Below are 41,955 nucleotides of genomic sequence, written 5' to 3' on the forward strand. Positions count from 1 at the left end.
TCGGTCGAGGACTTATCCACACACTTAGCAATCATGCGTATTCAGTTTTGAAGGAATAAGACGAAAAGCTGTATTCCCGATTACTTGTAAAAAGTAATGGAGAATGCAGCTTTTTTTGTGTAATAGGTGTAACCGTGCATTTGTTCTGCACGGTTTTTTTGTTTTCTTTTTTTGTCCCGCTATTCTCCCCTACGCTAGAAATAATGGAGAGGAGGGAAAAAATGTCTATACATCCGCTACGATTATTGGCTATATTGCTTTTCGCTACATGTATAGGTGTAGCGACCTACATCATTTTGAAGCCGCATCAAGTGACCTATATACAATTGCGATCAACAGTGGAAAAAGAAAGTGGCCAATTACTTGAAGCGAGGGATATGGAGCCATTGACACTGAGACTGGGAGGGATCTTTCAACAACCCATTGCCCCAATTCCAGGCTTGATTCCATGGGAAGAAGGACAGAGCCTTGTCGGTTTAGCATTCACCCGTCAAGTGAAGGGAGGCCGACCATTATTGCAAAGTGATTTGGAACAAAAAAGCAAGGCGCAAGGCAGCGGAGGGATATCAGAAAAAATGACAGGTATGAGCATTCCCGTAGACAATGTAGCAGGAGTTTCACCACATGTATCAAGTGGAGAAAGTGTACACGTCTATGCTTCCTTTGAAGATGAGACAGGAGCACATTCTGGACTCCTATTGCAAAACATGCCGATCATTGGCGTTCAACGCGAAATGGAAGGTGATCATCCCAATTTGGTAGCTGTTACTCTCTCCCTGACACGTGATGAGGCTGTCTTGCTAACACACGCACTTCATTATGGAAAAATCAGATTGGGCTTGGCGGCAGTGAAGGATGGGGGAAATCCGGGAGTAGGAGACGCAAAATTCGCTGCAGAGTTAATGAAGACGAAAACACGCTGGGGTATTCAAAAGGAGGAGCATGAATGAAGAGGCGTTTGCTCATAGTAGATGATGATCGAGATTCAGTTCGCTTGTTAACGGCTCAACTTATAAACAGTAGATGGATAGAAGTGTGCGGGGAAGCAATCGGGGTGGAAGAGGCGTGGGCAAAATTACAGGCAAACCAACCCCATTTGGTGTTGCTAGGTGGTATTAAGGGAACGGAAAGAGGGGTGTTGTGTCAGCAGTTTCGGCTAGCCTTTCCTCATCTTTCATTTATTGCTGCTTGCTCAAGCAATGAACTGGTGTGGGAACCGTTTTTCCGGAACTTAGGCTTATGGGTTATTGCCAAGCCCATTGAATCAGGGCAAATCGAAGCGTTGGCCATGATGATACAGCCTCCAGGCATGGTAGCAGAAGCTGCGCCACAACAACACCAGTATGTAATCCAGGAACAATCCAAGGGTTATCCGAGCCAACCGCCTTCATTCTCCGAGCCGATCACAGATAGACTAGTTCCTGAAATGACGCGTCCCAAACAGCTTATTACTGTTTACGGCCCAAAGGGTGGCGTAGGAAAAACATTTATTTCTCGTGAGCTAGCGATTTTCTTTTCCATGCAAAAAAACGAAGGTCTCCCATTGCGGGTAATCGCTGTAGACTTCAATCTTGATCTCGGTACATTTGCGACTACTTTGAATCTCCCTCGTACCCCTAATCTTTTTACGTGGGTAAAGGATCTTGATGCTCAGTTGCATTCGTTTATTCAGAGTCAAGGAAAAGACCCGTATTCCATTAGCAGTGAGGAATGGCAGGAATACGCACAAGCCTTGCCTTTATCTCCACAACAAATCGAGAAATATGTGGTTGCTCATCTTGATACGGGATTGCATGTACTTACCTCTCCCCGTGATATTCGGCAAAGCTTTGAAATTCGTGACTATCATTTATATCTGATTCTCGAAACTTTAAAACAAAGCAACTACGACGTCATTCTTATCGATACGGCTCCTGATACAACAGATGCAACGATTCAAGCTCTGTTTTTTGCAGAACATGTCGTGATGGTGGGAAATCCAGTGGTAGACTCTATTGAAAATATTCAACGATTGCTGAAACTGTTGCGAGAAGCAGAGTACCCTGAAGAACGCATTCAAATTTGCATGAATCGTTTGCAGCGGAAAGAAATGTTTACCTTAGATGAAATTCGTGCTTACTTCCAACTTCACCCTAGCAAAAAAATCTTCTCAATACCTGACGATGTGGAAGTAAAAAAATCGATTAACACCGGAACGCCAGTCATGCTCCAGACAGGGAGAATTCCGGCCAAGGAAGCCATTGAGACATTAGGAAAAGCACTGTTCCCCGTAGATGGGGAGCAAATGAAGGCTGCTGGAAAAGAGAAACAAAAAGAGAAAACATCTCTCTTTAAGTGGTTATGGGGATAAGGGAGGGTGTCATGTTCGATAAAAAACAGTTACTAGGCATTTCTAATCAGGTCCGCACAGCACAAGAATTACGATCTGCGGGGAGGGGAATGACAGGAGTTCCTTCGACGCTTCACGAAAAAATGCAAGCCCCTGATCACGAGCGGCCGAATGAAAAATGGGTCGGGACAGATAGAGAAACATCGATACGTACCCAGATTGTCGAGAAATACGGAAAACGATTATGGGAGGAAAAGCAGTCCCCACTCTTTTTAGATGAACTGACGACAGATATTCGAATGCTGCTGGAGTCGCAAACCACACTGACATCCATACAAATGGAAGCAGAAGTAAAGCGATTGCTGCATTCTTTGACCGGTTGGGGGCCATTAGATGCTTTATTAGAGGATAACGACATCACAGAGATTCTTTTTCACTGCTATAACTATCTCGTTATTGAAAGAAAAAGTACTGGTCGTCTTGAATCGCCGGACATTGCTGTTTTTCGCGATGAGGAGGAGCTGCTGCGCTTATTGGAACAAATTGCAGCGACAATGGGGCGTGAGTTTAATGAAACAAAAGCAGAGTTACATACACAGCTTCCAGACGGTTCCCGGGTTGCTGCTACGCATCGCTCTATTTCTCCCGATGGTCATATGCTCACGATCAGAAAACACCGTGAGCTATTCAGCGAGTTCGACTACTTGCGTTATGGTTCCATTTGCGAGCCGATGCTTCTCTTTTTAAACAGAGCCGTCCGTTTATCTCGTGCATCTGGCATTGTCAGTGGAGGAACAGGCTCAGGCAAGACACACATGCTCAATCTCATCTCTCAGTATGTTCCTGATCATTTAAGTATTATTACGATCGAGGACGTTTTGGAGATGAAGCTTCAGCATCCTTTTGTGCGCAGATTTTTAGCGAAACCTGCGAATTATGAGGGCAAGGGTGGGTTTTCGATCAAGGATTGTGTTCGTTTGTCCTTGAGAAAAAGGCCGGATGTCATTATGGTCGGTGAGACACGAGGTGGTGAAATCGTAGATATGCTTTGGGCGATGAATACGGATCACCCTGGTAGCTGGAGCACAGCGCATGCAAACTCACCGCGAGCTTTGGTCGATTCAACATTGCCCATTTTATTTGGAAAAGCAGATGAAGGGTATAGTGCTGAGGAGCGCAATTTAATGATCGGTTCAGCACTGGATCTGATTGTTCAAGTAAAACGTTTTGAAGAAGATGGCAGTCGCAAGGTGGTTGCGATAACGGAGGTAGTGGGGACGGGTCAATCGCATGAAGAATGGATAAAACGAGCTTGCAACATTAAACAGGTTCTCCCTGATCGGGTGTATTTGCAGGATATTTACGTGTACGAAGCAACTGGGGTGGAGAATGGGAGAGTAAAGGGTCACTTCAAATGGACAGGCTATCGCCCAGAGCGACTTATTAAACGATGGCTAGAGAAAGGGCTGTCACGAGAGGAGATTGAGCAAGTCTTTTTCACCACTCCAATACCTCTATAGGAGGAGAAGGTATGGATATTAGCTTACCTGTTGCGGTAGGGATGGGGATGGCCATCCTGTTATTGATCATGCCCAACAAATTTTATATGCGAGAACCGAAAGGGAAGCACGAAATCGTAGAAGTGCTCCAACAGGAAAGAAAACCGATTTGGAAGCAGTTTGAGGAGAGGTTGGCGAAATCGCGCTCAGGGTGGGGGGTAAACCAGTATGTGACCCTCTCTTTTTTATTGGGGATCGCGTCCTTTGGTGTGAGTAGTCAGATCTTGCAGTCTTGGTGGATGGCATTGCCTGCTTTACTGGCAGGGATTATGTTTACCGAACGGTTGGTGAGTGTATGGGGAGCTCGTCGAAAGGACGATTTCGAAGCAGGCAATGTAAAAGCGATTCGTCTCATGGCCAGTTCTTTACGCACTTCTCCATCGTATTTACATGCGTTTGAACAGGTAGCGGCAAGTCCATTTTTATCAGAAATCGTATTAGAGGAATACAGACGTATTGTAGAGCTATTGCGGGCACAAATCCCGTTAGAGCACGTAATGAATCGATTCTTTGAACGTACAGGATCAGCAGATGTCAAATATTTAGCGACCATTGTCCACATTCAACGTGAGATGGGCGGAGATATGGCCAAAACGCTCGATTTGGCTGCCTCTTCGATATTGCGGCGCCGACAGTCGCTCCGTAGACAAAAAGCAGCTATGGCTCAGATCGTTGCACAAGTGAATTTACTAAGTGTCATGCCGTTTGTTTTTGTCATTGCTTTGTATGTGAACAATCCCAATCATTTCGATCCACTAACGGCCACAATGGGGGGACGGTTTCTGATTTTAGGAAGCTTGGCTTCTATTTTGGTTGGGGGAGAAGCAATTCGTTATGTTGCGCATAAAAGCATAAGCAGGGGAGCATAGGAGAGGGTGCAATGTTCGTTCTCGTTATAAGTATAGTGATGAGTTTTGCTATATTTCTGTACGGTTTGCCGTCTTGTGTGAGTAAGGGAGAACCATTCTCCTCCACACTTTTGGGCAGGATTGATTCTGAGAAACAGGCAAAGCTTGAGCAATCGTTTCAGCAAGGACGAAAAAGGTGGACACTGATTCGAGGCTTGGAGAAAAACCAGGTACTGCTACAGCATTTCTACAAATGGACGGGTGTCGATAAGAAAAAAATAGAGGAAACATTGGCGCGTCTAGGGATCGATATAAGTCTGACAGAGATTGTCTTGTTCCGGCTCATCAGTATGTGTTTCATTGCTTCATCTCTAGCTTCATTGGCAATGAGCATGGTTAACGGTGAAAAAATCGGTACGTTGAATGGGCTTCCCTTAACGTTTAGCTTATTTTTGTACTTGTTGCCAAACATGCTGCTAGATTGGGCGGACAAGCGGGCAAAAGCTGAAATTCGTGAGCAGGTTCCTACTTTTTTCAGCATTGTGCAATCACTGGTGGAAGCAGGGATGCCATTGCAGCAGGCTGTTAAGCAGACAGCGAGACGATTTGATGCAAGACTTGGCAGAGAGCTTGCGAGCCTAGAAATGGGAGAAAAAAGGCATGGAAACTGGAGAAAGGCGCTTGAAGAGCTGGCTTTTCGGTGGGAGGTAGATTCGTTGACTACCATCGCGTTGGAGATGAACGAGGCGATGAAAAAAGGGGTTAGCATATCACAAATGTTGTCTGTCCAAGTAGAGGAGCAAGTGAGACAACAAGAAGACGAGGCTGCTACCCATATGAATCGGTTAAATATCAGGTTATTGCCTTTTGTCATTTTGTTAATGGGCCTACCGTTGTTGTTCTTGGTGATGGGTCCTGCATTCATCGGCATCGGAGAAAGCTTGTAGAAAAATAAGCGCGTGTAAATATTTTTGCGAGAGGCACTGTCTTTTGGCAGAGTGAAAATAGAACCAAAATCTCAATGAGGAGTGAATGGAATGGGAGCCATCGCAGATTACGTCAAGCGTTTTTGGTATGAGGAGGACGGTGTTACGATCGTGGAAATGGTCATTATCATTGCCGTCATCTTGATTGTGCTTATTCCGACACTGACACAGCTAGGCACTGCCGAAGACGAGAAGCTGAAGGAACTGCAAGAAAAAATAAGCAAATGACAAACGTAGTCTTGCTAGGCGTGTTAGGAATGGCAGCATGGATGGATTGGAGACAAAGAAAAATACCGAATACTCTTGTTTTTCCATCGATTGCTGTCGGCTTATGGTATCAGTGGGAAGGTGAATTATTAGCTGGAGCATTGTTAGGTGTGACAGGAGCCTTTTTGTTGACAGTTGGTCCCGTATTCTTAAAAGGGATGGGGATGGGGGATCAAAAGTTGCTAATGGCTGTTGGTGCTTGGACGAGCTGGAGTGTGGTGTATTCTTTGTTTTTGCATTCCATCATTTTGTGCCTGATTGTTATGGTGTTCTATCCGCAAAATTGGGCTCGTTTACGCAACAATCTTCAAATCATGGCAGCCGGATGGTCGGCTCATCGACAAGTATGGTTTCCAGGCAGGGAAAGAACAGCCTGTTCATTCCCCTACGCGGTATATTTGCTGGGTGCTTTTGTGTTCCAATCCGTACAAGATGTCATCGGAGCAAGCGGATGATCACACGCATGGGACGAGTGATACGTACGAGGGTGAAAGATGAGCGAGGCAGCCAAATGATTGAGTTTATTTTGGTGTTTCCTTTAGTTTGGATCTTGATCGTATTCTCCTTTGACCAATTCAGCATGATGTACAACAAGCAAAAGGCATTGGCGGCTGCGTATGAGGCAGGAAGAATTGCTGCAGTGCAGCCCAATTTCGGTTTGGCCAAATTCCATGCGAAACAGCGAGGCACATCGGAATTAGCACAAGGTATCGGAGTCCTTCACAAAGATGTGCAGTTGGAGCTTGATGGTAACGGCTGGAGAAAAGGCAGTCATGTAAAAGCTGAAGCAACAGTATCATTTAGGCTTCTCGCTACGGGGGAATTATACGAGATAACCGAAAGCTATCACATGATGGTTGAAAATGCGGAGGAGAAGCAATGAATGATCTGTTGCACCATTTTTTGTTTCGAGTGAAGGAAGAGCGTGGGGCAACAATGATTACTGTGCTCTTCTTTCTCTTCTGCTTGGGCAGCCTGCTCTCTATCCTGTTATTTTTGGAGCAGACAGATTATCTAAAAATGAGGATGCAACATACAGCCGATCTGATTACCAAGGGAGCGCGTGCGGCTGGAAAATGGGAGTACGTGGATTCAAACGGTGATAAGCAAATCAGATTGTTTGCGACAACAGAAGAAGCTGAACGGCGTGATGCGGATATCATTCGCGGGGCACGAGAAGAAGCGGGGATTCTTTGGAGATTAAACAGGTCGAATCTGGAGGGGACAAGTGAAGAGGTCTCTATCATTCACCAAAAAGGTGAACGGCCTTATTTGTACTTGCAAGGAATCTATCATTTAGAAGTAAAGGTTGAAAAGAATATACCTGTATTTTGGGATGAGCTTTTTGTAAAAATGAACAGAGTCTCCCAGTCTGGAGTCTATGAATAAAGTCACAATTTTGAACAAAGGTACTGTTATTTTTGTCCTAATCCCGCATGGTAATTTAGTAGTATATTCCAGAAATGGGGATAGGAGTGAGATGACAGTGCCCTCAAAAATAGTCGATCGGTACAAACGAATTCTTAACGGAGAGCAAAAGCGTTTTTCCCCGTATGAGTTCGAAGAGGTGCAGTACCGTAAGCAAAAAGTCCAATTGGTTGTCAGATATGCGATTGAAAATGTAAAAAGATGGACGCCAGAGCAAGCGCGACGTGAATTGAGCTTGCAAGATGTAAAAGAATTGAAGCTGCATTTAGTAAGAGAATTTATTGAGCCGCCTATCGAGGCAAAGGCTGAGGATGTGTATTATTTCGTAGAATTTGCTTATCCGTATTTACCTCGGCTTTCAGAAGAGCAACGAGTGCTATGGGTTTACCAAGAAGTGCTTTCAGGCATAAGACGTCATTTTCCCCCGGCTTATTTTCAGAGCATAAAGGGTGAGGAACGGGCAAAAATATGCGTCGACTATATGTGTAAGCATCTACTAAAGCTGGCAGATTTGCGTCAACTGCCAAGTATCTTCAGCAAAACAGAGAGAGCGTATACTCTCCTGAAAACATATAAACTAAAAATTCTCGTCGATACACTCTACTTTTCACCATTTGATATGGTCACTGAAATGTATCCCGAACTTAGTGATCCCTCTTATTGGGAAGAGTTATAAAAATATTTGCACAACCCTGCTGTCTTTTTTTACGGTAGAGATAGTTTCATAGGCTTATAAGCAGATGAAACGGCCGTACTCTACAGGTGAGAGAAGGAGGCGTTGCGTATGGCAACAGTAGAGGCTCACCAGAAATGCTCTGCATCCGTGGAGCAGCTTCTAGGGCGACAAGTACGCTACCAGAAGCACAAACCCGGCAGATATCTTTCAGTGGAAAGAGTTCCGCAGGGAGCTTTCCAGATCGAATCCGTACATCGATTTGGAGACAGAGTAGTACTCAATGACGGACTGATTGTAATGGAGAATGCTCCAACCGTCATGGAGCGCGGGGGAAGGATCGCTCTTCTTTTCGCGACCGGAGAAGAACTTTACTTTGTAACGGAGTAGGTTCTCTTAATCGCCTTGCACGGGTGCGTGTGAGGCGACCCATAAAGCGAAATGCCTGGTTTATCAGGCTAAATAAGATTCAACGAGTCGAGAATGCTGTTGGAGAATATCTATCGCTCTATTAAAAGGAAAATGGGGGTATTTTGACGTGTTGGCAAAGAGTGCAATCGAATTAGTCAACCGCTGCTATGAGGAGACAAACAAGCTGACATTGTTGTCATTGGAAGAGTTTAAGGAATCCTTTATTGCTTTTGTTTTTGGAGATTACCAGGAAGAGTTTATGGTTCAGTATGATCTGGAAGAGTTTTATGAGCATCTGAATCAGCTTCAATTATCGAATTGCCGGAGAGATTTTGATCGAGCAGTTGAGGAATGGTACATCACAGAGTATGGAAGCGGGTATAAAGGCGTCAATTATCATGACATTTTGTTTACGCTAGTAAAGGAAGCAGTCGTTCAATACCAATCGCCAAATCGGATAGCACTCATCCGAGACGTAACCAAGCACCTAACTATGCCAAATGGATTCCTTGCCCGTTGGCAAAATGGGCAGATACGTGAGCGTCCCATCCCCACATATTTTAAATACTTGATGAAGCTCGGTGTACGTACACATGAAGATATTGAAACGTTGGTGGACATGTGGCTGGTAGAGTACCCAAACGCATTTAATAAAAAGCAGCAGGAGCTATTTGCTAATCCACCGAGAAGAGGAAGACCTAACAACGTCGAACTCGCTCTGTTAATCGAGCTAGCTATGAAAGTGAGACCAGAAATGACAGCTCAGGAACGAGAGCGACTGCGCAAAATATACTATTATCATCGCAAGTCCCTCACTGTTCGAGAGATGGTTGAGAAATTTGAGAAATACATTGCCAGTAAAAATAAATCAAATGATTCCCAGGTGGGATAATCATGTTTCACCAAATGAGCCGCTTTGTCTCCAGGTTCCGTGATTTGGAGCAGCAGGAGTTTTCACAGTCTATTGAGGAAGAGCGGCAATGGAGAGTGCTTAAAGAAAAGCTTGCTTCCCCACCAATAGTTGAGCAACAGGAGTCGTATCAGCGTAAATGTATTGCTGTTATGAGTTTGTACGCACAGGCTGGAGCTAGTTTTCTTGCAAGTAACCTAGCGTATGCATGGTCAGGTAAAGGCATTCCTGTCACCCTTTGCGAGTTACCAAAAGTGACTTCCTATTATTATTTTGCACTTGATTTTGAACGTAGAGTTCGACAACAAGTAAGAGATTCTCCTACACCATCGCTCCTCATGCAGAATAACCATCTTCGCATCCAGATAGAATCCCCAGCACAACTTCAGCACGAATCTTCTCAAACAGATACAGCCAATTGGTTACTACGGATTTGTAAGGATAGTCCCATTGTTGTCATTGATGTTTCTTCCTACTGGAATGATATCCACTCCAAACAAATTTTTGAGCATGCCGACGAAATATGGGTAGTATTTGATGCAGATTTGGCTAGACTTACCCGTTTGTTCCTGGTAGATCCAGCCCCTGCTTGGTGGAAGACAGAAAGAAGAAAAATAAAAATGATAGCAAACAAGTGGAATAGCCAATTGTCTCGAACAAGCATCATGAAAAAAGTAGAAGGAACGCTCTCCCTATGGGATCAGCAGCCTGGAGCTACACAGGTAACTGACATGATTCCGTTGATGGATGGAGAGAAAACAGCAATGGCCAGCGCCAAAGCCAATCTACTATTGGAGATTTTCCCGGAGGAAGAGATTGAGTTTCAGTCATTGATCTATGCTTATAAAGGAAGGATGTTATGAAGAAGCAAACATTGCTTGTCATTTGCTTAATTTCGTTTCTGCTAGCAGGGTCGTCCTTTTATGCGGCGACTCAATATATTGATGCGATGGCTGCAGAAAAGCTTTTTGCCCCAGTTGTAAAGGTAGCTGCAGGGAAAGAAATATCAGCCTTCGAGCCGATTACACAAGATGATGTGATACTTGTACAGGAAGAAGTGGATGAAATTCTTCCAGGTTCAGCGCGTGATTTGGATACCGTTTTGGGGAAAAGGAGCACGCAGACTATATACGAAGGCGAGCAATTATTAGTGGAAAAGCTGACAGATTCGCAGCTTTTACCGGAAAAAGGGGAGGCGCGCTACGAGTTCCCCCTACTATCCATTCATCCTTTAACGGAATTACGCAAAGGTGATCATGTGAAAATTTGGGTCAAATACAAGAATCTCTCGGAGCTGCAAGACTATCCTGCACCACTGCATTTTCGAAAAACCAATGATACGGCAGATTTGTTATTTGAAAGTCAGCTTGCAAGCGTGAGGGACAGTAATGGTATTGAGATCTATACATTAAAGCCGAGCTTGTTGCCATCTCCTGATCAGATGGATTCCATCTTTCATGGATCACGAGAAAAGCCGTTGCAGAATGGCGAAAAACGATATCGTGACTACCGGGTCCAGCCAACAGCACTACCTGCTTTTATCGGCTTTAATTTGACAGACGAGGAGTATGTGATAGTAAGCGAGGCAATGTCATATGGGATGCTTCAGGTAGGTCATATCATGGGTTCAAAGGAGCAAGCGTCATGAAAATTTTGGTTTGTTATCCGATGAAGTCACTCGCCAAGACGTATATGCCTGTTTACAGTGATGTGCTGCTAGCTGAGTCGGCGGAGGAGTTTTCACGGCTTGTGCAGCTTTATATGCCAGAAGCTACCGTGATCTTTTCCGAAATGTTCAACTCTCCCGTTTGGGAATGGCTTCCGGCCCTGAAAGCACAACTCCCACCAAACTCACCGTTAATTATTGTTCCTCTCTATCGGGATGAGAAGATGATTGAGAAGGTAGCGGAGGAGTCCGGGCTAGAGCACGTATACCTGTTATCGGCCCATTTATCACAAGAAGAAATACGCCATCAAATCAGTCTGATTCTAGGCTTTGTGCAAGAGTGTGCAGATATCGGATCGTCAAAAGAAAAAGGGCTCGTTTACGCTTTATTGAGCTACGGAGCTTCTGGAATTACTACCTTTTGTATTAATTATCCCGTCATCCTAGCGAGACAGCATCCTGAAAAGCGCATTGTCGTACTTGATATGAATGACGCCAAGCCGGATCTAACACGTTTCTTCAAGCTCCAACAACATCAATTATCTTTATTTCGTCCTGACTTTATCGATATACAAACAACTGCCAAGCGTAACTGGAGCAATGTCTGCAAACAGAGCGAGCACTTGCCAAATTTGTATTACGCACATGCTGCTAGCAAATGGAAAAGCTCAGAATTAAGCAATCTAATTCGTGTGTTTCGCATGCAATTTGACTATGTATACGTCGATTGGGGTTACTGCTTTCCTGAGTCTGAGACTCTACAGCGGTTGCTTCATACCGTTGACCGCAATCTTTTATTCGTGAGAGCTGATCCCTTTAGTATCGATAGTGCCAGAGAGTGGTTGCACAACTGGAGAGAAAGAGGAGTGAAATGCGAGGTTCTGCTCAGTCATTTAGATCCTGGGCAACCCTTTCGAATCGGGGAGGATGTTTCGGTCTACGGTGTAGTACCACGCATTTCGGAGAGCAGGCTCAATCAATCTCATCAGAGCTGCAGTGTATTAATAGAAGAGTTTTTCGCTCCCAAATCGTACATCAGCAGTTTGAAGGAAATTGCTAAGGCACAATATATGGATAAAAGTGCGGTGATTTGCTGATGAGAGGGATAGAACGAGAACAACCAGTTGGATCCGACATCCAAACAATCGAGGACATTAAACAAGCAGCAAGAGATTATTTAAATCATTTTGGCAAAACTCGAGAAGAGAAGCTAGAGATGCAACGAATTCTCGCTTTGGCAGAACAGGGAAATCGTGATAGTCACAACCATATTATTCTTCGCTTGCAGCATTATTTTGAGGAAGTCCTCCAACGACCAGTAACCGAACAAATTTTGCCGCATGTCAATGGTTACGAAGGTCTCACCTTTTCTACATACGGGTGGGGCATACTCGATGCCGTCCTCCATTTGTCTCCGTGGGTAGAGGAAGTGCGAATTTCTGCAAACCGCAACATTGCCTACTTGGAGCAAGGGGTCAAAAAATTTCTCTCTTACACACCAAGCTGGAAAGAGGTTGAAACTCTTCAACAAAAGTTGACCAATACAGCGGGTCTATCTTTTAACGAGAAAAAACCTAGATTGAGCGGATACTTACATTCACTAAAAGCGAGACTGACTATGTTCACTTTCCCTTATTCCAGAGTACCGACCATTCTGGTTAGACGATTTACAACGCCTACTTTTTCACTCGACCAACTTCGTACACAGCAACAGCCAGCTTTCGACGAAAGAATTCAATGGCTAATGGAACAGCAAGTGTACGGACGCAGCAATGTACTGGTTATTGGACCGATGGCTGCAGGGAAAACAACGCTGATGATGTGTATGATGAAGCTGAAGGACCCTCGGACAGAATATATCACAATCTTTGAAAGTGAACACGAAATGCGATTCGGTGATATTTGGCCAGGTGAAGTGATTGAACTCCAAAACGTGGAGGAAATCGGCATTGAATTAGGGCATTGCTTCAAAGACATGTACAGGTCAACCGCAAATACAATTTTGATTGGAGAAATTCGCGAGCCGATAGAAGCGTACCATTTTATAAATGCCGGAATCAGAGGGACGGACGCAACAATCGGAGCGATGCACGAACGATTTGCTCATAGAGCGCTACATGATTTGACCGATCTTGTGTATCAATACGGAGGGCGGAGTGTCGAGCTGACCCAGGAGCGGATTAGCAGGGCAGTCAATTTTGTCAATTCGCTTACATACCGCAACAGTGGTCACCGTTTTATTGATGCCATTCATACAACGGAGTGGAATTCATCTTTTAACCGAGTCGAATCTATTCCCCTCGTAGGTCGCAACATGCAGACGGGAGCTTATGAATGGACGGGAAATCAACTGAGCCCATATTTAGTTGAATACATGTGTTACGTCGGCAAAGCAGACATTGAAGTGTTGAAAGAGCTACGTCTTACCGATGTAGGCAGACAGCTATGATTTACACATTTCTTTTCCCGGTGTTTCTATGTCTCTTCTCTGGCTTTCTGTTTCTCGGCTTACACCTGTATAAGGGATGGAGAAGTCCACGCGTGTTCTTCCCGCGCACAGTTGAGGTATGGAGAGAGAAATTTTTAAGGCATTCTACCCGGCGCATGATGTATGAACGCTTTGAGCGTTGGTGTCAAATCGTGGGAGGTACACCAGAAGGGTACTTAATACTATCCATGATTGGCGGGATAGCGGGATTCATCTCAGGTATTTTGCTAGGAAATATGATTGTATCCTTGTCGCTTTTTCTCTTATTCCTCTTGCTGCCAACACTGATTCTATACGCACGCTATACCGTCCAAATGAATAAAAAAATCAGCTCATTCTGTCGTTTCGTAGAATTGTTTGCCCGTTACTATAACAGTCGCAAAAACATCGTCCTTACCTTTCGCGAAATGATAGAGGAATGCCCCAAAGAGTTATTGCCTGACCTCCTTCTGCTGAACAATAACCTTTCGGGTGGGGGAAACTCGGTTGCGGCAGTAGAACAATTTGCGCAGAGACTGGACCATCCGTGGGCTTTTGATTTTGCAACGTATATTTCCAGCGGTTTGGAAGGAGAAACAGAAGATATTCAATCACCTCTAAATCGGTTAACGAATGAGATGTTTGTACAACAAGATGAAAAGCATGAGCGTGATAGTGAAATATACTCCATTTGGATCAGTTTGCTTATCGTTATTGCCATTTGTATTTGTTTGATCCCCTACAATCAAGGATTGCTTCAAGATTCCTATCGTCTCTATTTCTACACGCCAGATGGACAAGCCATATTAGCGATTGCGACGACTGTGTGGACCTTTTCGATCCTGTTGGCGTTTATTTGGGGAAGGAGATATCGCTAATGCCAATGCTAATCATGTATACCTACCTTGGATTAGGCGCTCTATTTGTTTTTAGTGCAACGTTTATGATCGGGAAGTATTTGTTTCACAAGCAAAAGCCGAAGCTGTTTGTTTCCGGGGTGTGGTGGGGAAAGTGGGAGCAGGCACTCAAGCCTGACGAAGACGACAAATGGGAACAGTTACTATCACGAGCAGGAAGGCCTTTTGGATGGGGAAAACCAGAGTGGGTGTTTCTGCAATTGTTGACTGGAAGTGCCGTTTGCATCCTGATTCTTATGTGGGTCGTCTTAAGCCGAATGGAATCATTTCCACTTCTGTCGATGTGCCTGGCATCTGCCGGGAGTTACATGCTTCCGTACATGGGCTTGAAGATGTGGGCAAATCACAGGGAAGATATGCTGAGCACAGATATCGCCAGATTTATCAATCGCTATGTGACCCTTCTAGAAAATCAGGTGCCCATTTACAATGCCATGGTCAAGGCAGCAAGACCTACTAGAAAGCTAAAAGAGTATATCCCTACTTTATCTGATTGGAACAGAGACCCTAATGAGGCACTTGAGAGCTTTAAACGAAAAATTGGCGTCGACGACGGAATTATCCTCGTATCGAGCATGCGTACAATTGAGACGCTGAGCGAAGGACAAGTAAGTGCAACTATGCAACGAATGGAGTGGGCTGTCGACCACCGAAGAATGTTCCGTCATCGAAAAAAGATAAAATCTTTGGGGATTGGCTACACGGTCATTGTCTACCCGGCATTTTACATGGGGTTATTGGTAGCTATGTTTCCTTGGTATAAGCTGCTTACAGAAATTCTGGATAAATATTTGACCTGAGGAGGAGCAACTCATGACCAAGCTATTATCTATCATCATGTGCATCGTTTTCTCTTTAGGAATAATCGTTTCTAGTTTGTCCGAAATAAACACATCGGTAGTAAGAGAGGACGGGCTGAGAGATCGAGCAGTTGGATGGATCGACAAAGCCATACCTTAAATCATGTATGAGAAAAGGAGAAATTCGAGATGTCGAAAATGTTTTTTATATTTTTAGCATGCGTCATGGTGTTAGGGATTGGTGTCAGCAGCTATGGCAATGAGTTAAGCCCTGCGGCAAACGATTCGGCCGAGAGCATTAACCAATCCATCACATCGCTGAACTACGATACCCGAAATGAAAACATCAACTTCAGGATGCAAAACGGCACATCCTATACGTCGTCAAACTGATGCTGCACATCCACGTTCTTCTCATCATTTCGATTATGGTAGGGAGCTTGTGCGCGGTGCTTTGGAATCTCCAGCCAGAGGAGCAGCTTAAACAGACACAACAGGAAAGGGTGTATCGGGCAGCGACGGTCATCTTCCATTAAAGAGGAGCTGGCGTTTCTAAAACGATGGTAAAAGCAAAAGTCTTTCTTATTTGTTTACTGGTCCTTCTATTGATTACTTCTGCATTGGGAGCTTACCACTTGTACGCAATGGAAAGGGCGATTGCCCGTGGAATCTATGCTGACTTATTGGATGATATGCAGGACATCGGGTATTTGGAGCCTACGTTAGCAGATTACTATCTCCTTAAAATGAAAGAACTAGGTTGGGAAGTGACAGGGGATGTGTTTGCTGGGAGCTGGCCTCGAACCGAGAGCGAGCGAGCTCGCAAAGAGCGGCAGGAGGCGATTACCTTGTCGGTTACCATCCAACCTTCAAAAGTGACCCAATGGCTGCACAAATTTGTGGAGGGGGATACATCCTTTTCCTTTACGGGAAGCCGGCCGTCCGAATACTTTGATCCAGGGTGGTAGTGCATGAATAAAATGATTAGCATTTTGGCTGTAATGGCTATTGTTTTGCCTTTGACGGTAGGTTTGCTTCTCACCGGTCCGCAAAATCTCCTTTCGGCATGTACGCAGTTTTTCGGTGATTTGCTCGCTGAAGTAACGCGTTTTGGTACAGGATAATGGGTCAATTAATCGCTGTGATTCTGAACATTATGGTTATGCTACTCGTTCCATTAGGACTTTTACAGGTACATACGGTCGTTCAGGCCAGAAACGAATTATTGGAAGTGAGCGCGGCCGCTACGAAATACGTCAGCAACCACGGGGGAACGAGTGAAGCCAACTTACAAAAAGAGGTTCGGGCATTGATTGCTCGGGAGCTGAGAGAGAAAAAGTTCTCCATTCCAGATAAGGAGCTGTCTGTCAGTGTCACTCGCACTCGTTCACTTGATCCCGTCCTATGGAGCCACGAAGATGAGTTTGTTGTGGAGCTGGCAATTCCATACCCCCGCTTTACCTCATGGATTCCAATGCCAGCTGATTCCTTGCAAGTCCAAAGAATAGGCACAGTTAACATCATGGACTACGATCTGTAAAAGCTCCCGTTAGGAGGCTATCGTTACGGGTATAAACATCTTATCCATTTCTACGATGCTGTTCTTTTTGCTGGTAGGTATGTTTATTGTAGATGCAGACATCGCCATGCAGAAAAAAACAGAAGTGAAGATACTCTTGGAGTTGTCTAATCATCACGCCACCTTTGCTGTTGATCCTGTATTGAAAACAGAGGGTGTGATTGATCTGCTTGAAGACGAGGCTCTTGAACGTTTTGATGACAGAATGTACGAGAATGGTGGCTACCGTCGTGAGCTAGCCATGTTCGTCCCTCAAGCAGACAGTGTGACCACTGATCCCATTCCTTTCTCGCGCTATTATGTGGATTTCCGCTCGTGGCGTAATGACCTCCAATTACGCTTACAGTACAATGGGACAACTCTCGTGACAGAGCGAGCAACGAAAGGGCCGGCTCGTCCGGGAGGCGGAATGCTGAAGATTACCGTCGTAACCGAGCGTGGCGAGGAACTACAGCTCGCACCGAAAACAATGGTCGGTCCATCCCATGTCGTAGTTGCCTACATCGATGAGCGACCGTTTCTGCCGATGCTGCCGTCGCATTCGTTTCCAGTCGTATCTGTTGAAGAACTGAAAGATTAGTCAGACTTATTTACAAATTGCAAATTCTTCTGGTACTATGTAGGAAAGTGCTTACCCAGCTAGCGATTGTGAGGAAGTCGCTCTCCGAACATCCCGTTTGCCGGTCCGTTAAGCATAGTAAAAGTGGGGTTATTGATTTGTTTGATAAAGATACCATTTATATCGTAGGCGATGCACAGTCCTCTTCGAACAATCCGATTACACAGCAGTTCAGCGCTTTTTTTATCGGATTGGTTGTCGATACTTCCAACGACAAGATCGTAGATGCGGCCTGTTCCTCCACGGTCCAACTGACGTCTGACTTTGCTCGGTCGATCTTTATCGGTCATTCAATTATGGCGTCGGAGGAAATTGGCGAAGAGATTCGCTTTCGGTATTTTGGATCTTCCCAAAAAACATTGATCGCAGCGTTCAAGGACGCGCAAAAGAAGTACAAACAAGCAGTTTCCACGAGAAATAAAGCCATAGTCACCAAATGAATACACCCGCTGCTTTATTTATTCGTATGCACGGCATACACGTAAGTAAAACCCAGCAAATGCCATGATCGCGTGCATTTGCTGGGTTTTTTGCTTATTACGAGAGTTCCGTCCCTGCCACCAACATGGTTCTACGGATTTTTGATGAAAAGGAGGAGAGTCCTTGCTATCTTTTGTCTTCCGCAGATTTATCTCCATGATCGTGACTTTATGGCTCATCATTACCCTCACCTTTTTCCTAATGCATGCCGTTCCAGGATCTCCTTTTGAAAAAGAAGGAAAGGCATTAAACGAAGCGGTTGCTGCGAACCTCAATGCCTACTACAACCTGGATAAGCCACTACTCGTCCAATACGGGCTGTACTTGCAAAAGCTGGTGCAGTTTGACCTTGGGCCATCGATTGCCAACAGCTCGGATACGGTCAACAAAATGATCGCCCGTGGATTCCCCGTTTCTTTTCAACTCGGTCTGATTTCTGTCGTCTTTGCGATTATCACTGGTATCGCGCTTGGTGTGATCGCCGCGCTACGACATAACCGTCTCATTGATTACCTTGCCATGATTATTGCTGTTATCGGGATATCTGTTCCCAGCTTTGTGGTCGCTTCCTTATTAATCAAATATTTGGCGGTCGAGTGGAAGCTGTTGCCGACTGCAACGTGGGGGTCTTGGCAGCATGTGATTATGCCAGCGCTTGCATTGGCATTTGGTCCGATTGCGATTATCGCTCGTTTGACGCGTACAAACATGCTGGAAGTGTTGACCCAGGAATATATTGAAACCGCTCGCGCAAAAGGGCTGTCTCCGGCGACGATCGTGTTGAAGCACGCACTGCGTAATGCGATTTTGCCAGTCGTCACGCTTTTAGGCGCACTGATTGCCAACGTATTAACGGGAAGCTTTGTGATTGAAAAAATATTTGCGATTCCTGGGATGGGGAAATACTTCGTCGCTGGCATTAATAACCGTGACTATTCCGTCATTATGGGAACGACAGTCTTCTATAGCGCACTTTTGATTTTCCTGATGTTTGTCGTCGATGTACTGTACGGCATCATTGATCCACGAATTAAGCTGCATCGAAAGGAGAGCGAAGGATGATCGTTTCTGATGATTTATTTATCCCCATGCGAAAAGACAACCTCAATGCGGAAGCGATTGTGCGACCTCAACTAACGTTTTGGCAAGAAGCTTGGCTTCGCCTCCGAGGAAACAAGCTGGCCCTGATGGGGTTGGTGGTTATTATCTTGCTTGGGGTTATGGCTACGATTGGACCGATGATCTCTGGTCATGAATACGCCAAACAGTCGATTATTATGAAAAACAAACCGCCATCGGAAGCGAACTGGTTTGGTACCGATGATTTTGGCCGCGATGTGTTCACGCGTGTTTGGTATGGTGCACGTATCTCCCTGTTTGTCGGTTTGACGGCAGCCCTTATCGATTTTTTCATTGGTGTCTTGTATGGAGGAATTGCCGGATATTTGGGCGGGCGAATCGACAATATCATGATGCGCTTCGTGGACATTTTGTACGGACTTCCTTATTTGTTGGTTGTGATTTTGCTGATGGTCGTCATGGGGCCCGGACTTTTAACCATTATTATCGCGTTAAGTGCGACCGGTTGGATCGGGATGGCCCGGACTGTGCGCGGTCAGGTCCTGCAAATGAAAAACTCGGAGTACGTTCTGGCAGCAAAAACAATGGGGGCAAAGCCTTTCTATATCATTCGCAAGCACCTGCTGCCCAACACAATTGGTATCATCATTGTCTATGTCACGTTATCTGTTCCATCTGCGATTTTTGCAGAGGCATTTCTGAGCTTCCTCGGTCTCGGTATTCAGGCGCCAATGGCTAGCTGGGGAGTGATGGCTAACGATGGACTCCCCACCATTTTGTCCGGTCATTGGTGGCGGCTCTTTTTCCCTGCTTTCCTCATCTCGCTGACGATGCTCGCGTTCAACGTGCTCGGTGATGGCTTGCGCGATGCGTTCGATCCGAAGTCAAGGAGGTAGGCAACATGGATAAAACGGAAAAGCTGCTGGAAGTCAGTGGGCTTCGGGTCACATTCAAGACGCATGGCGGTGAAGTGAACGCTGTTCGGGACGTGAACTTTACCTTGAACAAAGGGGAGACACTGGCGATTGTTGGTGAATCCGGATGCGGGAAGAGCGTGACTGCAAGGAGCATCATGCGTCTGATCCCGGAGCATATCGGAAAAATCGCGGGTGGAAGCATTCATTTTAAAGGGCAGGACCTGGCAAAGCTGCCAGAAAAGAAAATGCGCGAGCTGCGTGGGAAAGAAATCTCCATGATCTTTCAAGATGCGATGACGTCGCTCAACCCGACAATTACGATTGGTGAGCAGATTATGGAAGGAATCGTTCGCCATCAAAAGGTCACCAGAAGCGAAGCCAAGCGGCAAGCGATTGAAATTCTCACTTTGGTCGGGATCGCCAATCCAGAAAGTCGTCTCAAGCAGTACCTCCATCAGTTCAGTGGCGGGATGCGCCAACGGATCATGATTGCGATTGCGCTTGTCTGTAAGCCATCCATTTTGATTGCGGATGAGCCAACGACAGCATTGGATGTGACGATTCAGGCGCAAATCATCGAGCTGTTCAAAAGCATTCAACAAAAGACGGGAGTCTCGATCATTATTATCACACATGATTTGGGAGTCGTTGCCAAGATTGCGGATCGGGTCAATGTCATGTATGCCGGAAAGGTGGTAGAGTCCGGACCTGTTCGCGACATTTTTTACAATCCGCAGCATCCCTACACCAAAGGCTTGCTGGCATCGATGCCACGTTTGGATGCGGATCGCTCTATTCCGCTCAGCCCCATACCTGGAACACCCCCGGATTTGTTCAGCCCGCCAATTGGCTGTGCATTCGCTGCGCGCTGTGACTACGCGTTGGAAGTATGTCGGAATTACCAGCCTACGGAGACCCATGTCCATAGCAAACACGCAGTTTCCTGTTGGTTGCAGGACCCGCGGGCGAAGAAGTTGCTGGCGTCGATGCAGCCGCCAACAGGGACCTGATTCATAGCTGTCGAGGGCAGTGGTCAAGCCCGGCTTTCATTTGTGTAAAAGAGGGTGTCGTCTGACGGCGCTATCCTTTTACGTCATACAAAAACAAAAAAATAAGGGGGAAGAAACAGTGAAAAAACTATCAACATTGTTGCTGACGGCTACGCTGGGTGTGTCCATGCTCATGGCTGGATGTACATCGGGTCAACCAGCTGCACCGAGTGAGCCTGCACCAGGCAACACGGCTCAGCCAAACGCTCCGACGCCGGGCGATCAAGCGGCAAAACTCCTGTTGCTGAATAATATCAAGGAACCGACGTCATTGGACCCGCCGATTGGCTTCGATGAGCCGTCTTATAACATTTTGAACAACTTGATGGAAGGCTTGACTCGCCTGGACGAAAATCAAAAGCCTCAACCAGCGGCCGCCTCCGAATGGAAAGTCTCCGTGGATGGAAAAACCTACACCTTTACTCTGCGTGACAATAAATGGTCCAATGGTGAACCGGTAAAGGCTCAGGACTTCGAATTCGCGTGGAAACGCATGCTTGATCCTGCACTGGCATCTCCGGCGGCATCCCTCGCGTATATTATTGAGGGAGCGGAGGCCTATAACAGTGGTAAAGGACCGGCGGATGGCGTAAAAGTAAAAGCGTTGGACGACAAAACACTAGAGGTCGTGCTCGCTCAGCCAGCTTCCTGGACGCTCCTGTTGGCATCCAACCCAGCTTTCTTCCCTGTACACAAAGCAACTGTAGAAAAAGATCCGAAATGGGCGGCAGAAGCAGCAAGCTTTGTTGGAAACGGACCATTCAAGCTGACAGAGTGGGCACATGACAGTGAACTGAAAATAATGAAGAGCGATACGTACTGGGATGCAGCAAACGTAACTTTGCCTGGTGCCGTTTGGAAAATGATTGATGACGAGAATACCGAGTATCAAATGTTTACGAACGAAGAGCTGCACAGAACGACAACCGTTCCTGCAGACATGGCAGACCAATTGTTCAAAGAAGGCAAAGTATTCGTGCGTGATGGAGCAGGTACAGAGTTCTATCGTTTCAACGTAACGAAGGAGCCATTTGATAACGCCAATATTCGTAAAGCCTTTAGCTTGGCGATTGATCGTCAAACGCTGGTGGATCTGGTGCTGATGCGTCAACAAAAACCGGGAACAGGCTTCGTATCTTTTGGTTTGCCTGATGCCAACGGTGAAGGACAATTCCGTGAGGTAGGCGGAGAATTGGTGAACTTCAACCCAGATGAAGCGAAGAAGCTCCTGGAACAAGGAATGAAAGAAAAAGGCTACACAAAGCTGCCAGAGGTTACACTCACGTACCGCAGCGGAACGGCTAACGAAAAAACGGCACAAGCCGCGCAAGAAATGTGGAAGCAGACGCTGGGCGTAGATGTGAAGCTGCAAAAAGTAGAAGGAAAAGTTTTGACGGATATGCAAAAGCAATTGCAGTATCAAATTGCTCGTTCTTCCTGGTTGCCTGACTTCGGTGATGCGATCAACTTCCTCGACATTTTCCAATCGAAGGCAGCAAGCAATCGTACGGGCTGGAGCAATGCGCAATTCGACAAGCTGATCCAAGACTCATACAAGGAGCCAGACGATGCAAAACGTCTGAAGCTGCTCCATGACGCAGAAAAACTTTTGTTGGATGAAGCGCCAATCGCACCACTTTATTTCTACAACACTTCCTTGCTCTCAAGCGACAAGGTGAGTGGTATTCAAAGCTCTTCACTGAGCTATACAGACCTGAGAAAAGCTGTCGTGAAGTAAGAAAGAGTGAGTTGGGAGAAGTCATTTTAGGCGGATGGAATGACTCTCCCCCCTTTTTTGCCAGAATTTTTAATAGTGCTATAATTTAGTATGTCTATTAGAAAAAACACAGCTAAAGAAAGCACGAGTACTGGAGAAGATGGAGGAAAACATGATTATTCAAGCCATCGAAGTAAAACGAATATTTGTTCCATTGAAAAAGCCTTTTAAAACCGCTTTGCGTACGGTGCACAGTCTGGAGTCCATTTTAGTGAAAATCACCTGCGACAACGGTATGGTCGGGTGGGGCGAAGCTTCGGCTACTGTCGTCATTACTGGAGACAGCATCGAGAGCATCGAGTCGGCAATTATGAATACGATGAGACCTCAGCTCATCGGCTTGAATTTGCTTGCCTATGAACGAGTTTTCCAAACCTTGCATCAATCCATGGTAGGAAATACGAGTGCGAAGGCAGCGGTTGACATTGCGTTGTACGACCTCATTTCTCAGCGCGCAGGAATGCCGTTGTATCAATTCCTGGGTGGGTACCGTGACCAATTGGAAACTGACTATACCGTCAGCGTGAACTCCCCGAAAGAAATGGGTGAGGATGCGGCTGCCTATCTCAAGCAAGGCTTTAACGTACTGAAAATCAAGGTCGGCAAGGACAATATCGAGGATGATATTTTGCGCATCCAGGAAATTCGCAAATCCGTGGGAAATCAGGTGAAGATTCGTCTTGATGCCAACCAGGGATGGAATGTAAAAGAAGCGGTGCAATCCATTCGCAAAATGGAGGACATGGGTCTTGGCATCGAACTCATTGAGCAGCCTGTAAAAGCGCATGATCTGGAAGGTTTGAAGCGGGTAACAGATTCGGTCGATACGCCAATCATGGCTGACGAGAGTGTGTTTTCACCAGCACAGGCCCTGCAGGTTTTGCAAAACCGTGCGGCTGACATGATTAATATCAAGCTGATGAAGGCTGGCGGCATTTACAAAGCACAATTGATCAACCAATTGGCTGAAGAGTACGGTATTCCATGCATGGTTGGCAGCATGATCGAATCGCGTCTGGCTGTATCAGCAGCAGCTCATTTTGCAGCTAGTAAGAAGAACATCACCCGCTTTGATTTCGATGCTCCGTTGATGCTTTTGCACGATGGCATAGAAGGTGGCGTAACGTACGAGGGACGCTTGATGCGCATGCCAGAAGAGTCTGGGCTCGGTATTCGTTCCGTCAGCCTGTGGGAGGGGGAGAACTAAGATGAAAACTGCCATTGTTTCTGTTTCTGTCGCCACTGTGTGGACCAAGCCGGAGTCGCCGCGTGATATTGACCAAGTGGCACTCCAATCGCCGGTAGATGCACGAAGCTGGCTCGCTTCCCTTACTGTTGAGGAGAAGCTTGGTTTTTACGACAATAACGCGATTCAAACACAAGCGTTGTACGGTACGCGCGTAGAGGTAGTCGAGGAGCAAGGGGAATGGTCACAAATTCTGATTCCTGATCAGACTACGAACAAGAACGCAACAGGCTATCCGGGCTGGATTCCGTCTCGTCAGCTAGCACCGTGGTCAGATGCCTTTGAGGTACAGCAAGGCCAAAAGCTGGCGATGGTCACGGCGGCGTTTACCCGTCTACATACACCTGACCAAAAACCAGACATGGAGCTTGCGTTTTTGACCAAACTGCCGCTGATCGAGGAAACCGCGGACTGGGTAACGGTAGCGACACCGAACGGCACAGGACTTTTGCTAAAAGCAGATGTCCAAATCGTGAAAGCAAACGAGCCCATCGAGCTTTCCGGTAATCGCGGAGAGGCAATCGTAGAAGCAGGTAAGCGATTCCTCAACCTGCATTATTTATGGGGCGGCATGTCCTCTTACGGGTATGACTGCTCGGGATTTGCGTACAACATGCACCGATCTGTCGGTCTCCAGATTCCGCGTGATGCATCTGATCAGGCAAAAGCCGGACAACTCGTGGAAAAAGAAGCTTTGCTTCCGGGCGATCTGCTGTTTTTTGCCCATGAAGAGGGGAAAGGCAGAGTCCATCACGTGGGCATTTACATGGGGAATGGCGAAATGATTCATTCTCCGGATTCACGAAGCGTCATCGAGATCGTCAAGCTGGATGGCTACAAGCTCGAAAAGGAACATTGCGTCTCCAGACGATACTGGTAAACGGATAACGGGGAGGAGTGGCCAGATGCAACGAAAGAAGCTGGTCCAGGTAAAGAACCTGACAAAAACCTTTACGTTGGGTAAAGGGCTCTCACTTACGGCAGCGGACAATGTTTCCTTTGATATATACGAGGGGGAAACGTTTGGACTGGTAGGGGAATCTGGCTGCGGCAAATCGACCACAGGCCGTACAATCATCGGATTGTATCAACCGACGACAGGTGAGGTTATTTTTGATGGGCAAAACGTCCATCAGGCATCATCTGCTGAGCGGAGTAAGCTGACACGCCATATGCAAATGATTTTTCAGGACCCATATGCTTCTCTGAATCCCCGAATGAACATTGCGGAAATCATTTCGGAGGGCCTGCATCTTAATGGGCTATATAAAGGGAAGGAACGAATGAAGCGTGTGATTGAGCTGTTAGAGATGGTTGGTTTGCAAAAAGAGCATGCCAACCGTTTCCCGCACGAGTTCAGCGGTGGTCAGCGACAACGGATAGGGATTGCTCGGGCGCTTGCCGTCAATCCTAGCTTCATCATTGCCGATGAGCCGATTTCCGCACTCGATGTTTCGGTTCAGGCACAGGTCGTTAATTTAATGAAGAAATTGCAGCAGGAACAAAAGCTGACGTATTTGTTTATCGCGCATGATTTGGCGATGGTCAAGCACATCAGTGACCGTATTGGCGTCATGTATTTGGGCAATATGGTCGAGATGACTGCCAGTGAAATTCTTTACGAATCACCGAAGCATCCTTACACGCAAGCGTTGTTGTCGGCTATTCCTGTCCCCGATCCCGACTTGGAGAAAAGCCGTGAGCGCACCATTATCGAAGGTGACGTTCCCAGCCCGATCAATCCACCTAGCGGCTGTGTATTCCGTACACGCTGTCCGGTAGCCAAAGCCGTATGCACCGAAAAGAAGCCTATTTGGCAGGAAGTAGACACCAACCACTTCGTCGCCTGTCACTTGTATCAGTAGCCTTCAATTTTATCAGAAGATTCGACATTGTCTTTTTGCCATCCTTCGTTAATGGGATGGCTTTTTCTTCATAAACTTTTAACCCTAACCTATGAAAGGGCTTACATCAACTATTCAGAGAGGAGAACTGTTAATATTCTGTTAACTGGCAGGAATCAAACAGGTTTTGTCGAAATACGGATACAGTAAAACATTCCGTGACTCACCTACTTCATCGTGAACTTCCATTCCAGAGAAGTGAGGGTTGCATATGACTCTGAGTACCTCCTCGTTCCATTCAACTCCCCGTCGCTGGCGGGAAGTGGAGACACAGTTGGGAATTGTTGTCCCTAGATCACTTCGATCGGACACTTCTGCTCTACTGTTTTTGGAAAGCGTCGCTGCAACACCCATGTTGGACAAAGAAGAAGAGCTTGCTTGCCTGATTCGCTATCAAAGGGATGACGATCTTGAAGCACGTGAAACGATTGTGCGCGCCTATTTACGATACGTAGTTAGTACCGCTTTGCGCCATTTGAAAAGAGGGATGCCGTTCCTGGATTTGATTCAGGAGGGCACGATAGGTTTGTTTACCGCGATTGACAAGTTTGATGTGGGACGTGGCGTGCGTCTCTATCATTACTCACACTGGTGGATCTCTCAAGCGATCACCCGTGCCATCAACGACAAAGCAACTTTGATTCGCATTCCTGTCCACATGCATGAGCAGATTCGCCAGTATCAGAAGCAAGTACTACATCTCGTCCACGCTTTGAACCGTACGCCTGATCGGCAGGAGATTGCCGTACTCTTGGATATTCCACTAGAAAAGGTGGAAGCCATCGAACTGGCTTTAATGATGAAGATGGAGTCCATCGACGCTGAGCTGGATAGTGAGAAATGGCAGGCTTGGCATGAAGACGAGAGCTTGAGCTACGCAGAAATCATGGATGATGGGTTGTCCTCTCTGGATGACTGGATTGAAAAGGTAGATCTTCGCTCGCAAATGCGCGCAGCGTTGGAGCGACTTAGTCCCCGCGCCCAAGAAATTATCTCCATGCGTTATGGTCTCTATGATGATCAAGTGTATACGCTGGAGGAAGTGGGGAAAATGTTCGGTCTTACCCGCGAGCGTATTCGCCAAATTGAAGCGACGACGATTGACCGATTGCGTACGCAAAAAGCTTCACACGTATTAAAAGATTATTTAACCTAACATAGGATTTAGTTAATTCGGCCCCTCTTCTTAGAGGGGTCTTTTCTGTCAGAAATGGTCGAATTCACAAAGTGTCAGACTCACAGTGGGAGAAGCGTAGTCTTTTTCTCCTTGTGGTAAACTGGTAAGATAGCTTCATGATTTTTTCGCTATGTAAAGAGGTAGTTTGAAAAGGAGGATCGCTACATGGGCGATTATATGATAAGAGCAACTGGTTTTAATGGGCATGTTCGTGCTTTTGCCGCACGCACGACAGAATCTGTCGAAGATATGCGTCGTCGTCACGACATGTGGAATACAGCGACAGCAGCAGCGGGACGTACGCTGACTATTACCTTGATGATGGGGGCTATGTTAAAAGGAAACGAGAGCCTCCATGTCAAAGTAAAAGGAGGCGGACCAATCGGGCAGATCATGGCGGAAGCAAACGCACATGGAGAAGGAATCGCGTATGTATCCAACCCGCACGTCCACTTTGAGCTAAACGATAAAGGCAAGCTCGATGTAGCGCGTGCAGTGGGAACAGACGGGTTTGTGTACGTAACGAAAGATCTCGGTCTCAAGGAGCCGTATCAAGGCAGTTCGCCGATCGTCTCTGGTGAGATTGGGGAAGACTTCACTTATTATTTTGTGATGTCCGAGCAAACGCCTTCAGCAGTAGGTGTGGGTGTACTGGTTAACCCTGAGGACCGTTCTGTTTTGGCCGCGGGTGGATTTATTCTTCAGCTGTTACCGAATACGCCAGAAGAGGTTGTAGCAGCAATTGAAGAACGCCTAGGACAGCTTCCACAGGTTTCTCGCATGATTGGCGAGGGCTTGACTCCTGAAGAGATTTTGGCCCGCGTATTGGATGAGCCAAAAATCCTGAGCCGCACGGAGATTCAATTTAGCTGCAAATGTACAGCGGATAAGGTTGTTCAGGCACTGATCAGCATGGGACGCGAAGAAATGGAAGGTATGATTGAGGAACAGGGCGAAGCTGAAGTACACTGTCATTTCTGTAATGAACGTTACCATTATGACAGATCCGCGTTGGAAGACATCCTGAAAGACATGTAAGCGCGGCGTCAAGTAGGGGAGTGTTGGCATGACCAACGTAAAAGGGTTGTGGGCATTCATTGGCGCGCTCGTATTGTTGCTGCTTGCCGTTACCTGGGCATGGTACCAGGCATCAGGCAAGCTGCAGCCTGCCGCCATCGTAGGGGATAAGACGATTAGCAAAGATGAGTATGTAACGACGCTGAAACAAAAGTTTGGTAAGCAAGTGCTAAACGACATGATTAATCGGGAAGTCGTTTTTCAAGAGGCGAAGCGTTCCGGCATCACGGTTGATCCGAAGCAGCTGGACCAAGAGCTTTCCCAGATTCGCGACAGTTACGGCAGTCGGACAGACAGCGAGTTTGAAGCTGCGCTGTTAAAACAAGCGGGGACGACCGTGGAAGCCCTGAAGCAGGAGATTTCTTACCAAATCCTGCTGCAAACCCTGGCAACGAAGGACATGACCATCAAAGATGAAGAAGTACTAAACGTCTACAATAGCCGATCTGACCGTTATACCCGACCGATGCAGATGCGTTTAGGACAGATCGTCGTGGCTTCCCAAAAAGAAGCGGAGCAAGTTTTGGCTGATTTAAAAAACGGGGCAGACTTTCAGACGATTGCCAAAGAGCGCTCGATTGATCCGGATACAGCGGTGAACGGCGGCGATGTAGGCTGGGTTTCCATCAAGGATAATCGATTGCCTGACGAAGCGAAGCCCATCGTAGAAAAGCTGGAGAAAGATAAATATAGCGAAGCAATCAAAATAGAAGATCATTACGTCATTTACCAACTGACGGAGCGCAGGGAAGCCAGTCAACGGACGTTTGAAGAGGTAAAAGATGAGCTGCGCCGAGAAATCGCATTTGCCCAGGTCGAGTCGCTGGATGTCGTGCTGGAGCGATTGCGAAAATCGGTAGGGGTCCAGATTTCTGGGCAAATGCCTCATTGACCAAATAGGCTACCGTTGATATAATTATGTCAATAAATCCTAGCGTTTTACTCGGTTATTAAAAATAGGAGGGGCAGAACATATGCGCGTGGCTAATTCCATTACCGATTTGATTGGATTTACTCCGCTTGTAAAGCTGAATCGTATTGTCACCGAAGATATTGCAGACATTTACTTGAAGCTGGAGTTCTTCAACCCGGGCAGCAGTGTAAAAGACCGAATTGCGTTGTCGATGATTGAGGCAGCAGAGGCAGATGGAAGTCTGAAACCGGGTGATACCATCATTGAACCTACGAGCGGAAATACCGGTATTGGACTCGCGATGGTTGCTGCTGCAAAAGGATATCGTGCTATTCTGGTCATGCCAGAGACGATGAGTATTGAGCGACGCAACCTGTTGCGTGCGTATGGTGCGGAGCTGGTTCTCACACCAGGCAGCGAAGGGATGGGAGGAGCGATTCGCAAAGCGGAAGAGCTGGCGAAAGAAGATAGCTCGTATTTTATTCCGCAACAATTTAAAAACCTGGCAAACCCGGCCGTGCACCGTGAGACAACTGCTCGTGAGCTGTTGGACCAAGCGAAGGAAATTGGCGGCGTAGATGCGTTTATTTCCGGTATCGGTACAGGCGGAACGATTACGGGTGTAGGGCAGGTTCTTCGTGAACACTATCCGAATGTACAAATCGTGGCTGTTGAGCCTGCTGCTTCGCCAGTTTTGTCTGGCGGCAAACCAGGTCCACATAAGATCCAAGGTATCGGGGCTGGCTTTGTTCCAGATATTCTCGATACACAAATTTATGACGAAATCATAAAAGTAGAAAACGAGGACGCTTTTGAAACCGCGCGTCGTGTTGCTCGTCAGGAAGGTATTCTCGGCGGGATTTCCTCTGGAGCAGCGATTCATGCGGCTCTGCAAGTAGCAGCGAAGCTCGGCAAAGGTAAAAAAGTGATCGTTGTCATTCCTTCGAATGGGGAGCGTTATTTGTCCACGCCTCTGTATCAGTTCGAAGATTAATTGTAAAAAGATACCGCAAGACCACGGAGCGCTACGTTGGCGACGTGGTCTTTTCTTTTTGTGTCAGGCAACTATATAATGAACGGATAAATAGTGAAAACCGGAGCGTGAAGAGGAAGAATGTTCCCTACCTTTGCTGATTGCCAGACGTATGCCTTATCTTTTCCGTTGGTCCCCCTTGCCCTGCGTAAACCGTGGTCTTCGACGATTGATCCGTGGCAGGTGCTCACAAAACTACAGCCTTCTCTGCAACATGCTGTCCTGTTGGAAAGTGGACGAGCTGGGCGGTATACCTTTTTGGCATATGAGCCTATCGCTACGCTGCGCAGTCAGCGAGGAGAAACTATTGTTTCGTACCCAGAAGGGAAAATCGAGAGCATAGAGACTCACAACCCATTGAATGCTTTACGAGAGCTGCTCTCTCGTTACCGTACGCCTGCGCTTCCAAGTATGCCAGATTTTGCTGGGGGCGCCGTAGGCTATATCAGCTATGAGATGAACAGCTTTTTTGAGCCGAGCTTGCCACAGATAGCGACTGACGACTTACAGTTGCCAGACCTGTATGTTATGATAATGCAAGACCTTCTTGTCTTTGATCATGAGACCCGAGAGATCATTTGCCTGACGCATTTGAGCGCGGACAATTTGACCGAAGAGAGCTATCGACAAGCAGCATTCCGCCTGGAAAAACGCATGGACTCGATTGCTTCATTGGCAATGGATCGCGATGAGACAGATTGGGAAGCTTTGCGCAAAAAACCGCTTGCCAAGCTAGTGCCAGCGTCAGTATCCTTTGCCAAAGACCAATTCGAGGATGCCGTTCGTCGGGTGCAGGAGTACATCGCCCAAGGGGATGTTTTTCAGGTCAATCTGTCGGTACGGCAAAGTAAGCCGGTGCAGGTGACTGCCCCAGAAGTGTACGATGTGCTTCGCAAGCTGAATCCTTCTCCTTATATGGGCTATCTGAGCTTCCCTGAATTTCAATTAGTTAGTGCTTCGCCAGAGCTACTTGTAAAGGTAAAAGGCAAGGAAGTGCATACGCGTCCGATCGCCGGTACACGTCCGCGTGGATTAACGGATGAGCAAGACGATGCATTGGCACGTGAGCTAATTGATAATGAAAAGGAACGCGCAGAGCATGTCATGCTGGTTGATCTGGAGCGCAATGACATGGGCCGTGTCTGTCGCTTTGGCAGTGTGGAGGTCAGTGAATTCATGGTCGTGGAGAAATATTCCCACGTCATGCATATCGTCTCTCATGTCAAAGGAGAGCTGGCAGCAGGTAAGGATGCGCTTGATGCGATCGAAGCGACTTTTCCGGGAGGGACGATCACCGGAGCGCCAAAAGTTCGCACGATGGAAATCATCGAAGAGCTGGAGCCAGTCAAGCGAGGCGTCTATACGGGATCAATCGGCTGGTTTGGCTTCAATGGTGATATCGAGGTCAACATTGCCATCCGCACTATGGTGATCAAGGATGGCGTAGCTCATGTCCAGGCTGGAGCGGGTATCGTGATTGACTCGGTTCCAGAGGCCGAGTATGCCGAGTCATTAAAAAAGGCAGAAGCGTTGTGGAAAGCGCTTGAGTTGAGCGAGCAGAGAACGATGAGTTGAGAGGAGATGAGTGTACGATGATTTTGATGATTGATAACTACGATTCCTTTACCTACAATTTGGTGCAGTATGTGGGAGAGCTTGGGGAAGAGCTACAAGTGTATCGCAATGACAAAATTACACTGGAAGAAATTGAACGATTGGCACCGGATTACTTGATGGTGTCTCCAGGACCGTGCACGCCAAATGAAGCGGGGATCAGCATGGATGTTATCCGCCATTTTGCCGGAAAAATTCCGATTTTGGGTGTTTGTTTGGGCCATCAGTCCATTGGGCAAGTGTTTGGTGGAAAAGTCATTCGGGCCGAGCGCTTGATGCACGGAAAAACGTCGGAAGTTTTCCATGATGGCAAAACTATCTTTCAGGACATTCCTTCTCCCTTTACGGCGGCACGTTACCATTCCTTGATTATTGAGGAAGCGTCCATTCCGAGTGAGCTGGAAGTAACCGCCCGGACAGCCGAAGGTGAAATTATGGCTGTGCGCCATCGGGAGTACCCAATCGAAGGCGTCCAGTTCCACCCTGAATCGATTATTACCGAGCACGGTAAGCAATTGCTGAAGAACTTCCTTACTGCATACGCGCGCCATACGACAGGTTAACACATAGATACGACAGGAAAACCGCCTTTTTACGAGGGCGGTTTTTTTATTTACATACTCTTTATATAACATTCATGGTTCCTCGATATACGGCTTGTACAATGAAACCGAAGAAGGCAAAAAAGGAGAGATAGTAAATGGATGTAAATCGTCGACAGTTTTTGACTTATCTTGGAGTAGGGACAGCGGCGTTGGCTTCGGTGGCAACGGGAATTCCTGCCCTGGCAGCTGGCGGTACCCTATCAGGAAAAACGGCCGATCATCTGTTTGGTCTCGATACAAAGAAGCATAACTTCAATCCGAAATTCAAAGAAATTCACCCGACTACAAAAGACGATGTTGTACTGCCGGACGGTTTTAAATACGATGTAGTGGCTTCCTATGGCGATAAAATCAATGCAGCAGGAGATACCTTCGGGTTCAACAACGACTTCACCTGTTTCCTGCCAATCGAAGGCAAGTCCGATCATGGCCTCTTGTGGGTAAATCACGAATATTTAGGTGAGTTGGAATATTACGTAAACGGTTATGACTATCTGAATACTGATTCTGAGGACAACAAACGTACCCCTGCACAAATCGAAAAATACTTGTATGCACTGGGCGGTTCGATTATTGAAATCAAAAAAGAAAATGGCACATGGAAGCTTGTTTCCGATTCCAAATATGGTCGTCGGGTAAGCGGGCTCACCAAGCATGTGCTGACGGGTCCAGCAGCTTCCATTGCTAAAGAAGTAACCGGAACATTTGCGAACTGCTCCGGCGGCGTGACGATGTGGAATACAATTCTTTCCTGCGAGGAAAACTACATGGACGTCGTCGGCGATTGCAAGCTGCCTGAAGCCGAGCATTATGGCTGGGTTGTTGAGGTAGATCCATTTGATCCAAAATCGACTCCGAAAAAGCATACAGCGCTGGGCAGATTCTCCCACGAAAACACGGCAATGGTTCTAGCTCCGACTGGACAACTGGTCGTTTACATGGGGGATGATGCGAAAGACCAATACGTGTACAAGTATGTTTCCAAAGGCAAGTACGATCCGAAGGCAGGGAAAAACAATTCCAAGCTGCTGGAAGAGGGTACACTGTACGTTGCCAACTTCGGTAAGGGCAAGTGGATTGCGTTGGATTTCGCAACAAACGAAGCACTAAAAAAAGCAGTCAATGCAGATGGCAAACCGATGTTCGCTTCTCAGGCTGACGTGCTTCTCAACTGCCGAGATGCATCCAAAGCAGTAGGGGCCACCCCGATGGATCGCCCAGAAGACTTGGAAGTACATCCGATTGATGGCTCCGTCTTCATTGCCCTGACCAACAACGACAAGCATGGCAACTTCTATGGACAAATCGTTCGTCTGTTCGAAAATGACAACAACCATGCAGGCTTGGAGTTCACGTTTGAGATTTTTGCAGCAGGCGGACCACAAAGCGGTTTTGCGGCACCAGACAACATGGCTTTCGACAGTGCGGGTAACCTGTGGGTCGTGACAGATATCTCGTCCTCGTCGATGAACAGCGGCATTTATAAATCCTTTGGAAACAATGGTGTGTTTTTCATTCCAACAACGGGTAACAGTAAGGGTGAAGCCGCACAATTCGCGTCTGCACCAGTAGGCGCTGAAATGACAGGTCCTTGGTTCACCCCTGATGAAAAAACACTGTTCCTGGCCGTACAGCATCCAGGTGAAAACCTGAAGTCGTATGACAAGCCAACCAGCCACTGGCCTAAAGGCGGAAATGCAGTAGCCATGCCGAGCGTGATTGCTATTACAGGTTTCTAGGACAAGGAGTGTAACAGATTATGCTGTCGAGCATCGGTATTCCTGGATTAATTCTGATCCTGATCATTGCTTTGGTGATTTTCGGGCCGAGTAAACTGCCAGAAATCGGTCGTGCTTTTGGACGAACCTTGACCGAATTTAAAAGCGCAGCAAAAGATTTGACCAAAGACGATGATGAAAAAGAGAAGGCTCCAGAAGAAGCGTTGAAACGAATCAACTAATCCAGCCTGAGTGAAGGCGGTGCGTACACGAGACGCACTGCCTTTTTCCGCGCATGAGGAGGAGTTCGAGTGAGCAAAGAGATGCCTATACTTGAGCATGTTACAGACCTGCGCCGCAGAATTCTGATTGTGTTGTCCGTTCTTGTTGTCAGTATGGTTATCTGCTTTTTGTTTGTGGATCATATTTATTTGGCATTAGCGAATCATTCAGGGGAAAAGCTGGCGATTCTTGGGCCGGGAGATATCCTGTCGATCTATGTGAAGCTGGCCGCAGTCGGTGCACTTGCGATCACAATTCCGGTTGCCGCTTATCAAGTTTGGCGCTTTGTGGTGCCCGCATTGGAAGAAAGAGAGCGAAAAGTGGCGCTCATGTATATCCCGGCTCTATTCCTGCTATTTATTTTCGGGCTTTCCTTCGCCTACTTTGTGCTCTTTCCGATGATGTACAAATTTGTGTTGGGGCTATCTAACGGGAATTTTGAGCTGGTCATTACAGCGAATGATTACTTCACCTTTATGCTCAATCTGTGCCTGCCGTTTGGGTTGCTTTTCGAACTACCGGTGATTGTTTTGTTTTTGAGCCATTTAGGGATTCTCAACCCGCATCGTTTGGCAAAAATGCGCAAGCCGGCCTATCTGGTGCTCGCAATCATCTCGATTACGATTACGCCGCCTGATTTCCTTTCCGATATTATGGTAATTGTGCCACTCATCGTTTTATATGAAATCTCTATTACTATCTCGCGTTTCGTACACGGCAAACGCTCGGGGGAAACGGGACTTTCTTCGGAAATGTGATATGATGCTCTCGACTATATTATCGGGAGAGAGCGCAGATGCACGTTTATGTTAACGGGACGATTTGTCCGGCTCACGAGGCTACAGTATCGGTATTGGACCACGGGTTTTTGTACGGTATTGGTTTGTTTGAAACGTTACGTGTATACGACCGCAAGCTATTTTTATGGGATGCTCATTACGCCCGGCTTTGTTCCGGGCTTTTTGCGTTGCAGATTCAACCTGCTTGGACAAAGGAAGAGCTCGCTTGCGCCATCTTGATGACCATAGATGCCAACGAGTTGCGTGATGCTTACGTCCGCTTGAGTATTACGGCTGGCGCAGAAGGAGTGGGCTTGGTAGCAGGGGGGTACGAGAGTCCGTCCTTATTCGTATTTGCCAAACCTGTAGCACCTCTGGCAGTACCTCCTCCGCCTAAGCGATTGCAGACATTGGCGTTGGCTAGACAGACAGCGGAAGGCCAGCAACGCTTTAAATCGCACAATTACTTAAACAATGCTCTTGCTCGACAAGAACTCGGTGCCCGGCCAGATGTGGAAGGTCTTTTTTTGACGCATGATGGCTTCGTGGCGGAAGGAATTGTGAGCAATGTGTTCTGGGTCAAGAACGGCAAGTTGTTTACCCCTTCTATTGATACGGGCATTCTTGATGGTGTAACGCGGCGACATGTTTTGACTTTGGCACAGCAATTATCGATGCCTGCCGAAGAAGGTCGATATCGCTTGGAAGATCTGCTCAACGCCGATGAAGTCTTTACGACAAATTCCGTGCAAGAGATCGTTCCGATTACCGAAATTGACGGGCATTGCGTCCCTTCGACATATGGTACATATTCGTGCGAACTGCACCGCGCCTACCGTCAGTCTGTAGCGGCTAGCGAGTAAATTATGGTATGCTACTATTCAATGTGCGAAGACGGATAAAGGGAGTTTGATCATGAAATACAATTCATTTCGAATCCATGCTGCGACCTTCGCTGAGATGGTATCGGAGCTTGTTAAAAGGGGTGTTCCTGTTGCGGAAGCCGAACGCATGGCGGAAGCGGGGACGAGCCTGAAGATTCACACGGAAAACATGAGTGTGGCAACAGCACAGAGTGTGAGAGAGATTATGCACTCTTTCGATGCGGAAGCCATTCTTTCAGACCAACCAGGTACTGCCGACAAAAAATACGTGCTGTTGTTGGCTTCACACACGAAGATGGATTTGGCGTTGGATCATATGAAAACCCAAACAGAAGAACTACGAGCGTTGGCGGCAGAGGTACGGGAAGTTTTAGCTATGCCTGCCAAGCTTCGTGCGCGGCGCGAGCTGAACTGTGGCCAGTATGTCCTGCCACTCGGGGAGCGAACGTTAGTCATGGGTATTTTGAATGTGACACCTGATTCATTCTCAGATGGCGGTCGCTATGTCGATGTGGAGGCAGCACTGGCACAAGCGCGTGCGATGGTTGAGGCCGGAGCTGACCTGATTGATATCGGGGGAGAATCGACACGTCCGGGGTCGGAAGCAGTCGATGAGGCGACGGAGCTGGACAGAGTGCTGCCAGTCATTCGGATACTTTCGCAGGAATTGTCTGTTCCGCTATCCATTGACACATACAAAGCGGCGGTTGCAGAACGGGCTATTTTAGAAGGGGCACATATCATTAATGATGTATGGGGAGCGAAACGTGACCCGCGGATGGCAGAGGTAGCTGCTCGTCTCGATGTTCCCATTATCCTGATGCACAATCGCCAAGACACGGACTATCACGACTTTTTCCCAAACTATATCAATGACTTGCGTGAGTCAGTACAGATCGCCTTGCAGGCAGGGGTAAAACAGGAGCGTATCATTCTCGATCCGGGGATCGGGTTTGTAAGGACTGTTGAGCAAAATCTCGAAACGATGCGCAGGCTGGATGATCTGGTAGGGCTGGGCTATCCCGTTCTGCTTGCCACTTCACGCAAGCGGATGATCGGTCATGTTCTCGACGTGCCTGTAGATGAACGAGTCGAAGGTACCGCAGCGACAGTTGCCCTGGGGGCGGCAAAAGGCTGCCATATGGTACGGGTGCATGATGTCAAAGAAATGAAGCGCGTGACGAAGATGATGGATGCGATGCTAAAAGGGGGCATTTAACCTTGGATAAAATCTACTTCAATGGCATGTCTTTTTACGGATACCACGGTGTGTTTGGAGCAGAGGCTGAGCTGGGCCAACGGTTCTATGTCGATCTGGAGCTATCGCTCGATTTATCCAAGGCCGGAGCAAGTGACGATCTTCACGATACAGTCAATTACGCCGATATCTTTACTTGTGTGCAAAAAATTGTCGAGGGTGAACGATTTCATCTGATAGAAAAACTGACTGCTGTGATAGCAGAACGCTTATTGGAGCAATTCCCTTTGCATGAAGTCAAAGCAAAAGTGACCAAGCCGAATCCGCCGATCAATGGGCATTATGAGTCGGTTGCGATTGAGATGATCCGTAGAAGAGAGGATTTTGCTTCATGACAGTTTGTGCGTATTTGGCGTTAGGCTCCAATCTTGGGGATCGGGCACAGAACTTGCGCCGGGCGATACAGAGATTGAACGAGCAACCTGGAATTCGCGTGCTTCGTGTCTCCTCTGTTTATGAGACCGATCCATTTGGTTACGTTGAACAAGATGCATTTTTGAATATGGCGATCGCTGTGGAAACAGAACAGAGCCCGGATCAGCTGCTAGAGACGGCTTTGTCAGTAGAGCGAGAGCTGGGTCGTGTACGAACGGTTCGGTGGGGACCGCGCACGATTGATATTGACTTACTGTTGTACGGGACATCTCGTGTTTCGCAAGACAATCTCATGATTCCTCATCCCGGGCTAAGCGAGCGTGCTTTTGTACTCGTGCCGCTCCGAGACGTTTGGGAAGGCGGCGTTTTACCTGAGCATAACCAGACCATTGATCATTATCTTTCCTTATTGGTAGAAGATCACAAGGGGGTACGTGAGTGGGGATCAATCAACTGGGAAATCGAATCCGGTCCTTCCGAAAGCTAAAAGGGTATACGCAACAGTCCCTTTCGGACAAGATGGGAGTGTCACTGTCGTTTGTTGGATCACTAGAGAGAGGAACTCGTACGCCAACAGAGCCTGTATTACGGAAGATCGCCAGCACTTTACAGGTAGACTACGATGAATTATGTGCTATAAATAAGTGATGTAATGAAGTTTGGATAGGATTGTCCTCTCCAAGACCCCGACTAAGCGGGAATAAGGAGGCGAAAATAGATGAAAATCGGCAATATCGAATTAAAAAACAACGTAGTTCTCGCTCCAATGGCAGGTGTCTGTAATCCTGCTTTTCGTCTGATTGCCAAGGAGTTCGGTACTGGATTGGTTTGCGCCGAGATGGTAAGCGACAAGGGCATCGTGCACGGAAACAAAAAAACGATGGATATGCTGTTTGTCGACGAACGCGAAAAACCACTAAGTTTGCAGATTTTTGGTGGAGACAAGGAAACTTTGGTGAGTGCGGCGAAATATGTAGACCAGCATACGAATGCGGATATCATTGATATCAACATGGGCTGTCCTGTGCCGAAAATTACGAGCTGTGATGCAGGTGCGCGTCTGTTGCTCGATCCAGATAAAATCTACGAAGTGGTATCTGCTGTGGTCGACGCGGTCGACAAGCCGGTTACCGTGAAGATGAGATTGGGTTGGGACGAAGATCATCTGTACGTACTGGATAATGCCAAGGCAGTAGAACGTGCAGGCGGCAAAGCGATTGCTGTTCATGGACGCACCCGCGTACAAATGTACAAAGGGAAAGCTGATTGGGACTGGATCCGTCAGGTGAAGGAAACCGTTTCGATTCCGGTGATTGGTAACGGGGATGTCGCTACCCCTGAGGATGCGAGACGCATGCTGGATACAACGGGTTGCGATGGTGTCATGATTGGACGCGCTGCGCTCGGAAATCCATGGATGCTGTATCGCACCATTCAATACTTGACGACGGGAGAGCTCGGACCGGAGCCATCCGCACGTGAAAAGATGAATATTTGTTTATTGCACGCAGAGCGTTTAATCGCGCTGAAGGGTCCGCGAGTGGGCGTCCTTGAAATGCGTAAGCACGCGGCGTATTACTTGAAAGGCTTGAAGGGCTCGACGCACACGAAAAATCTCGTGAATGCGGTTGAGACAGAAGAGGAGCTTCGCAGCGTCCTCATGAACTTTGTCGACTGGATCGAAAACTACGCAGATGACAGTGAAGAACCGCTGGAAACAGCAGGTGATGAGGCTGTCAGCTACTAAAATTGGCGGTTCATTCCAGACATTGACAAGGGTTCCTTCATATCCTATAATACTCCGTAATATTGGGAGCCGAGCTGCCAGTCCACACTGGCAGCTTTACCTATGAACCTCACAGACGATTGCATTCTGCTGTATATTGTATGGAACATCTACATATAATCCTTTGTACTTTACCCAGTATAAATGGAATCATTTTTTAAAACGGGGGAATTGAACCATGTCTGAAAAAGAAGTCATCCTTACACCAGAAGGTTTAACAAAGCTGGAACAAGAACTTGAAGATTTGAAAACGGTTAAACGCAAGGAAGTAGCTGCTCGTATTAAAGAAGCGATTAGCTTTGGAGATATCAGTGAGAACTCTGAATACGAAGAAGCAAAGAATGAGCAAGCGTTCATTGAAGGTCGCATTCTGACCCTGGAAAAAATGCTGCGCAATGCCCGCATCATCACAAATGAAGATGTAGATACAGGTGTTGTAAGTGTTGGTTCCCGCGTGAAGCTGAAAGATCTCGAGTTCGGTGATGTTATGGATTACACGATTGTAGGTTCTGCTGAATCCGATCCGATGAACAACAAGATTTCCAACGAGTCCCCGGTAGGTCAAGCGCTCCTCGGCAAAGCAAAAGGCGCGATTGTTGATGTAAACGTACCGGCAGGAGTCATTCAGTACGAGATTCTTGATATTAACCTGTAAGCAGTCGATCTATGGCGTACCTTTTGCGAGGTACGCCGTATCGCTATTATAAAAGTCTGTACAAAATTGTTAATGCAGGCATTTTCTAGAGGAGTGAGTGAAATGGCAAACGAGCAAGACCTCCAGCAAGAGGACCTTCAACAAGAAGAACAGCAACAGGAAGGGCTCCACGAGCTTCTTCAAGTGCGTCACGACAAAATGAATCAATTGCGTGAGTGGGGCTTTGATCCGTTCGGTAAAAAATTCGAGCAAACGCATCACGCTGCAGATATAACAAAAGCTTTTAGCGAAAAGAGCAAGGAAGAGCTGGAAGCGGAAGAGAACGTGGTTACGATTGCAGGCCGCTTGATGGCGAAACGTGGAATGGGTAAGGCGAGCTTTGCTCAACTGCTGGATCGTTCCGGTCAGATTCAAATCTACGTCCGTCAGGATACCGTTGGCGAAGAGCTGAGCAAAGTATTTGATTTGGCTGATATCGGTGACATGATTGGTGTAACTGGTGTTGTTTTCAAAACAAAAACCGGCGAGCTCAGTGTAAAAGCAAAGGAACTATCCTACCTGACCAAATCACTGCGTCCACTGCCTGAGAAATACCATGGTCTCAAAGATATCGAGACTCGCTACCGTAAGCGTTACGTGGATTTGATTGTGAATCCAGAAGTTCGCGATACGTTCATTACTCGTAGCCGCATTCTGACTTCAATGCGTCGTTATTTGGACAACCTTGGCTATCTGGAAGTAGAAACACCTACACTCCATGCGATTGCCGGTGGTGCATCTGCTCGTCCATTTATCACGCACCACAATGCATTGGATATGCAGCTGTATATGCGTATTGCAATTGAGCTGCACTTGAAACGCCTGATTGTCGGTGGCCTGGAAAAGGTGTATGAGATCGGTCGCGTATACCGCAACGAAGGGATCTCTACTCGCCACAACCCTGAGTTCACGATGATTGAGCTGTACGAAGCATATGCCGACTACCAGGATATCATGAGCCTGACTGAAGAAATGGTTGCTCATATCGCACAGGAAGTATTGGGCACCATGAAAATTCAGTACCAAGGCAACGAGATTGACCTGACACCAAAATGGCGTCGTGTACACATGGTAGATTTGATTAAGGAAAATCTCGGCGTCGATTTCTGGAAGGAAATGAGCGACGATGAAGCGCGTGCTTTGGCAAAAGAGCATGGCATATCTGTTGAGCCTCACCATACGTTCGGACATGTAGTAAATGAATTCTTTGAGCAAAAGCTGGAGCATACGTTGATTCAGCCAACCTTTGTTTACGGTCATCCTGTGGCGATTTCGCCATTGGCGAAGAAAAATGATCAGGATCCGCGATTCACGGATCGTTTTGAGTTGTTTATCGTAGCTCGTGAGCATGCTAATGCATTTACAGAGCTCAATGATCCAATTGACCAGCGTGAACGTTTTGAAGCACAGCTATTGGAAAAAGAAGCTGGTAACGACGAAGCGCATGATATGGACGACGATTTCATTGAAGCGCTTGAGTATGGTATGCCGCCAACTGGAGGATTAGGAATCGGAATTGACCGTCTGGTAATGCTGTTGACCAACTCACCTTCTATTCGCGACGTACTGCTGTTCCCTCATATGCGTAACCGCGATTAGTCTTGCAGAATAGAACCATCTGAGAAAACCTCAGGTGGTTTTTATTTTTTTACTTGCACTTAAAAAGGTTAAGTGTTATATTAATACCTGTTCTTCTTTTTTACTTAATCGATCACGAAAAATGATGTGAAATTAGTTCTTGCTTTTCCTTCAAGGTTTGTGGTAGATTAATGAGGTCGCTGAAAAACACGTTAAAAAAACTTGTTGACACGGCCTGGACAACCTGATAAGATGAAATGGTTGTTGTGA

At 46.9% G+C, this 41,955-nt stretch carries 50 protein-coding genes; all 50 read left to right on the forward strand.

The window, feature by feature from the left end:
- The first annotated feature begins 221 nt into the window (after positions 1-221).
- The 50 genes from ACM6JA_RS12115 to lysS all read left to right on the forward strand — a co-directional run bounded on the left by ACM6JA_RS12115 (position 222) and on the right by lysS (position 41,706).
- The gene (locus ACM6JA_RS12115) at positions 222-950 is read left to right on the forward strand and encodes a Flp pilus assembly protein CpaB (protein WP_414852495.1); all 729 of its coding nucleotides are present in this window, start codon (positions 222-224) and stop codon (positions 948-950) included.
- Entirely contained in the window at positions 947-2,350 is a 1,404-nt protein-coding gene (locus tag ACM6JA_RS12120; RefSeq protein ID WP_414852496.1) for an AAA family ATPase, read from the forward strand. The genes ACM6JA_RS12115 and ACM6JA_RS12120 overlap by 4 nt, the downstream gene beginning before the upstream one ends.
- A gap of 11 nt (positions 2,351-2,361) precedes the next feature.
- Positions 2,362-3,849 (forward strand): CpaF family protein, encoded by a 1,488-nt coding sequence (locus tag ACM6JA_RS12125; RefSeq protein WP_414852497.1) that lies wholly within the window; start codon positions 2,362-2,364, stop codon positions 3,847-3,849.
- An 11-nt stretch (positions 3,850-3,860) separates the two neighbouring features.
- Positions 3,861-4,757, forward strand: coding sequence for a type II secretion system F family protein (locus ACM6JA_RS12130; protein ID WP_414852498.1), 897 nt, complete (start codon positions 3,861-3,863; stop codon positions 4,755-4,757).
- Between the two features lie 11 nt (positions 4,758-4,768).
- On the forward strand, positions 4,769-5,683 hold the full coding sequence (locus ACM6JA_RS12135) for a type II secretion system F family protein (protein WP_414852499.1): 915 nt from the start codon (positions 4,769-4,771) through the stop codon (positions 5,681-5,683).
- 90 nt (positions 5,684-5,773) lie between these two features.
- Positions 5,774-5,950: a hypothetical protein gene (locus ACM6JA_RS12140; RefSeq protein ID WP_017246982.1), complete on the forward strand. Its 177-nt coding sequence runs from the start codon at positions 5,774-5,776 to the stop codon at positions 5,948-5,950.
- On the forward strand, positions 5,947-6,444 hold the full coding sequence (locus tag ACM6JA_RS12145) for an A24 family peptidase (RefSeq protein ID WP_414852500.1): 498 nt from the start codon (positions 5,947-5,949) through the stop codon (positions 6,442-6,444). The genes ACM6JA_RS12140 and ACM6JA_RS12145 overlap by 4 nt, the downstream gene beginning before the upstream one ends.
- A complete protein-coding gene (locus tag ACM6JA_RS12150) occupies positions 6,441-6,872 on the forward strand; it encodes a TadE/TadG family type IV pilus assembly protein (protein ID WP_414852501.1) in 432 nt (143 codons plus the stop codon). Before ACM6JA_RS12145 ends, ACM6JA_RS12150 begins: the two co-directional genes overlap by 4 nt.
- Entirely contained in the window at positions 6,869-7,378 is a 510-nt protein-coding gene (locus ACM6JA_RS12155; protein ID WP_414852502.1) for a hypothetical protein, read from the forward strand. Before ACM6JA_RS12150 ends, ACM6JA_RS12155 begins: the two co-directional genes overlap by 4 nt.
- A gap of 97 nt (positions 7,379-7,475) precedes the next feature.
- Positions 7,476-8,093, forward strand: coding sequence for a hypothetical protein (locus tag ACM6JA_RS12160; RefSeq protein WP_007725155.1), 618 nt, complete (start codon positions 7,476-7,478; stop codon positions 8,091-8,093).
- Positions 8,094-8,201: 108 nt separating this feature from the next.
- Entirely contained in the window at positions 8,202-8,480 is a 279-nt protein-coding gene (locus tag ACM6JA_RS12165) for a hypothetical protein (protein WP_017246987.1), read from the forward strand.
- Between the two features lie 148 nt (positions 8,481-8,628).
- Positions 8,629-9,393 (forward strand): hypothetical protein, encoded by a 765-nt coding sequence (locus ACM6JA_RS12170; protein ID WP_007725159.1) that lies wholly within the window; start codon positions 8,629-8,631, stop codon positions 9,391-9,393.
- A gap of 2 nt (positions 9,394-9,395) precedes the next feature.
- Positions 9,396-10,274 carry a hypothetical protein gene (locus tag ACM6JA_RS12175; RefSeq protein WP_414852503.1) on the forward strand — a complete coding sequence of 293 codons (879 nt, stop codon included), beginning with the start codon at positions 9,396-9,398 and terminating at the stop codon, positions 10,272-10,274.
- Positions 10,271-11,059 carry an SAF domain-containing protein gene (locus tag ACM6JA_RS12180; protein WP_007725165.1) on the forward strand — a complete coding sequence of 263 codons (789 nt, stop codon included), beginning with the start codon at positions 10,271-10,273 and terminating at the stop codon, positions 11,057-11,059. Before ACM6JA_RS12175 ends, ACM6JA_RS12180 begins: the two co-directional genes overlap by 4 nt.
- Complete coding sequence (locus ACM6JA_RS12185; protein ID WP_414852504.1) at positions 11,056-12,174, forward strand: hypothetical protein; 1,119 nt, start codon at positions 11,056-11,058, stop codon at positions 12,172-12,174. Before ACM6JA_RS12180 ends, ACM6JA_RS12185 begins: the two co-directional genes overlap by 4 nt.
- Positions 12,174-13,526, forward strand: coding sequence for an ATPase, T2SS/T4P/T4SS family (locus ACM6JA_RS12190; protein ID WP_414852505.1), 1,353 nt, complete (start codon positions 12,174-12,176; stop codon positions 13,524-13,526). The genes ACM6JA_RS12185 and ACM6JA_RS12190 overlap by 1 nt, the downstream gene beginning before the upstream one ends.
- Positions 13,523-14,422 carry a hypothetical protein gene (locus ACM6JA_RS12195; RefSeq protein ID WP_414852506.1) on the forward strand — a complete coding sequence of 300 codons (900 nt, stop codon included), beginning with the start codon at positions 13,523-13,525 and terminating at the stop codon, positions 14,420-14,422. The genes ACM6JA_RS12190 and ACM6JA_RS12195 overlap by 4 nt, the downstream gene beginning before the upstream one ends.
- On the forward strand, positions 14,422-15,261 hold the full coding sequence (locus tag ACM6JA_RS12200; protein ID WP_414852507.1) for a hypothetical protein: 840 nt from the start codon (positions 14,422-14,424) through the stop codon (positions 15,259-15,261). The genes ACM6JA_RS12195 and ACM6JA_RS12200 overlap by 1 nt, the downstream gene beginning before the upstream one ends.
- 13 nt (positions 15,262-15,274) lie before the next feature.
- Positions 15,275-15,421 (forward strand): hypothetical protein, encoded by a 147-nt coding sequence (locus ACM6JA_RS12205; protein ID WP_007725181.1) that lies wholly within the window; start codon positions 15,275-15,277, stop codon positions 15,419-15,421.
- 29 nt (positions 15,422-15,450) lie between these two features.
- Positions 15,451-15,654, forward strand: coding sequence for a hypothetical protein (locus ACM6JA_RS12210; protein WP_007725184.1), 204 nt, complete (start codon positions 15,451-15,453; stop codon positions 15,652-15,654).
- A complete protein-coding gene (locus ACM6JA_RS12215) occupies positions 15,654-15,797 on the forward strand; it encodes a hypothetical protein (RefSeq protein ID WP_414852508.1) in 144 nt (47 codons plus the stop codon). The genes ACM6JA_RS12210 and ACM6JA_RS12215 overlap by 1 nt, the downstream gene beginning before the upstream one ends.
- A 24-nt stretch (positions 15,798-15,821) precedes the next feature.
- Entirely contained in the window at positions 15,822-16,229 is a 408-nt protein-coding gene (locus tag ACM6JA_RS12220) for a hypothetical protein (protein ID WP_173621230.1), read from the forward strand.
- Positions 16,230-16,232: 3 nt separating this feature from the next.
- The gene (locus ACM6JA_RS12225) at positions 16,233-16,385 is read left to right on the forward strand and encodes a hypothetical protein (protein ID WP_007725191.1); all 153 of its coding nucleotides are present in this window, start codon (positions 16,233-16,235) and stop codon (positions 16,383-16,385) included.
- Entirely contained in the window at positions 16,385-16,801 is a 417-nt protein-coding gene (locus tag ACM6JA_RS12230; RefSeq protein ID WP_414852509.1) for a hypothetical protein, read from the forward strand. The genes ACM6JA_RS12225 and ACM6JA_RS12230 overlap by 1 nt, the downstream gene beginning before the upstream one ends.
- Positions 16,802-16,856: 55 nt before the next feature.
- Entirely contained in the window at positions 16,857-17,420 is a 564-nt protein-coding gene (locus tag ACM6JA_RS12235) for a hypothetical protein (protein WP_414852510.1), read from the forward strand.
- 137 nt (positions 17,421-17,557) lie between these two features.
- Positions 17,558-17,899, forward strand: a complete 342-nt coding sequence (locus tag ACM6JA_RS12240; RefSeq protein WP_414852511.1) for a DUF3870 domain-containing protein — start codon at positions 17,558-17,560, stop codon at positions 17,897-17,899.
- A 163-nt stretch (positions 17,900-18,062) separates the two neighbouring features.
- Entirely contained in the window at positions 18,063-19,001 is a 939-nt protein-coding gene (locus ACM6JA_RS12245; RefSeq protein ID WP_007725204.1) for an ABC transporter permease, read from the forward strand.
- A gap of 26 nt (positions 19,002-19,027) precedes the next feature.
- A complete protein-coding gene (locus tag ACM6JA_RS12250) occupies positions 19,028-19,915 on the forward strand; it encodes an ABC transporter permease (RefSeq protein ID WP_369751232.1) in 888 nt (295 codons plus the stop codon).
- Positions 19,916-19,920: 5 nt separating this feature from the next.
- A complete protein-coding gene (locus ACM6JA_RS12255) occupies positions 19,921-20,946 on the forward strand; it encodes an ABC transporter ATP-binding protein (RefSeq protein WP_414852512.1) in 1,026 nt (341 codons plus the stop codon).
- Positions 20,947-21,064: 118 nt separating this feature from the next.
- Positions 21,065-22,723 carry a peptide ABC transporter substrate-binding protein gene (locus tag ACM6JA_RS12260; RefSeq protein ID WP_414852513.1) on the forward strand — a complete coding sequence of 553 codons (1,659 nt, stop codon included), beginning with the start codon at positions 21,065-21,067 and terminating at the stop codon, positions 22,721-22,723.
- A 151-nt stretch (positions 22,724-22,874) separates the two neighbouring features.
- The gene (locus tag ACM6JA_RS12265) at positions 22,875-23,969 is read left to right on the forward strand and encodes a dipeptide epimerase (RefSeq protein ID WP_414852514.1); all 1,095 of its coding nucleotides are present in this window, start codon (positions 22,875-22,877) and stop codon (positions 23,967-23,969) included.
- Between the two features lies 1 nt (position 23,970).
- Positions 23,971-24,888 (forward strand): NlpC/P60 family protein, encoded by a 918-nt coding sequence (locus ACM6JA_RS12270; RefSeq protein WP_414852515.1) that lies wholly within the window; start codon positions 23,971-23,973, stop codon positions 24,886-24,888.
- Between the two features lie 25 nt (positions 24,889-24,913).
- Complete coding sequence (locus tag ACM6JA_RS12275; RefSeq protein ID WP_414852516.1) at positions 24,914-25,873, forward strand: ABC transporter ATP-binding protein; 960 nt, start codon at positions 24,914-24,916, stop codon at positions 25,871-25,873.
- Between the two features lie 250 nt (positions 25,874-26,123).
- On the forward strand, positions 26,124-27,068 hold the full coding sequence (locus tag ACM6JA_RS12280; RefSeq protein WP_007725227.1) for an RNA polymerase sigma factor RpoD/SigA: 945 nt from the start codon (positions 26,124-26,126) through the stop codon (positions 27,066-27,068).
- 186 nt (positions 27,069-27,254) lie between these two features.
- Positions 27,255-28,127 carry an Hsp33 family molecular chaperone HslO gene (hslO, locus tag ACM6JA_RS12285; RefSeq protein WP_414852517.1) on the forward strand — a complete coding sequence of 291 codons (873 nt, stop codon included), beginning with the start codon at positions 27,255-27,257 and terminating at the stop codon, positions 28,125-28,127.
- Positions 28,128-28,155: 28 nt separating this feature from the next.
- On the forward strand, positions 28,156-29,058 hold the full coding sequence (locus ACM6JA_RS12290; protein ID WP_414852518.1) for a peptidyl-prolyl cis-trans isomerase: 903 nt from the start codon (positions 28,156-28,158) through the stop codon (positions 29,056-29,058).
- 82 nt (positions 29,059-29,140) lie between these two features.
- Positions 29,141-30,073 carry a cysteine synthase A gene (gene cysK / locus ACM6JA_RS12295; RefSeq protein WP_007725236.1) on the forward strand — a complete coding sequence of 311 codons (933 nt, stop codon included), beginning with the start codon at positions 29,141-29,143 and terminating at the stop codon, positions 30,071-30,073.
- Positions 30,074-30,193: 120 nt separating this feature from the next.
- Positions 30,194-31,687, forward strand: a complete 1,494-nt coding sequence (locus ACM6JA_RS12300; protein WP_414852519.1) for an anthranilate synthase component I family protein — start codon at positions 30,194-30,196, stop codon at positions 31,685-31,687.
- 17 nt (positions 31,688-31,704) lie between these two features.
- On the forward strand, positions 31,705-32,289 hold the full coding sequence (pabA, locus tag ACM6JA_RS12305) for an aminodeoxychorismate/anthranilate synthase component II (RefSeq protein ID WP_007725240.1): 585 nt from the start codon (positions 31,705-31,707) through the stop codon (positions 32,287-32,289).
- A gap of 137 nt (positions 32,290-32,426) precedes the next feature.
- A complete protein-coding gene (locus ACM6JA_RS12310; RefSeq protein WP_414852520.1) occupies positions 32,427-34,070 on the forward strand; it encodes a PhoX family protein in 1,644 nt (547 codons plus the stop codon).
- 20 nt (positions 34,071-34,090) lie between these two features.
- Positions 34,091-34,291 carry a twin-arginine translocase TatA/TatE family subunit gene (gene tatA / locus ACM6JA_RS12315; protein ID WP_414852521.1) on the forward strand — a complete coding sequence of 67 codons (201 nt, stop codon included), beginning with the start codon at positions 34,091-34,093 and terminating at the stop codon, positions 34,289-34,291.
- A 69-nt stretch (positions 34,292-34,360) separates the two neighbouring features.
- Positions 34,361-35,089, forward strand: coding sequence for a twin-arginine translocase subunit TatC (gene tatC, locus ACM6JA_RS12320; protein WP_007725246.1), 729 nt, complete (start codon positions 34,361-34,363; stop codon positions 35,087-35,089).
- A 38-nt stretch (positions 35,090-35,127) separates the two neighbouring features.
- Complete coding sequence (gene pabC, locus ACM6JA_RS12325) at positions 35,128-35,973, forward strand: aminodeoxychorismate lyase (protein WP_414852522.1); 846 nt, start codon at positions 35,128-35,130, stop codon at positions 35,971-35,973.
- Between the two features lie 52 nt (positions 35,974-36,025).
- Complete coding sequence (gene folP, locus ACM6JA_RS12330) at positions 36,026-37,213, forward strand: dihydropteroate synthase (RefSeq protein WP_414852523.1); 1,188 nt, start codon at positions 36,026-36,028, stop codon at positions 37,211-37,213.
- Positions 37,214-37,215: 2 nt separating this feature from the next.
- Positions 37,216-37,587 carry a dihydroneopterin aldolase gene (gene folB / locus ACM6JA_RS12335; protein WP_007725254.1) on the forward strand — a complete coding sequence of 124 codons (372 nt, stop codon included), beginning with the start codon at positions 37,216-37,218 and terminating at the stop codon, positions 37,585-37,587.
- Positions 37,584-38,114, forward strand: coding sequence for a 2-amino-4-hydroxy-6-hydroxymethyldihydropteridine diphosphokinase (gene folK / locus ACM6JA_RS12340; protein WP_414852524.1), 531 nt, complete (start codon positions 37,584-37,586; stop codon positions 38,112-38,114). Before folB ends, folK begins: the two co-directional genes overlap by 4 nt.
- Positions 38,066-38,275 (forward strand): helix-turn-helix domain-containing protein, encoded by a 210-nt coding sequence (locus tag ACM6JA_RS12345; RefSeq protein WP_007725259.1) that lies wholly within the window; start codon positions 38,066-38,068, stop codon positions 38,273-38,275. The genes folK and ACM6JA_RS12345 overlap by 49 nt, the downstream gene beginning before the upstream one ends.
- Before the next feature lie 70 nt (positions 38,276-38,345).
- Entirely contained in the window at positions 38,346-39,374 is a 1,029-nt protein-coding gene (gene dusB, locus ACM6JA_RS12350) for a tRNA dihydrouridine synthase DusB (RefSeq protein ID WP_007725261.1), read from the forward strand.
- A gap of 217 nt (positions 39,375-39,591) precedes the next feature.
- Complete coding sequence (gene greA / locus ACM6JA_RS12355; protein WP_007725265.1) at positions 39,592-40,068, forward strand: transcription elongation factor GreA; 477 nt, start codon at positions 39,592-39,594, stop codon at positions 40,066-40,068.
- A gap of 102 nt (positions 40,069-40,170) precedes the next feature.
- Positions 40,171-41,706 (forward strand): lysine--tRNA ligase, encoded by a 1,536-nt coding sequence (gene lysS / locus ACM6JA_RS12360; RefSeq protein ID WP_414852525.1) that lies wholly within the window; start codon positions 40,171-40,173, stop codon positions 41,704-41,706.
- The last annotated feature ends 249 nt before the right edge of the window (positions 41,707-41,955 follow it).

Source organism: Brevibacillus sp. IT-7CA2, assembly GCF_949767855.1.
GTDB lineage: Bacteria > Bacillota > Bacilli > Brevibacillales > Brevibacillaceae > Brevibacillus.

Bases quoted from the DNA above. Each gene is read 5' to 3' on its own strand.
- ACM6JA_RS12115 (WP_414852495.1), top strand. From the start codon at position 222: ATGTCTATACATCCGCTACGATTATTGGCTATATTGCTTTTCGCTACA.
- ACM6JA_RS12120 (WP_414852496.1), top strand. From the start codon at position 947: ATGAAGAGGCGTTTGCTCATAGTAGATGATGATCGAGATTCAGTTCGC.
- ACM6JA_RS12125 (WP_414852497.1), top strand. From the start codon at position 2,362: ATGTTCGATAAAAAACAGTTACTAGGCATTTCTAATCAGGTCCGCACA.
- ACM6JA_RS12130 (WP_414852498.1), top strand. From the start codon at position 3,861: ATGGATATTAGCTTACCTGTTGCGGTAGGGATGGGGATGGCCATCCTG.
- ACM6JA_RS12135 (WP_414852499.1), top strand. From the start codon at position 4,769: ATGTTCGTTCTCGTTATAAGTATAGTGATGAGTTTTGCTATATTTCTG.
- ACM6JA_RS12140 (WP_017246982.1), top strand. From the start codon at position 5,774: ATGGGAGCCATCGCAGATTACGTCAAGCGTTTTTGGTATGAGGAGGAC.
- ACM6JA_RS12145 (WP_414852500.1), top strand. From the start codon at position 5,947: ATGACAAACGTAGTCTTGCTAGGCGTGTTAGGAATGGCAGCATGGATG.
- ACM6JA_RS12150 (WP_414852501.1), top strand. From the start codon at position 6,441: ATGATCACACGCATGGGACGAGTGATACGTACGAGGGTGAAAGATGAG.
- ACM6JA_RS12155 (WP_414852502.1), top strand. From the start codon at position 6,869: ATGAATGATCTGTTGCACCATTTTTTGTTTCGAGTGAAGGAAGAGCGT.
- ACM6JA_RS12165 (WP_017246987.1), top strand. From the start codon at position 8,202: ATGGCAACAGTAGAGGCTCACCAGAAATGCTCTGCATCCGTGGAGCAG.
- ACM6JA_RS12175 (WP_414852503.1), top strand. From the start codon at position 9,396: ATGTTTCACCAAATGAGCCGCTTTGTCTCCAGGTTCCGTGATTTGGAG.
- ACM6JA_RS12180 (WP_007725165.1), top strand. From the start codon at position 10,271: ATGAAGAAGCAAACATTGCTTGTCATTTGCTTAATTTCGTTTCTGCTA.
- ACM6JA_RS12185 (WP_414852504.1), top strand. From the start codon at position 11,056: ATGAAAATTTTGGTTTGTTATCCGATGAAGTCACTCGCCAAGACGTAT.
- ACM6JA_RS12190 (WP_414852505.1), top strand. From the start codon at position 12,174: ATGAGAGGGATAGAACGAGAACAACCAGTTGGATCCGACATCCAAACA.
- ACM6JA_RS12195 (WP_414852506.1), top strand. From the start codon at position 13,523: ATGATTTACACATTTCTTTTCCCGGTGTTTCTATGTCTCTTCTCTGGC.
- ACM6JA_RS12200 (WP_414852507.1), top strand. From the start codon at position 14,422: ATGCCAATGCTAATCATGTATACCTACCTTGGATTAGGCGCTCTATTT.
- ACM6JA_RS12205 (WP_007725181.1), top strand. From the start codon at position 15,275: ATGACCAAGCTATTATCTATCATCATGTGCATCGTTTTCTCTTTAGGA.
- ACM6JA_RS12210 (WP_007725184.1), top strand. From the start codon at position 15,451: ATGTCGAAAATGTTTTTTATATTTTTAGCATGCGTCATGGTGTTAGGG.
- ACM6JA_RS12215 (WP_414852508.1), top strand. From the start codon at position 15,654: ATGCTGCACATCCACGTTCTTCTCATCATTTCGATTATGGTAGGGAGC.
- ACM6JA_RS12220 (WP_173621230.1), top strand. From the start codon at position 15,822: ATGGTAAAAGCAAAAGTCTTTCTTATTTGTTTACTGGTCCTTCTATTG.
- ACM6JA_RS12225 (WP_007725191.1), top strand. From the start codon at position 16,233: ATGAATAAAATGATTAGCATTTTGGCTGTAATGGCTATTGTTTTGCCT.
- ACM6JA_RS12230 (WP_414852509.1), top strand. From the start codon at position 16,385: ATGGGTCAATTAATCGCTGTGATTCTGAACATTATGGTTATGCTACTC.
- ACM6JA_RS12235 (WP_414852510.1), top strand. From the start codon at position 16,857: ATGCTGTTCTTTTTGCTGGTAGGTATGTTTATTGTAGATGCAGACATC.
- ACM6JA_RS12250 (WP_369751232.1), top strand. From the start codon at position 19,028: ATGCGAAAAGACAACCTCAATGCGGAAGCGATTGTGCGACCTCAACTA.
- ACM6JA_RS12255 (WP_414852512.1), top strand. From the start codon at position 19,921: ATGGATAAAACGGAAAAGCTGCTGGAAGTCAGTGGGCTTCGGGTCACA.
- ACM6JA_RS12265 (WP_414852514.1), top strand. From the start codon at position 22,875: ATGATTATTCAAGCCATCGAAGTAAAACGAATATTTGTTCCATTGAAA.
- ACM6JA_RS12270 (WP_414852515.1), top strand. From the start codon at position 23,971: ATGAAAACTGCCATTGTTTCTGTTTCTGTCGCCACTGTGTGGACCAAG.
- ACM6JA_RS12275 (WP_414852516.1), top strand. From the start codon at position 24,914: ATGCAACGAAAGAAGCTGGTCCAGGTAAAGAACCTGACAAAAACCTTT.
- ACM6JA_RS12280 (WP_007725227.1), top strand. From the start codon at position 26,124: ATGACTCTGAGTACCTCCTCGTTCCATTCAACTCCCCGTCGCTGGCGG.
- hslO (WP_414852517.1), top strand. From the start codon at position 27,255: ATGGGCGATTATATGATAAGAGCAACTGGTTTTAATGGGCATGTTCGT.
- ACM6JA_RS12290 (WP_414852518.1), top strand. From the start codon at position 28,156: ATGACCAACGTAAAAGGGTTGTGGGCATTCATTGGCGCGCTCGTATTG.
- cysK (WP_007725236.1), top strand. From the start codon at position 29,141: ATGCGCGTGGCTAATTCCATTACCGATTTGATTGGATTTACTCCGCTT.
- ACM6JA_RS12300 (WP_414852519.1), top strand. From the start codon at position 30,194: ATGTTCCCTACCTTTGCTGATTGCCAGACGTATGCCTTATCTTTTCCG.
- pabA (WP_007725240.1), top strand. From the start codon at position 31,705: ATGATTTTGATGATTGATAACTACGATTCCTTTACCTACAATTTGGTG.
- ACM6JA_RS12310 (WP_414852520.1), top strand. From the start codon at position 32,427: ATGGATGTAAATCGTCGACAGTTTTTGACTTATCTTGGAGTAGGGACA.
- tatA (WP_414852521.1), top strand. From the start codon at position 34,091: ATGCTGTCGAGCATCGGTATTCCTGGATTAATTCTGATCCTGATCATT.
- pabC (WP_414852522.1), top strand. From the start codon at position 35,128: ATGCACGTTTATGTTAACGGGACGATTTGTCCGGCTCACGAGGCTACA.
- folP (WP_414852523.1), top strand. From the start codon at position 36,026: ATGAAATACAATTCATTTCGAATCCATGCTGCGACCTTCGCTGAGATG.
- folK (WP_414852524.1), top strand. From the start codon at position 37,584: ATGACAGTTTGTGCGTATTTGGCGTTAGGCTCCAATCTTGGGGATCGG.
- dusB (WP_007725261.1), top strand. From the start codon at position 38,346: ATGAAAATCGGCAATATCGAATTAAAAAACAACGTAGTTCTCGCTCCA.
- greA (WP_007725265.1), top strand. From the start codon at position 39,592: ATGTCTGAAAAAGAAGTCATCCTTACACCAGAAGGTTTAACAAAGCTG.
- lysS (WP_414852525.1), top strand. From the start codon at position 40,171: ATGGCAAACGAGCAAGACCTCCAGCAAGAGGACCTTCAACAAGAAGAA.